This is a genomic window from Phaeobacter sp. CAU 1743 (genome assembly GCF_039839315.1).
GTDB lineage: Bacteria > Pseudomonadota > Alphaproteobacteria > Rhodobacterales > Rhodobacteraceae > Phycobacter > Phycobacter gallaeciensis_A.
Map to the genome: position 1 here is coordinate 1 of NZ_JBDOQR010000017.1, position 57,051 is coordinate 57,051.

Below are 57,051 nucleotides of genomic sequence, written 5' to 3' on the forward strand. Positions count from 1 at the left end.
TTCGCAAAGATCAAGGAATTCAGAGCCATAGCGACCCGCTACGAAAAGACAACGTCCAGCTACGCCGCCAATTGGCATCTCGCGGCTGCCATCATCGCCTCACGATGAATGTCCACAGACCCTAGCACACTTCTCTGTGATTTGCGACGAAAAGCGCTGGGATTCTGCGTAAAAAACGCGGTTCTTTTGGTTAGGCGGAGCCTATGCTTTTGCGCCCCTGATCGCTCAGAAGCCAGCAGTCCTTTCCTTCGAAGACGGCAGCACTCAGCGGGCGGCCAAAGCCTGCGCCGCTGTCCAGATTGACACGGTTGCCGCGATGCTCAGCGCTTGGGACATGGGTGTGGCCATGCACCACCAGCCAGGGGTGTGGGCGGGTGTCGTCGAGGAATTCATGCCGGATCCAGATCTTGTCATCCTCGGTCTGCGCCTGCAGCGGCACGCCGGGACGGATGCCCGCATGGACGAACAGCAGCGCGCCCTGTTCATGGTGGCTGGGCAGGGCCGCCAGAAAACCCCGGTGGCGCTCCGGCACGGCGGCGCGCGCTTCTTCGTGCACCTCGTGGATACGCGCCCGTTCCGGAACATCGACCCCGTAAGAGGCCAGCGTCTGCACCCCGCCGATCTTCTCGTGCAGCCAGTGATAGCCCACCAGCAGCCGGGCATCGTTGCGGGGATAGTCCTCCATGAACATCGAGAACATGCGGTCGTGGTTGCCCATCAGGCAGGTCCAGTTCTTGCCCGCCGCCTGCCCTTCGATCAGCAGATCCAAGACACCCCGGCAATCCGGCCCGCGATCCACGTAATCGCCAAGAAACACCACCTGAGCATCGGGACCACCATCCGCCGCGATCCGCTCCAGCGCCTCTTCCAGCATCTCGCGCTGTCCGTGAATGTCTCCTATGGCGTAAATCGGCGCGGGCATGGGCATCTCCTTGGCTGCTATAGGGAATAGATGGCCGATGCACCGCCCTACCACAAGGGGCAGCCTGTGGGACGCCGAAGGTTAGCCTTGAATGACGCCCTCTGCCCGGTGGCGCAGCGCGGGAAATATGTGGATCGAAAACCGGAAACCGGTCACAGTTGTCGCCACCTGCCGCAACCGATCCGCCATTCAAGGCGGGCATGGGATGATACGGCAGGCGTTTTTGGTGAGTTCAAGGGGGACGATCAGATGAAAGGTATTTCATCCGCATTTTTCATTGTCGCGGTCAGCGCGGCGCTTGGGGGTATGGTCTGGGGCATCCAGATGGCCGCGACGGGCGATCACGTCCTATCGCCGGCGCATGGGCATCTCAACCTGATCGGCTGGGTCAGCTTTGCGATCTTCGGCTTTTACTATCATCTGGTGCCAGCCGCGGATCAGGGACTGCTGCCAAAGCTGCATTTTGCGCTGTCTGCCGCCGGGCTGGGCCTGATCGTGCCGGGCATTGCCATGGCCATTGCCAGTCACAATGAAATGCTGGCCAAGCTCGGCTCGGTGCTGACCCTGGCGGGGATGTTGGTGTTTTTTGTGGTCGTGCTGCGGTCGATCCGGAAATAACCGGCGCGCAGCGCAGGAGCACATGAAAAAGCCGCCCCGGATCATGGGGCGGCTTTTCCGATTTCGTGGCCTGCGACAGTTTACTTGACGTCGAACTGCAGCGGCTTGATCTGGTTGAACAGACCGGTTTCGGCCAGCTTGGCGCGCGCCTCGGCTGGGACCACACCATCGACATACAAGAGCGCGATCGCTTCACCGCCAGCCACAGCGCGGCCCAGGGTAAAGTTCGCGATGTTGACGCCGTGATCGCCCATGGTCTTACCTAGGGTACCGATGATGCCCGGCACGTCGTTGTTGGTGGTGTAGAGCATGTGCTCACCCACTTCGGCGTCGATGTTGATGCCCTTGATCTGGATGAAGCGCGGCTTGCCATCCGAGAACACGGTGCCCGCGATGGAGCGTTCACGCGTCGGGGTCGCCACGGTCACCTTCACGTAGCCTTCAAAGGCACCGGACTGTTCCTGGTTGGTGGTCGAGACCTTGATACCGCGCTCCTTGGCGATCATCGGAGCGGAGACCATGTTCACATCCGGGTTGATCGACTTCATGATCCCGGCAATCAGCGAGCAGTTCAGGGCCTCAAGGTTCATCTCGGACGCGCAGCCATCATAGAGGATGTTGATCGCCTTGATCGGCTCGTCATCGGTCATCTGGCCGATGAAGGCGCCCAGATGCTCGGACAGCTTGATCCAGGGCCCCATGACCTTGGCTTCTTCCGCCGTGACCGAAGGCATGTTGAGCGCGTTCTCTACGGCGCCGGTCAGCAGGTAGTTGGCCATCTGCTCGGCCACCTGCAGGGCGACGTTTTCCTGGGCTTCGGTGGTGGCGGCGCCCAGGTGCGGGGTGCAAACCACGTTGGGCAGATTGAACAGCACGTTTTCCTTGGCCGGCTCTTCCGAGAAGACGTCGAAGGCCGCACCGGCAACGTGACCGGATTTCAGTGCTTCCGCCAACGCCTCTTCATCGACCAGGCCACCGCGGGCACAGTTGATGATGCGCACGCCCTTCTTGGTCTTGGCGAGGTTTTCAGCCGACAGGATATTCTTGGTCTGATCGGTCAGCGGCACGTGCAGGGTGATGAAGTCGGCGCGGGACAGAAGCTCGTCCAGCTCGACCTTTTCGACGCCCATCTTGTCGGCCTTCTCCTGACCGAGGAAGGGGTCATAGGCGACGACTTTCATCTTCAGGCCACGGGCACGGTCGCAGACGATGCCACCGATGTTGCCGGCGCCGATGACGCCCAGGGTCTTGCCGGTCAGCTCAACGCCCATGAACTTGGACTTTTCCCACTTGCCTGCATGGGTCGAGGCAGAGGCTTCGGGGATCTGGCGAGCAACGGCGAACATCATCGCGATGGCGTGTTCGGCGGTGGTGATCATGTTGCCAAAGGGCGTGTTCATCACGATCACGCCTTTTTTCGACGCGGCTTCCTTGTCGATGTTGTCGGTGCCGATACCGGCGCGGCCGATCACCTTGAGGTTGGTGGCGTTCTCGAGGATCTTCTCGGTGACCTTGGTGGCCGAACGGATGGCAAGACCATCGTAGTTGCCGATCACCTCGGCCAGCTTGTCCTTGTCTTTGCCAAGGTCGGGCTGGAAGTCGACCTCGATGCCGCGATCACGGAAGATCTGAACGGCGGCTTCGGAGAGTTTGTCGGAAATGAGTACTTTGGGGGCCATGTCTGGTGGTCCTTTGTGCGGGGGCCTGTGGAAAGGCCGTCAATTTTGAACGAGGGAAGCGTCCGACCCTGGTGGGTGCAAAGCGCCCTCCTGGGGGAGGGTCGGGCGCTGCCCGGCGGTGCCGCCGGGCGAAGTCACTTGATCAGCCTTGCGCGGCGATCTCGGCCTCAAAGGCCCATTCGAGCCAGGGCAGCATGGCCTCGATATCCGAGGTTTCGACCGTGCCACCGCACCAGATCCGCAAACCGGCAGGCGCGTCCCGATAGGCGCCGATGTCCAGCGCGATGTTTTCCGCTTCCAGACGTTTGGCCACGGCCTTGGCAAAGGCGGCGCCGTCCTTGATGCGGTCATCGGTGAACTTCAGGCAGACCGAGGTGTTCGACAGGGTCGCCGGATCCTTGGCCAGGAAATCGATCCAGTCGTGCAGCTCGACAAAATCGGCGACCGCCTTGGTGTTGGCATTGGCGCGGTTCTGCAGCCCTTCAAGACCGCCAACCGAACGCGCCCAATCCAGCGCGAAGAGGTAGTCTTCGACCGCCAGCATTGAGGGCGTGTTGATGGTCGCACCGGAGAAGATACCGTCGATCAGCTTGCCGCCCTTGGTCAGGCGGAAGATTTTCGGCAGCGGCCATGCGGGCGTGTAGCTTTCCAGGCGCTCAACCGCGCGCGGGGAGAGGATCAGCATGCCGTGGGCCGCTTCGCCGCCCAGCACCTTTTGCCAAGAGAAGGTGGTCACATCCAGCTTGTCCCAGGGCAGGTCCTGCGCAAAGGCGGCCGAGGTGGCATCGCAAAGGGTCAGACCTTCGCGATCCGCCGGGATCCAGTCGCCATTCGGGACGCGAACACCCGAGGTGGTGCCGTTCCAGGTAAAGACGACGTCATTGGCAAAATCGACCGAGGCCAGATCGACGATCTCGCCGTAATCTGCGGTCTTGGCGACGGCATCCAGTTTCAGCTGCTTGACCACATCGGTGACCCAGCCGGAACCGAAGCTCTCCCAGGCGAGCATCTCAACGCCGCGGGCGCCCAGAAGGCTCCACATGGCCATTTCCATGGCACCGGTGTCCGAGGCGGGCACGATGCCGATCTTGTAATCAGCGGGGATCCCCAGAACCTCGCGAGTGCCTTCGATGGCAGCCTTCAGCTTGTCCTTGCCGACAGCGGCACGGTGCGAGCGGCCCAGAGGCGCATCTGCGAGTTTGGTCAGATCGAATGTGGGGGGTTTGGCACAGGGGCCAGAGGAAAAACGCGGATTGGCCGGCCGCGTAGCCGGTTGCTGGTTAGCCATTGATGCTATCCTTCCAGATAAATGCCCCTCGTTGGGGAGGGGTGTCCCACGGACGGAGCTAAGGCCTGCCGCGCGGCCGCGCAATACGCAAAACGACAGATTGCGGCGATCTGGCGCGCAATTGCGACCCCTCCTGACGCCTTTCGGAAACTTTCCACCCCGGATCGGCACCCGATCTGCCCCGTACAGGCTCTGTCATTGCGGCGAGGTATGGGATGCTGTTGTCTGTCTCCATGGTGTTTCGAATCGGATTTCGCAGATGAGCAAACTGGCGCTGGTGACCTATTCCTTTGCGCTGCTGCTGATGGTGGGCTGGCTGCTGACCGCCGGTCAGGCCGTGCTGTTGCCGATCCTCGTGGCCGTGATCGCCGTCTACATCCTGACCACCGCCGCCGAGGTTCTGGCCGATGTGCCGGGGTTCAGCCGCCTGCCCCGTACTGCGCGGCGGCTGCTGGTGCTGCTGGCAATCCTTGCCGCCTTCATGGTGCTGGCCTCCTTCATTACGGCCAGCGCCACGGCGATCTCTGCCGCCCTGCCGCAATACGCCGCCAATCTCGATAAGCTGCAGCACGATTTCCTGACCTATCTCGGCGTCGACGAGGTCCCCAGCTGGGCCAATCTGGGCGAAAGCCTGCTGGACCTGATCGACGCCACCACGCTGATGCCCGCGATGCTTGCCACCATCAGCAACGGCGGCACCCTGATCGTCAGCGCCGCGCTATACGCCGTGTTCATCCTGACGGAACTGGACCGGCTGCCGGAAAAGACCCTGATGGCGATGCGCGAGCCGGAAGATGCCGAGCGCACACTGGAGCTGGCTCGCAAGATCAACGACAAGATCGGTGGGTATCTGGCAGCAAAGACGCTGGTGAACGTCATTCTGGGGCTGGTGTCCTATGCGATCCTTCTAATGCTGGGGATTGCCCACCCAGCCTTCTGGGCGATCCTGATCGGGCTGCTCAATTACATTCCCTATATCGGCTCGATCATCGCGGTGTTCTTTCCGGTCACCATCAGCCTAATCCAATTCGGCTCCTTCGGCCACGCGGCGCTGGCGCTGGTGACGCTGATGACGCCGCAGATGATCATCGGTTATTACGTTGAGCCGAAATACCTTGGGCATTCGGTCAACCTCAGCCCGTTTTCGGTTCTGCTGGCGCTGGCGCTCTGGACCGAGCTTTGGGGCATGACCGGCGCCATTCTTGCGGTGCCACTGACCGCGATGGTGATGATCATCCTCGCGGAAATCCCGACCACCCGCTGGCTGGCAGTGCTGATGTCGCAGAACGGCAAGGTCTGACCACTGGCGCGGGCACACATGCGCGATTGGCCGCAGGGGCTGGCCCCGGCGATCCCGCCTCGCTATGACATGCCGAAATTCACCCTGTTCCTGTCTCTCCCCCCGCTCCGGAGCCTGCCCATGTATACCGTCACCCTGCTTTGCAATCCTGCGGCGCCCATCCTTGAGGCGACCCTGGTCGAGTCCCTGCGCAATGCCTGGGGCGGCGGCGAGGCCCAGTGGCTGGCCCCCGACGTGGCCGCCGAATTTGTGCTGGAAACCCTGCCGGACAACCAATGGGACGTCTGGCAGGACCTGCAGAACATGGCTGTCGATCTGGTCATCCAGCCGACCGAGGGACGCCGCAAACGCATGCTTCTGGCGGATATGGATTCCACCATGATCCAGCAGGAATGCATCGACGAACTGGCAGAGGTCGCAGGCGTCGGGGAGCGGGTGAAAGACATCACCGCCCGCGCGATGAACGGCGAACTCGATTTCGAAGGCGCCCTGACCGAACGGGTCGGCCTGCTGAAGGGGCTGCCCGCAGGCATGATCACCGAGGTTCTGAACACCCGTATCACCCTGATGCCGGGCGGGGCGGAGCTCGTCGCCACAATGAAGGCAAACGGCGCCTATACGGCGCTGGTCTCGGGCGGGTTCACCGCCTTTACCGCGCGGGTCGCGGGCCAGCTGGGCTTTGACGAAAACCGCGCCAATACCTTGCTGACGGCAGAGGGCACGCTGACCGGTGATGTGGCCCGCCCGATCCTGGGACGCGAGGCCAAGGTCAACGCGCTGGAAGAGATCACCGCCCGGCTGGGTCTGACTGAGGCGGAGGTGATCGCCGTCGGGGATGGTGCTAATGATCTTGGCATGCTCAGCCGTGCGGGCGCAGGCGTTGCGCTGCACGCCAAGCCGTCGGTGGCGGCGGAATGTGATATCCGGATCAATCAAGGGGATCTCACTGCGCTGCTTTATGTGCAGGGCTATGCCCGCAGCGATTTCCAGGCCTGATAGACGTGCTCGACCTATTGCCCGGCTTTGAGGTCGGGATCGAAACCCTTCTGCTGTTGATGACAGCCGGGTTTCTTGCCGGGTTCATCGATGCCGTCGCCGGGGGCGGCGGACTGATCACGGTTCCCGTGCTGCTGATCGCGGGAGCCAACCCGGTCACAGCCCTGGCCACCAACAAAATTCAGGGCCTGTTCGGCGCCGCCACCGCCGCCCTGTCCTATGCCCGCGGCGGCCATGTGGACCTGCGTCGGCAGGGGGGATCAGCGCTGATCGCCTTTGTCGCAGCGATCGCCGGGGCGCTTCTGGTCTCGGTTCTGCCGACAGAGTGGATCCGGATGATCCTGCCACTGCTGCTGATCGGAATCGCGATCTTCTTTGCCACCAAGAAGGGGCTTGGCGATCTCGACCGCGCGCGCCGCCTGTCACCTGCCTTGTTCGCAGGTACCATGGTGCCGCTCTGCGCAGCCTACGATGGGCTGCTGGGACCGGGTGCGGGCAGTTTCTACATGCTCGCCTTCGTGTCGCTGGCGGGCTACGGCATTCTCAAGGCGACGGCCCATACCAAGCTGCTGAACCTCGCCTCGAACGCCGGGGCGCTGGTCGCCTTTGCCTTTGTCGCGACGCCCTGGTGGATGACCGGACTGGCCATGGGTCTTGCGCAGATCGCAGGGGCGCGGCTGGGCGCCGGGCTGGCGCAGAAGATTGGTGCCCGGTTGATCAAACCGCTGCTGGTTCTGACCTCGGTGGCGCTGGCGATGAAACTGATCTTCGACATGCTCTAAAGCCAGAACCCCGGGCCGACGAGAAGGCGCGCCATATAGCGTCCGGGCCTCTCTCGCGCCCACAGGTGCAACGGCCCTGGGGCCGTCACCCCATGACGGCCTTGGTCCCAGCGCCGCGCATCGCGCGGCGCCACGCCCAACGGGAGGGCGGCTTTTCAGAAGCTGACCGACGGGCGGGAGCCCCCCCTTGCGGGTCAGAATTCCAGTTCGGCAGCGGGACGGATGGCGCCGCAATCGATATTGCGCCGGTTCAGAAGCGGCGCATTCAGATATTTGCGGGTTTCCGGGTGATCCGCCTCCAGAACGCCAAGCCCTACAAGAATGGCCGCAATGGCGCATTCGCTGGCCCGGGTTGCGCCATCGGTGATCTTCAGCGCAACGCCCAGGTGCTGCTCGGGCAGGATGGCGACGAACACCGCCTCTGCCCCGGTCTTGATCGCCACCCGGCCGCCCATGGCGCGCATCAGGTTGGTGCAGGCGCGGGTTTCCCCGGCGACCAGCTCGGGGTGTTTCGCCATCGCCGCCACCAGCTGCGCCGCCCCTTCAGAGGCCCGGTCGGACCGTGTATGCGCCGAGGCAAACCAGCCCATCGCCCGCGCCAGACCATGTACAGTGGTGGCAAAATTCGGCGCCGAGCAGCCATCGATACCATATCCGGGGCTCTCCAGCCCGGTCACCTCTTCAAAGGCAGACAGGCAGGCCTGCTGCACCGGGTGATCGATCTCGACATAATCCGCCCCACCGCCCAGATGCTGGTTCAGGGTCAGGAAGCCCGCGTGTTTGCCCGAGCAGTTGTTGTGCACCTGGCAGGGGCTTTGATCGGTCTTGATCAGCTCATTGCGCGCCGGGATATCGGCCGGTTCCTGCGGGCCGCAGCGGAAATCACTATCCGCCAGCCCCAGCTGACCGAGCCAGGCATTGACCCGGTCGGTGTGGATATGGGCGCCATTGTGCGAGGCACAGGACAGCGCCAGCTGCTCGGATGTCAGCCCGTATTTCGCGGCGGCGCCAGAGGTCATCAGCGGCAGCGCCTGGATCATCTTGGCCGAGCTGCGCGGATAGATCACCGCCTCCGGGTCACCCCAGCTGCGCACAATCTGTCCGCTGGCGTCACAGATGACCGCATGCCCCAGATGCAGGCTTTCCAGCAGGGAGCCACGCCAGATCTCGGCCATAGGTACGGGTTTATTCATGATATCTGCCTCGCTTCTTGGCGAAATCCTGCCAAAACGCACTTTCGCTCGTGGTGATTGTTACGTTAGTGTGCTTCAGTAAGGCAAGCAGGGGAAACGGGCAAAGACGGCGGTCACAACGCTGCCAGACCCGGTACGATCTCCCTGAAATTGAGGTTATGACAGTCTTGGAGTCGGGACAAATGGCATCGAAACTCGCCCGCTTGGCCGCGGGCCTGTGTGTGGCCGCATTGGCCACCAGCGCGAACGCACAGCAAGCAAAAACGGATAACCGCGTTGGCGCCAACGTGGATTGGAGCGTTTTTCAGGGCGAAAACCCAACCGAATGCTGGGGCGTTTCCGCCCCCAAGGAAACCGTCAATACGCGTGATGGTCGGGTTGTCGCCGTGCGCCGCAGCGACATTCAGCTGTTCGTGCTCTATCGCCCGGATGACAGTGACAAAGGTCAGGTCAGCTTTACCGGTGGATACCCCTTCGCGCCCGGATCGACCGTCAACATGGTGATCGGGGATTCCGAATTCGAACTCTTCACCGAAGGTGAATGGGCCTGGCCCGCGACCCCAGCGGATGATGCTAAAATCATCACCGCGATGAAACGGGGATCAGACGCGGTGCTGACCGCCCGTTCGGCTCGCGGCACCCAAACCAAGGACCGGTTCTCCTTGCTTGGGTTTACTGCCGCAGTCGAGGATGCGGAAAAGCGCTGCACCCAGTAATTAAGCCGGGCCTTTCGCATAAAAGTACCGTTTTGCCCCGGCCGCGACAGCAGTCGGGGCTTTTGCTATCGCCCCACCCCAAGCCCCTCTGCAGTGCTTTCTGGGGAGGAAATCTTTTGATCTTTGGTCAAACTCCTATATAGAGCCGCATCCAGCCCATAAATCCGAGTCGCCCTGCCATGACCGCCAACGCGCCGATCACCCAAGACGTTCTGACCCTGCCCCGCAAACAGCCCGAGGGCGGCAAGATCAACCTTGTGGGTCTCACCCGCGAGCAGATGCGCGCGGCGCTGATCGAGCACGGCACGCCGGAAAAGCAGGCCAAGATGCGGGTCGGGCAGATCTGGCAATGGATCTACCAATGGGGCAAACGCGACTTTGCTGAGATGACCAATCTCGCCAAGGCCTATCGCGCCCAACTGGCCGAGCATTTCGAAATCGCCATCCCCGAGATGGTCAGCAAGCAGGTGTCGACCGATGGCACCCGCAAGTATCTGGTGCGTATCGCCGACGGGCACGAGGTCGAGGTGGTCTATATCCCCGAGGAAGGCCGCGGCACCCTGTGTATCTCCAGCCAGGTGGGATGCACCCTGACCTGTTCCTTTTGCCACACCGGCACCCAGAAACTGGTGCGCAACCTGACGGCAGGTGAAATCGTCGGGCAGGTTATGATGGCGCGCGACGATCTGGAGGAATGGCCGGTGCCCGGCGCCCCCAAGGACGAAACCCGTCTGTTGTCGAACATCGTTCTGATGGGCATGGGCGAGCCGCTTTATAATTTCGAGAACGTGCGCGATGCGATGAAGATCGCCATGGACCCCGAGGGGATTTCCCTGTCGCGCCGCCGGATCACCCTGTCCACTTCGGGCGTGGTGCCGGAAATCGCCCGCACCGCCGAGGAAATCGGCTGCCTGCTGGCCGTGTCCTTCCACGCCACCACGGATGAGGTGCGCAACAAGCTGGTGCCGATCAACAAGCGCTGGAACATCGAGGCGCTGCTGAACGCGCTGCGCGATTATCCGCGGCTGACCAATTCCGAGCGCATCACCTTTGAATACGTGATGCTGAAAGATGTGAATGACACCGATGAGGATGCCCACCGTCTGGTGGAGCTGATAAAGGGCATTCCGGCCAAGGTGAACCTGATCCCGTTCAACGAATGGCCCGGCGCGCCCTACAAACGGTCGTCGAACAACCGCATCCACGCCTTTGCCAATATCATCTATCAGGCCGGCTATGCCTCACCGATCCGCACTCCGCGCGGTGAAGACATTCTGGCGGCCTGCGGTCAGCTGAAATCGGCCACCGAACGCGCCCGCAAAAGCCGCAAGCAGATCGAGACCGAGACAGGCACGTCGTCCTGAGGCTGGTGATAGGCCGACTGAGAAAAGGCAGACCGCCACACCGGTCTGCCGAAACGCGCGAGACGGTATTTCTATAGGTACAGAATATCGCCTTCAGTCAGAGACCCGGTAACGCCTTCCAGCCGTATCTCGAACCAGGAACCGTAACTGAGCACTGTGTCTCCGCCATCCTGCTGCGCGTTCATTTCTCCAAAGTATGCGGGATCGACCTGCGAAACATCGATTACATCGACGCCGGATGTGAAATCGGTGATGGTATTCACATCGTAGAAATCATCGTCCGTGAAGACGAAGACATCCGCGCCGCCGCCACCGGTCAGGACGTCATCTCCGTCGCCACCGTTCAAAATGTCGCTGCCGCCGCCTCCCAGCAAGCGGTCGTTTCCGTTGCCACCTTCAAGAGTGTCCGCGCCCCGCGCACCGGTCAACCGATCGTCACCGCCGCCACCGAAGATCTGGTCATGTCCGCCGCGTCCGTGGAGCACATCGGAATCGTCCTCGCCGCCCGAGTAGTCTTCCTCTCCGATGCCGCCATAAAGTACATCACTGCCGCCACCACCATTCAGCTTGTCATTGCCGAGCCCGCCGATCAGCGTGTCCTGTCCTGCGCCGCCGCGCATCACGTCTTTTGCTTCGCGGCCGATGAGCTGGTCGTCTCCCCCGCGCCCCACCAGCACGGTGGCCTGATCGGTGGAGACCATCACATCGTCCTCACCCGTCGCGCGGATCTTGACCTTGCCCACGCGATTGAGTCCGACATTCCAACCTTCAAAGGCGCTGGCGTCACCATAGATGTTCTGCAGAGCCTGGGCGTCCATTGTTCCGAGATCCGTGACGCTGTAGCCATCATAGCTGTAGGTCATCACGGTGTTTTCCTGGTTATCCAGGCTCTCTTTCAGGGTCAGATCCCCGTCATGCGGATGCTTCAGCCCCATCGAATGCCCCAACTCGTGCAGCATGGTTTCGTACCCATAGCTACCGGGGCTGAGTGCGCTGGTCCCGATCGCAAGGTCCCCCTGACTGGTGTGACCGTCCTGAGATAGCGCGATATCGGCCCAGCCGCCCGCGCTGCCACCGTTGAAACCGAAGACATTGACCATGGCCGGGCCGTCCACCTCGACGAACCGTATCCCGGCTGTGGCCTCAAACTCTTCTGTCACCTGCCGGAAATAACCGCGCTGCACCTCACTGAAGGACCAGTAAGAGCTCGCGCCATAGGGATCTGTCGATACCGGCGCCAGATCCTGCGTTTCGACGAAACTGTAGGTGACAACGACCTGCGTGCCCACGGATGTCTGTCCGTTCCAGCGAAAGACGTCATCGTCCAGATAATATAATAGGGCCGAATAATCGGATACCTCAGACATCCCAATCTCCACACACCAATTCCACGCATCAACGTTTCGTCAGGGAATGTGGCTGCCATGCGGCTTGAGATTGGCGGAAACCGCGCAGTTCAGCGCACCTTTAATAAGTTTTTAATAATTTCAGGGATTAAACGGGAATGATTGAGGTCCGAATATCGCCATTTAGCGAAATGGGCTGCCTCATTTTTTCCTATATTCGGGTGCAATTTCGCCATTTGGCTAGAACAGTTTCGATTCTGAAAACAATGCTGTTGAAAAGGGAATCGCAATGCAACAGGAACCCATCGAAACCCGCACTGTTGGCGCCATTGAACCGGGCGTTCTGACCATGATCCGTGATGAGCGTGAAAAGGCGCTGAGCACCCGTGAATGGCAATTTCGCCTGCGTGGCTATGGCTATGGCATCAAGACGATCGAAGGCGAACAGATCCTGACCCGTCTGCCCCAGGGCATCGCGGTTGGCGTGTTGCCGCCGGAGTTTTTCTGAGCAGCCCGCATCACCCACGCATTGGTGACGGATGCGGTGCAGCCAAATTTGGATCGGCAGCCTGACTACAGATCGCGGTCCGGCAAAGCGCCGCGCGCCGGAGCAGGCTCCCAGTTATCGATAATCTCCACGGCCTCTTGTGCCGTCTCGACGAACCGGAACAGATCAAGATCCTGATCGGAAATGGTCCCGGCATCCGCCAGGGCCTCCCAGTTGATGATTTTTTCCCAGAACGCGCGCCCGAACAGGATGAAGGGCACCCGTTCCATGCGGCCGGTCTGGATCAGGGTGAGGCTCTCGAACAGCTCATCCAGGGTACCAAAGCCACCCGGAAAGACGGTGATTGCCCGGGCCCGCATCAAAAAGTGCATCTTGCGCACCGCGAAATAGTGGAAGTTAAAGCTGAGATCCGGCGTCACATAGAGGTTCGGTGCCTGCTCATGCGGCAGAACGATGCCAAGGCCGATCGAATGCCCCCCGGCATCGCTGGCACCTAGGTTCCCTGCCTCCATCACGCCCGGCCCGCCGCCCGTCACGATGACATTGTGCTGTCCAACAGTTTCCAGGGATGTCAGCGTCATCAGCCGGGCAAATTCCCGCGCCTCGTCGTAGAAATGAGAAAGATCCGCAAGGGTCTGCGTGCGGGCCTGCTCCTTGTTTTGCGGGCTGGGAATGCGCGCGCCGCCGAACATGACGATGGTGCTTTCGATCCCCTTTTCATCCAGCAGCAACTGCGGTTTCAAAAGTTCCAGCTGCAACCGCACCGGGCGCAGCTCGTCCCGCAGCATGAATTCATTGTCGTCAAAGGCCAGCCGATAGGACGGGGACCGGGTCTGCGGCGTATGCGGCAGATGTTCGGCCCGGCTCCGGTCGGATTGGGCGTCGGGAAACCGGCTTTTGCGATCGTCGCTCATGTGAAAAGACCTGCATGTTATGCTCAACTGCTGCCCTGTCTATCGTTGCCCTGCCTCCGGCGCCAGCCCGCACACACCGCTCGCCCCTTGCACCCGGAGCGAACTGGCGTAGTCTCCCGCCGAAAGACAAGAAAAGGCGGACGACATGGATTGGACAGGCGATATCGCAGCAGCGGCAGAGCGCATTCGGGACCACGTGCAGGTGACCCCCGTGTTGCAGACGAAAGGGTTTGATCTGGACCGGCCGATCGAGCTGAAGCTTGAACACATGCAGCACACCGGCAGCTTCAAGGCGCGTGGCGCCTTCAACACCCTGCTCAGCTGTGATGTTCCAGATGCAGGCATCGTCGCAGCCTCGGGCGGGAACCACGGCGCGGCAGTGGCCTATGCCGCCAGCAAACTGGGTCATCGCGCCCGCATCTACGTGCCCGAGATGGCAGGCCCCGCGAAAATTTCACTGATCCGCGACACCGGCGCCGATCTTCAGGTGGTGCCCGGCGCCTATGCCAATGCGCTGGAACTGGCGCAGGCCTATGAACAGGAAACAGGCGCCATGCAGGTGCATGCCTATGATGCGCCCGGCACCGTGGCCGGTCAGGGCACCTGTTTCGCCGAATGGCAGGATCAGGGACTGGAAGCCGACACCGTGGTGATCGCGGTCGGCGGTGGCGGGCTGATCGCCGGCGCACTGGCCTGGTTCAATGGCACCAAGAAGATCGTCGCGGTCGAACCTCACACCTCCTGCGCGCTCAATGCCGCCCTTGCCGCCGGGGCACCAATCGATGTTGAGGTTTCAGGCGTCGCCGCCAACGCGCTTGGCGCCAAACGCATTGGGTCGATCTGCTATGATCTGGCACAGGCGCGCGGCGTCACATCGGTCACGGTTCCGGACGAGGCCATCACCCGCGCGCAGTATGCCCTGTGGCGCGAGCGGCGCATCCTGACCGAACCGGCGGGCGCAACCGCACTGGCGGCGCTGATGTCCGGCGCCTACCAGCCTGACCCCGGCGAACGTGTGGCTGTGCTGGTCTGTGGTGGCAATATCGCCCCAGATCCGCTTCAGCCGCAGGGCTAAGGCTTGCGGCAGGGCCAAAGGCACCCTATCGCAGGGCCATGACCGCCACGATCGCAGACAGGATCTATAGTGCGCTGAGCGAGCGCATCGTCACCGGGCAATTGCCCGCGGGCGAAAAGCTGCGTCAGGACCACATCGCCCGCGAATTCGACACCAGCCATGTGCCAGTGCGCGAGGCGCTGTTGCGGCTTGAGGCGCACGGGCTGGCACGGTCAGAGCCGCGCCGGGGCACCCGCGTCAGCGCGCTGGATCCAGCCGAGATCCGCGAGGTGATCGAAATGCGGGTGGCGCTGGAGGTGCTGGCGCTGACCCATGCCTTTCCCCGGCTGAGCGATACGGACATCGAGGCTGCGGACAACGCCCGCATCGCCTGCGACGAGGCCGAGGACATGGCCAGCTGGGAACGGCTCAACCGGCAGTTCCACCGCATCATCTTGGCGCCCTGCGGGATGCCGCGGCTGCTGGCCTCGATCGACGATTTGCATATCGCAGCGGCGCGGCACCTGTTTGCCAACTGGCAGCACCAGTGGCGGCAGCGCGCCGACAAGGACCACGCCGCCATCGTGCAGGCGATGATGCGCCGCGATGCGGCAGCGGCCTGCGAAATCCTGCGCCGCCACCTGCGCCGGGTGCGATAGATCGTCTGAGGACGCTCAAAGCCGCTGTTTCACCGCAATCCGCACATGACCTTCCTCCCGAATACCGCTATGAAAGCGCGAAACGACATTCTTGCCGGAGATACACGCATGTCCAACGCACAGCTGGAAACCGCAATCGAAGCCGCCTGGGAGGCTCGTGACACCATCACCCCCGCCACCACCGGTGAAACCCGCGAAGCGATCGAGGATACGCTTAACGCGCTCGACAGCGGCAGCTTGCGCGTGGCCGAAAAGCTGGAGAATGGCGACTGGCACGTGAACCAGTGGGCGAAGAAAGCCGTGCTGCTGGGCTTCCGCATCAAGGACATGGAAATCCAGTCCGGCGGCCCGCAGGGCTCTGGCTGGTGGGACAAGGTCGACAGCAAATTCCTGGGCTGGGGCGAAAACCAGTGGAAGGCCGCAGGCTTCCGCGCCGTGCCGAACTGCATCGTGCGCAAATCCGCCTTTATCGCGCCGGGCGTGGTCCTGATGCCCTCTTTCGTGAACCTCGGCGCCTACGTCGATGAGGGCACCATGGTCGACACCTGGGCCACCGTCGGCTCCTGCGCGCAGATTGGCAAGAACGTTCACCTGTCGGGCGGCGTCGGCATCGGCGGCGTTCTGGAACCCATGCAGGCCGGCCCGACCATCATCGAGGACAACTGCTTCATCGGCGCCCGCTCCGAGGTGGTCGAAGGCTGCATCGTGCGCGAAGGCTCGGTGCTGGGCATGGGCGTCTACATCGGCAAGTCGACCAAGATCGTCGACCGTGAAACCGGAGAAGTCATGTACGGCGAAGTGCCACCCTATTCGGTGGTCGTTTCCGGCTCCATGCCGTCGAAGAACGGCATCAACCTTTACTGTGCGGTAATCGTGAAGCGCGTCGATGCGCAGACCCGCTCCAAGACCGGCATCAACGAGCTGCTGCGCGACTGATCCCGGCCTTGACTGGCACTGTTTGAAACGCGCCCCCTCCGGGGCGCGTTTTTCGTTACAGGATACCCGGCAGGTTCAGCTGGTGCTCACGCGCGCAGTCCTTGGCGATCTCATATCCCGCATCTGCGTGGCGCATGACGCCGGTGGCCGGATCGTTCCACAGCACCCGTGCGATACGGCGGTCGGCGTCCTCGCTGCCATCGCAGCAGATCACCACGCCGGAGTGCTGCGAAAAGCCCATGCCAACCCCGCCGCCATGGTGCAGCGACACCCAGGTCGCCCCCGAGGCGGTATTGAGCAGCGCATTCAGCAGCGGCCAGTCCGACACCGCGTCGGATCCATCCATCATCGCCTCCGTCTCGCGATTGGGCGAGGCGACCGAGCCGCTGTCGAGGTGATCGCGGCCGATGACGACCGGCGCCGACAACTCGCCATTGCGAACCATCTCGTTGAAGGCCAGCCCGGCCCGATGCCGGTCGCCAAGGCCGATCCAGCAGATCCGCGCAGGCAGGCCCTGAAAGGCGATCCGCTCCTCTGCCATATCCAGCCAGCGATGCAGGCCTTCGTTCTCGGGGAACAGCTCTTTCATCTTGGCGTCGGTCTTGCGGATATCCTCGGGATCGCCCGACAGGGCGCACCAGCGGAAGGGACCAATGCCCCGGCAGAACAGCGGGCGGATATAGGCAGGCACGAAACCGGGGAAGTCAAAGGCGTTTTCCAGCCCCTCCTCCAGCGCCATCTGGCGGATGTTGTTACCGTAATCGACGGTGGGAATGCCCATCGCGTGGAACTGGCACATCGCCTCCACCTGCACCTTCATCGAGGCACGGGCGGCCTTTTCCACCGCTTTAGGGTCTGTTTCTCGCTTCTGCTTCCACTCGCCCATGGTCCAGCCCTGCGGCAGGTAACCGTTTACGGGGTCATGGGCCGACGTCTGGTCGGTCACCAGATCGGGGCGGATGCCGCGGGCAACCAACTCGGCAAAGACATCCGCCGCATTGCCCAGAAGGCCAACGGATTTTGCCTCTCCGGCGGCAGTCCAGCGGTCGATCATCGCCAGGGCCTCGTCCAGGGTCTCGGCCTTCTCGTCGAGGTATTTCGTGCGCAGGCGAAAATCGATGCTGTCGGGGTTGCATTCCACCGCCAGACAGCAGGCACCCGCAAAAACCGCCGCCAAAGGCTGAGCCCCGCCCATACCGCCAAGGCCGCCGGTCAGGATCCACTTGCCACGCATATCGCCGCCATAGTGCTGACGACCTGCCTCGGCAAAGGTTTCATAGGTGCCCTGCACGATGCCTTGGGTGCCGATGTAGATCCAGGACCCGGCGGTCATCTGGCCGTACATCATCAGCCCCTTTTTATCGAGTTCGTTGAAATGGTCCCAATTCGCCCAATGCGGCACAAGGTTCGAGTTGGCGATCAACACGCGCGGCGCATCCTTGTGGGTCTGGAAGACGCCAACTGGTTTGCCCGATTGCACCAGCAGGGTCTGATCTTCTTCGAGCGCGCGCAGGTTGTCGACGATCAGGTCGAAGTCCTTCCAGGTCCGCGCGGCGCGGCCAATGCCGCCATAAACCACCAGCTCGTGCGGGTTTTCGGCGACGTCGGGATGCAGGTTGTTCATCAGCATCCGAAGCGGCGCCTCGGTCAGCCAGCTTTTTGCGCTGATCTCGGGGCCGGTGGGGGGATAGATATCGCGGTTGTTCTTGCGGGGATCGCTCATGTCGGCCTCCAGGTTTTCAGATCGGTCAGAATGCGGCTCAGATGCGCCCGCAGCCGGTCAGCGCGGGCGTTGTCATAGGTCCAGGGCGCCTGTTTAAGGCAATAGCAGCGCTGCGCCAGTTCCATCTGGATCGCATGCAGGCCTTCTACAGGGCGACCATAGTGGCGGGTGGTCCAGCCACCTTTGAAGCGCCCGTTCAGGATCGCGGTGTAGCCTTCTGCTGCCTCGCAATGGGCCAGGGTCAGCGCCTCGATCGCCGGATCGCAGGTCGTGCCCATATTGGTGCCCACGTTGAAATCCGGCAGCGGCCCGTCAAAGAGGAAGGGAATTTCGCCCCGGATCGAATGGCAGTCATAGAGAATGGCAAAGCCGTGCTGTGCCCTGACCCGCTCCAGCTCTGCCGCAAGCGCGGCGTGATAGGGCGCATGATAGGCGTCGCGGCGGCGGGCAATCTCTGCTTCGTCCGGCTCCGCCCCTGCCATCCAGATCGGGCGACCGTCAAAATCGGTCAGCGGCACCAGCGTCGTGGTGTTCTGTCCGGGATAAAGGCTCACTCCCGCCGGATCGCGATTCACGTCGATGGCATAACGATGGACCGGGGTGCGTACCGTGGTGACCCCCTCCACCAGCCCGGCGTAAAGGTCGTGAATATGCCAGTCGGTATCGGCCAGTGCCCGGCCCACCTCGTTCAGCCCCGCCCGGATGCCCTCCGGGACGTCGGTGCCGGTATGCGGCAGTCCCAGCACCAAAGGGGAAGAGCCACGGGTAACCTCGATCATCGCACCACCTCGGTTCCGGCGGCCCGGGCGATGTCACCGCTGCGGATCATGGCGCTGGCGGCCTCAATCTCGGGGGCGAGGTAGCGATCTTCGGCGAGCGGCGGGATCTCCGCCCGCAGCGCCTGCAGCACCTCCGTCAGCCGGTCAGAGGTCACCAACGGCGCCCGCGCCTCCACCCCTTGGGCGGCGCAGAGCAATTCGACGCCAAGGATCACAGACAGATTCGCGTTCATCCGCCCCAGCCGCAGTGCACCATGGGCGGCCATCGACACGTGATCTTCCTGATTGGCAGAGGTAGGGGTGGAATCGGTGACACAGGGATTGGCGAGATGCTTGTTCTCGCTCATCAGGGCCGCCGTCGTGACCTCGGCAATCATGAAACCGGAATTGAGCCCCGGATCGGGGGTCAGGAAGGGCGGCAGGTCAAAGGACAGCGACGGATCCACCATCAGCGCCACACGGCGCTGCGCGATGGCACCGATCTCCGCCACAGCGAGGGCAATCTGATCAGCGGCGAAGCCAACGTATTCGGCGTGGAAGTTGCCGCCCGACACGATCTTTCCGGCCTCGACCAGCACCAGCGGATTGTCGGTGACGGCGTTTGCCTCGATCTCCAGCGTTGCGGCAGCCATCCGCAGCACGTCCAGCGCCGCGCCCAGCACCTGCGGCTGACAGCGGATGCAATAGGGATCCTGCACACGGCTGTCGCCATCGCGATGGCTTTCACGGATCTCGCTGCCACTCATGATGGCGCGCATCTCGCGGGCCACGTCGATCTGTCCGGCATGCCCCCTGAGTGCGTGAATATCCGCGATCAGCGGCGCGGTGGACCCCATGATCGCATCCGTTGTCAGCGCCGCCACCACGATGGAGGCTTCGGCCAGACGCCAGGCATCAAACAATCCGGCAAGAGCGCAGGCGGTGGAAAACTGGGTGCCGTTGATCAGGCCCAGCCCTTCCTTTGGCCCCAGAACGATCGGCTCCAGCCCCGCCAGTTCCAGCGCCCTGGCGCCGGGCATGCGCGCCCCGTCATAGGTGGCCTCGCCTTCGCCGATCATCACCGCCGCCATATGCGCCAGCGGTGCCAAATCGCCCGAGGCGCCGACAGAGCCTTGCGAGGGCACAACGGGAATGACCCCGCATGCCAGCATAGCCTCGATCTGGGCGATCACCGCCCAGCGCACACCGGAGGCGCCCCGTCCCATCGAGAGCAGTTTGAGCGCCATCATCAAGCGGGTGCGGTCTGCAGGCAGCGGATCGCCGACACCGCAGCAATGGCTGAGGATCAGATTGCGTTGCAGCGTGGCGGTGTCTTCCGGCGCGATCCGGGTCGAGGCGAGTTTGCCAAATCCTGTGTTGATGCCATAGATCGGCGCATCAGCCGCTGCGGCCTCTGCCACCATCCGGGCCGCAGCCTCGACAGCGGAGCGCGCCGCCGGGTCCAGCCGGACCGGGGTGTCAGAGCGATACAGGGTTTCGAGCGTTTGCAGCGTCACCGCGCCCGGGGTCATCTCAATCATGGTCTGCCTTCGAAAATACATGCGTGGAGCGGGTTGAAACCGATGCGATAGGACAGCTCGGCCGGGCGACTGACGTTCCAGATTGCCAGATCGGCGCGCAGGCCCGCTGCGATGCGGCCCCGGTCCGAAAGGCCCAGCGCCTGGGCCGCGTGGCAGGTCACCCCGGCCAGTGTCTCTTCCGGGGTCATGCGGAACAGGGTGCAACCCATGTTCATCGCCATCAGGAGCGAGGTCATCGGCGAGGAACCGGGATTGCAGTCCGTTGCCAGCGCCATCGGCACGCCGTGGTCACGAAACAGCGCGATGGGCGGCGCCTGGGTTTCCCGGATCGTGTAATAGGCACCGGGCAGGATGGTCGCGACGCTGCCTGCCCCGGCCATTGCCGCAGCATCCGCCGCATTGGCATATTCAAGGTGATCGACCGACAGCGCCCCATAACGCGCGGCCAGCGCGGTGCCGCCCTGATGGCTCAGCTGCTCGGCGTGCAGCTTGACCGGCAGGCCCAGTTCCTGCGCGCAGGCAAAGACCTGTTCGATCTCTGCCGGGGAGAAAGCGATGTTTTCGCAGAACCCGTCCACCGCATCGACCAGCCCTTCATCATGGGCCGCGCGCAGGGTGGGCAGGCAGGCCTCCTGCAGATAGGCCCCGGCGCGGCCGCTGTATTCCGGCGGCACGGCGTGGGCGCCCAGAAAGGTCGTGATGACTGTCACCGGACGCATCTGCCCCAACCGACGGGCCGCGCGCAGCATTGTCAGCTCAGCCTCGCGGTCCAGCCCATAGCCGGATTTGATTTCGACCGTGGTGATCCCTTCGGCGATCAACGAATCCAGACGCGGCAGGGCGCTCGCAACCAATTCCTGTTCTGACGCGGCGCGAGTGGCCGAAACGGTCGAGACGATGCCGCCCCCGGCACGGGCGAGTTCTTCGTAGGATGCGCCGTTCAGACGCATTTCGAACTCCTGCGCCCGGTCACCACCGAATACCAGGTGGGTATGGCAGTCGATCAACGCGGGCGTCAGCAGCCGCCCTTCGAGATCCTGCCGGTCCCAGTCTGCGTAGGTATCAGGCAGGTCTGCCTCGGCTCCGATCCAGTCGATCAGGCCATCCTTGATGGCGACAGCCGCTGCGGGAATCAGCCCATAAGGCGCGTCCCCCTCCACCAGCGTGGCAGCAGGTCCTCCGGTCAGCACGTATCGGGATACGTCAGTCATCAGCCCCTCACAAAGTTCTTGATGCAGGATTGATATGAGCATATTCATATTATGTCTATACATAAGGTGATCAGATGCAGACAATTTTTGCACGGCAGGCCCGCACCCCATCGGGATGGGTTCAGAACGTCCGGCTGAGGATTGAGAATGGAGCCATTGCAAAGATCACCGCCAATGCGACGCCCGGCGATGGGGATACCTGCGTCGACACGCTGCTGCCGGGGCTGGCCAACCTGCACTCGCATAGTTTTCAGCGGGCGATGGCGGGGATGAGCGAATACCGCGCCGCCGAGCAGGACAGTTTCTGGACATGGCGACAGCTGATGTATCGCTTTCTCGACCACCTCAGCCCTGAGCAGTATCAGGCCATCGCTGCGCTGACTTTCATGGAGATGCTTGAGGCCGGGTACACCGCCGTGGGTGAGTTCCACTATGTCCACCACCAACCCGGCGGCACCCTCTATGACGACCCTGCGGAGTTGAGCAATCGGGTCTTTGCCGCCGCTGGCGAGACCGGTATCGGCCTGACGCATCTGCCGGTTTTGTATTCCTATGGCGGGGCTGGGCAGCAGCCTCTGACAGGTGGGCAATTGCGGTTCGGCAATTCGGTGGACGGGTTTGCCGATCTTGTGGCGCAGGTTCGCAGAAATGCTGACCGAAACCTGCCCGCCGACACCCGCGTTGGCATCGCTCCGCACTCCTTGCGCGCCACCAGCCCCGAAGATCTGGCAGAGGTCCTGAAGATCCAAGACGGCGCGCCGGTCCATATCCATATCGCCGAACAACCCGCCGAGGTGAAGGACATCCAAGACTGGCTGGGCGCTCGTCCTGTCGAATGGCTGCTGAACAACGCGCCAGTGGGCAAGGACTGGTGCCTGATCCACGCCACCCATATGACCGAGGCGGAAACCCGGGTATTGGCCACATCGGGCGCGGTTGCGGGGCTTTGTCCGATCACCGAAGCAAATCTGGGCGATGGCCCCTTCAATGGGGCGGAATATCTGGCCCATGGCGGGCGCTTCGGGATCGGATCGGATTCCAATATCCGCATCGCCCTGCCCGAAGAGCTGCGCCAGCTGGAGTATTCCCAGCGCTTGCGCGATCTGGCCCGCAACGTGATGACCCCGGGACCGGGATCCGTCGGTGACACCCTGTATCTGGGCGCCGCCCGGGGCGGGGCGCAGGCGCTGGGCCGCGCCGCCGGACAGATCGAAACCGGGGCGCTGGCCGATCTTATTGCCGTCGACACCTCTCTGCCTGCTCTCTGTGCGCTGACGCCCGAACAACTGCTGGACGGTCTGTGCTTCGCCGCAGGTGACGGCGCCATCACCGATGTCTGGAGCGCCGGACGTCATCAGGTGAAACAAGGGCGCCACGTGGGCCGGGAGCAGATTTTGGCTGCCTTCCGCGACACAGTGCAGTCCTTGCGCGCCGCACTCTGACCGCGCGACTTTACAAAACGCGCCCGGGCGCCGAGAACGGATCGACCCTTTCGCCACAACCAGCAGCAGGACAGCCGGTGCAGCCACAAAAGAAAACCAGTTTTCAGGATATCCGGGACGAGGTGCTGCGCCGCATTCAGGACCGGGTTTGGGATCAGGGTGCCCTACTCCCCACTGAACAGGAGTTGTCCGAGGAATTCGGCTGCGCCCGCGCCACGGTGAACCGCGCGCTGCGCGAACTGGCCGAGCGGGGTATCATCGACCGCAAGCGCAAGAGCGGCACGCGCGTTGCCATCGCGCCGGTGAAACAGGCGCGGCTGGAAATCACCGTGACCCGCCAGCAGGTCGAGGACATGAATGCGGTGTATCGCTACTGGCTGGTCAGCCGTGCCGCCGTGCCCGCGCCGGGGTGGCTGTCCTCGCAGATGGGGCTGATGGCGGGGGCAGAGGTCCTGCATCTGCAATGCATGCATTACGCCGACAACAGCCCCTTTCAGTTCGAGGACCGCTGGATCAATATCGACGCGGTGCCGGATGTCGCGGAGGCTGATTTTTCGCAGACCGGGCCGAATGAATGGCTGCTGTCACGGGTCCCCTTTTCCAATGCTGAAATCACCCTGTCCTCGGTGGCGGCGGATGCGGCGCTGGCCGGGTTCCTTGGCACGCAAGAGGGCACGCCGCTGTTCCTCATGGAACGGGCAACCTGGTTTCAGGAGCAGCCGGTGACCTTTGTTAGGATGCATTTTCACCCGGGCTACCGGATGCGCACCCAGTACTGATCCAGCACCTGAACCTTAGCCAGCCTTCAGCAGTAGCTGGCTTTCGTATCCTTTCAGCGCCGGACGGGCAGAAGGGCCGTAGGCGGACCAGTCGCCGCCGATGAGGTGCAGGATCTCGGCCCGCGTTTCACCATCAAAACTGGCAGCGGTTTCAAGGCCGGGATGATAGCTTTCGCTCTCCAACCCGTTGCCCCGGATGATCTCGTGCCGGTCAAACAGCAGGTGCACATAGGTCACCGGGCCGCCATCACGGCGCATGCGGATACTGTCGCCGTTGACCAGATCCTTGGCCTTGACCAGAACCTGCGGCGCACCAAACAACAGCTCTGCCCGATCCGAGGACACAAGAACCCGGTGGCAGGGCGACAGCTCTAGCGCAGCATGATCGCCCAGCGCGCCTGCGGCCAGGACAACCGGCGCATCGGCGCCCTCTGCGCGACGGTGGCTGCGGCCGATCCAGCGCAGCGGCTGCAATCCATTGTCACGGGTATGGATCAAGGTGCCCGGCTCCAGCTTCTCCACCGGCTGCGGTCCCGCAGCGGTATCAATCAGCGTCCCGGCCACGAAACAGGGGACCGTGGTCATTTTCACCAGACCCGTGTCGGTATTCCCCAGCCCATCGGCAACCGTATAGGTAAAAGTCGTGGTCTCGGGATCGTCGACATCATCCTGCGCGGCAATGTCAAAGGTGCCATCGTCATTCAGGGTGATGCGCTGGCCGCCTGACAGGGTGACGGTGCTGCCCGCCACCACCGGCTGGCCGTTGATATGGGTGATGGTCAGCGTCGTGCCGGGCGTGTGGCTGTCATTGGCCAGCACATCCAGCGTGTCCGAACTGCCCTCATCCAGCGTGATTGCGTCATCCCCTGCCACCAGCGCGGTCTGGATAGAGTCCCCAGCGATCAGCAGGTTGGAATCGTATTTATCATCACCCGCATCCGCGATGCCGATCTTGATCGAGTTCACCTGCCCCGGCTTGACCGGCGCGGTCAGCGTCAACGTGATGGTGAAGCCGTCCATTTCGGTATTGTAGGTGTCGTCATGCTGGTTGTTATCGACATAAAGATCCTGGTTCGATCCATCGTTGATATTGTCGATAGAAATGTCACCGCTGCCGATCGTCAGCTCGGCCTGCTCGCCGTTGACCCAAACCCCGACCGCGTCGTTGAACCCCTTGTTGACGTACTCCAAATACTCTTCCGAGGAGAACACGAACTGCATGGTCAGCGTCGAGCCCGCCGGAATAAAATTCGCCTCGAACACCGCCGCATCATAGGTCTGCATACCCGCCAGATCGGTCAGGTCGGAATCGCCCGCTTCTCCGTGGCGCGTCGTGGTCCGCGAGCTGGTGTTCACGTCACCGCTGCTGTTGGTCACATCCGTCACATTGCCAGTCGACAGGATCACGCCGGTGTCCGAGGGGGTGATCTCGGAGGCAACCGTGTCGCCATCCGAATAGATGCCTGAGGCGTCTTTGGCGCCTGTGTAGCTAGCATTGAGAACGGTAATTCCGCTGCCGAACATCGCATCCGCCATCTGCGCCGCAGAGGCTGAGGTATCGACGGGCAACTCGGATGCAATGGGCATAAGATCGGTCCTGAAAAAGCATGAGCAAAACAGAAAATCGGCCCGGCGCGTGAGAACCGGCCCCGCCTCCCTTAGCAGACCCGGAGTTGAGGATCGGTAAACCAGCGCAAATGACAACCGCGCAGACCACTTCTGCAGGCTCTAAGACGATTGACCGCGCAGCGCGCCCCGCGTATGGCCTGCGCCATGGAAAAGAAGAAACCCTCCCGCCAGCAGGTCTATACGCTGCTGGTTCAGATTGGCCGCAAAGAAGGCGACGGGCTGCCCGATGGCGCCTCGGGCGCTGCGCTGATGGTCTATGCCTCCGGCGTGGATGAAGCCGAAGCCGTGCGTGAAACGGTGGCGATCCTGAAACAGGCCGACACCGCGCCGCTGGATGTGACCGGATATGGCACCCTGGCCGAGCGCGAAGCCGAAGGTCACGAGATCGGTGAGGAAGAGCGCGAGTTGATGGACCGCGCACTGGCGGAGAACGCCGTCATCGTCGCTCAGATGACGCCGTTCTTTGACGGGGAAGAACCCACCATCCACTGAACGCGTACCCGGGGATCCAGATCACCTCGATCCGCCGAACCAGCGTTTATAAAGCTGATCATAGGTGCCGTCTTCTTGCAGCGCCAAGAGGGCGCGGTTGGCTTCTTCCGTGTGTTCTGAGCCCTGCGGGAACAGAAGACCGTAATTCTCCCGCAGGAAAGCAGACCCGATGGTGCGCCCGTGGGCCTCGCCTTCGTGTGTGACGTAGTAATTCAGCACCGGCGCGTCAAAGACCACCGCGTCGATCTTGCGCCCCTCAAAAGCTTCGATCAGCTCTTCCAGTCCCGGGTAGCCATAGAAATCGATATCCCGCCGCTGCAGGAATCCCGATGCCGTGGATCCCTCGATTGTGCCGACCCGCTGGCCATAAAGGTCATTGACCGAATTCACCTTGCCGGTGATCGCCTCGACCGTCATCGCCGTGGTGATCTTTGCGACAAAGACCGACACCACGAACAGCGATGAAATCACCAGCAGCACCCCGAACAGGCGACCGATAGGAGTGCGAGGCACCCGCTCTTCAAAACCGCCATTCACCACCAAATTCAACGCCCACCAGAAGGACGGAAACCAGGCCTCTTTCAGCGGTCGGTCGAAATAGGGCTGGGCGCGGCGTTCGAATGTCCACATCAGCATGCCACCCCCGAACAGCAGTAGGAACGCCAGACCGATGGCAATCGCCAGATCCCAGGACAGCATGGCCCGCCACAGCGACGGTGCCCGCACGTCCTCGGCATGCACCATGATCTGCAGCCCGCTTTCGAACACTGGCTGGCTGAAATCCATTTCGGTTTCGCGCGCCGCCGTGATCGAGATATTGGCCGCAGCCATATCCACCGTGCCGTTGCGCACGCCCTCCAGCATCTCGGCAAAGGTCTCGGTCCGGTTGATCTCGTAGTTCCAGCCCAGACGCTCGGCCATCGCCTCCACCAGTTCGATGGAGAACCCGGTATCAACCCCATTTTCGACCATCGAAAACGGCGGACGCGTCACGGTGTTGACCGTCAGCATCTGGGCCAGGCTAACCTGTCCCCAGAGGGTAAACACCAGCAAAAGAAGATAACGGAGGAAAGACACGTCGAAATCACGACCCTGGATTAAGGAAATCAGAAATGTCTTAGGCGGTATAAAAGCATCACGCAAGCGTGATGCCGCGCGCTCCCCTCGGGTCATGCTCTGCCCTGCCCAATGGCGCGGCACAGGAGGCAGACTTCTTGCTCAGCCGATCTGCATAGCCGACAGCAAACGCCCCTCAGCCCCGGACAGGGCCCGCCGGGCCGCAGGTCCATAACCGGTGCCGGTTTCCGGGTCCAACTCGGGGAACAGGGCGCAGATTTCATCCAGCACCCTCCGTTCGAACAGGTTCGGGGTTTCCGGACCGGGCAGGAAGCTTTCGCTGGGCAGATCCTCAGAATAGATCACCTGATGGCGGTCGAACATCAGGTGGACATACTCCACCTCGCGGCAGGGAGAGGGCCGGACCGTTCTGTCATTGATCAGATCCCGCGCCGCCACCAGAACCTCGGGTTCGCCAAACAGCAGTTCCGCCGCAGCGCCGCGCACCAGCACCCGGTGCTGCGGAGAGACGGACAATGTCCGGTGCGCGCCAAAGCTGCCCGCAGCAATCCGTACCGGTGCCAATTCCCCGGTCCCGGCAACCCGGCGCGATCCGGTCCAGCGCACCGGTTGCGGCCCGTCATCGCGGGTCATGACCAGATCCCCGGGCATCAGGCTCTCGACCGGCACTTCGCCGCGCGGGGTGCGGATCAGCGTCCCCGCAACAAAGCAGGGGATCGAAGTCGCATTCACCACCCCGGTATCTGAATTGGTCCCGTTGCTGACGGTATAGGTGAAGGTGAAATCCTCCACGTCGCCATCCCCGACCAAGGTCAGCGTGCCATCACCGTTCAGCTCGACCGTCTGTCCAGTGCTCAGCGTCACCAGCGATCCTGCTGTGACCGCGACACCATTCAGATGGGTAATCGTCAGCGTGCTGCCCGACACATTTGTATCGTTGGCCAGCACATCGATCGTCTTGCTGCCGTCGGCCTGCACGTGCGCCAGATCCGTCTGCGCCACCAGATCTGTCTGGATCGAATCCCCAGCGATCAGAAGGTTACTATCGTATTTGTTGTCGCCCACATCGGCGATACCGATGCGCAGAGTGTTCACCTCATCCGGGTTGACCACCATCGTCAGCGTCATGGTGAGCGTCAGCCCGTCCATTTCGGTGTTATAGGCATCGCCGGTATTGTCGAGATAGAGGTTCTGATTGTTGGTAGAACTGATGTTGTCCGGATTGGCCGTACTGCTGCCAACCTCCAACTGCACCTGTTCGCCATTGACCCAAACGGACACCACATCCTGATAGATCGAATCCTGGTATTCCGGAAATTCCTCTGAGGAGAAGATGAACTGCATCGTCATCACTTCGCCATCCGGAATGAAACTCACATCCAGATAGGAGGCATCATAGGTCCGCGCGCCGGCAGCCGCATTAAAGTCGGCGTTGTCGTTCTCACCGCTGGTATTGGTGGACTGGTTGGCCCGCTGGTTCGCCTCGCCGCTAGAATTGGTGTAGTCATCCGCGCGGCCCGTCGACAGGATCACCCCCGTATCGCCCGGCGTTGCAGCGGGGGCTATTGTATCGCCGCCCGAGTAGATTGCAGAGGAACGACTGTCGCCGGAATAGCTCGCGCTGACCACCGTGACGCCGGTGCCAAAGATCTCTTCCGCCATCTGATCGGCAGACACCGCCAGATTGTAGTTCAGTTCAGACGCTGCCACCATTGCCCTGCCCTCACTCATAACGATGAGACAGACCATCCGCCGCATTGAAACGCCTTTTCGGCGCCATGCGGGGTAAAGACCCTTCCGGGTCCTGTTTTCCGGGATGCAGTGGCCACATGGACCTGTACTGCGCGTTGGTGACCTGCCTCAGGTCTTCTTGGTTAATGGATTATTAACACGATTCTTTTTGCCTGTCCCCGCCTCTGAAGGGGGTACACAAAATGACCTTTTTTGCGCCACGTTTCGCCCCCTCTCCGCCCTTTCACAGTCCCATGACCTGCCCCCTTGGCGACCTTCTGGCGGTTTGCACCTTGCCGGGATCCACGCTAGGCCATGACAAACCGGAATTTCAGGAGCCCACCGCATGTCCCCGACCGATCCCGCCCGCCTGACCGCCGATCTGATCCGCTGCCCGTCGGTCACCCCTGAAGAGGGCGGCGCGCTGGAGCTGCTGGAACAGCTTCTAAGCGCAGCAGGCTTTGACTGCGCCCGGGCAGACCGCGGCGGGATCAGCAACCTGTTTGCCCGCTGGGGTGCAAAAGGCCACGCCCGCACCTTTGGCTTCAACGGTCACACCGATGTGGTGCCCGTGGGCGATGAAGCGGCCTGGACCGTCGATCCTTTTGGCGCCGAGGAAAAAGACGGCATCCTTTATGGCCGGGGCGCCACCGACATGAAATCGGGCGTTGCCGCCTTTGCCGCTGCTGCCATCGATTTTGTGCAGACCACCCGGCCCGACGGCGCCGTCATCCTGACCATCACCGGCGATGAAGAAGGCGATGCGCTGGACGGCACCACCGCGCTGCTGGACTATATGCAGGAACAGGGGGAGGCCATGTCGGTCTGCCTGGTAGGAGAGCCCACCTGCCCCAACACCATGGGCGAGATGATCAAGATCGGGCGCCGCGGATCGCTGTCGGCATGGTTCACCGTGACCGGTAAACAGGGCCACTCCGCCTATCCGCACCGGGCCAACAATCCGCTGAGCGCCATGGCGCGGCTGATGGACCGTCTCGCCAGTCACGAGCTGGATCAGGGCACCGAGCATTTCGACGCCTCGACGCTCGCGGTTGTCACCATCGACACCGGCAACCCGGCGACCAACGTGATCCCGACGCAAAGCCGCGCCACCGTGAACATCCGCTTCAACGATGCCCACAGCGGCGCCAGCCTGACGGAATGGCTGCGGGCAGAGGCCGACAAGGTCGAAGCCGAGTTCGGCACCACCATCGACATGCAGGTCAAGATTTCCGGCGAAAGCTTCATAACGCCGCCGGGCGCGCTCTCCGATCTGGTCTCAACCGCAGTGGCGGCGGAAACCGGTGTCACGCCGGAGCTGTCCACCACAGGCGGCACCTCGGACGCGCGCTTTGTCAAATCGCACTGCCCGGTGGTGGAGTTCGGCCTCGTGGGCAAGACCATGCATCAGGTGGATGAAAACGTCGAAATAGCCCAAATTCACCAGCTGAAAGCCATCTATTCCCGCATCCTGAAAGACTATTTCGCATGACGGCGCAGATTGCGGTCACCGAGGACCGCGAGGCCTGTTTTCGCCTGCGGTTCGACGTTTTCGTCACGGAACAGGGCGTACCTGTCGAGGAAGAGATCGACGCGCTGGATGATGCGGCAACGCATCTTCTGGCCACGCAGGATGGACAGCCCATCGGCACCGCCCGCATCGTCTTTGCCGGTGACACCGCCAAGATCGGGCGGGTTTGCGTCACACAGGCTGGCCGGGGAACCGGTCTAGGCAAGGCGCTGATCGAAAAGGCGGTGGAGATCGCCCGCCAGACACCCGGTATGTCCCGCGCCAAGCTGGGCGCCCAGCTGCACGCCCTCGGCTTTTATGAAAAGCTGGGCTTCACAGCCACCGGCCCCGTCTATGATGACGCCGGGATCGACCACCGTGATATGGTTCTGGACCTGAACTAAGATGAAACGCCAAACCCTTGTCATCATGATCAAGGAACCGCGCCCGGGCAGGGTCAAAACGCGGCTGGGACAGGGGATCGGCGTGATCCCCGCCACCTGGTGGTTCCGGCATCAATCGGCCCGATTGATCCGATCCTTGCGCGATCCACGCTGGCAGATCGTTCTGGCGGTGGCCCCGGACCGGGCCGTCACCTCCCGCGTCTGGCGCGCTGATCTGCCGCGTCTGCGGCAAGGCGGCGGCGATCTGGGACAGCGCATGAAGCGGATGCTCAAGGCGGCGTGCTCTGTCCCGGTCGATAGGCTAGGCCGCGCCCCGGTGCACGGTCCTGTCTGCCTGATCGGCGCCGACATTCCCGGCATCACCCGCGCCCATATCGCCCGTGCCTTTGCCGCGCTGGGGTACTCGGATGCGGTGTTCGGCCCAGCCACCGATGGCGGCTACTGGCTGGTCGGAGCAAAACACCCGGCCCGCCTGCCGCAAACCCTGTTTCAGAACGTGCGCTGGTCCAGCGAGCACGCGCTGGCCGATTCTGTCGCGACGCTTCCGGGGTGGCGCATTGCGCAAACAGACATCCTGAACGACGTGGACACGGCAGCAGATCTGCGCCAAAGCCGCAGCTGACCCGCTCTTTTCATCATGACCTTGTCTTCGGGTCATGATACGCGGGGGATATGACCCGTATCCCCTCCAAGGCCGAAATCCTCGACTGGATTTCCGCCCACCCGACCCAGAACTCGAAACGCGACATTGCCAAGGCCTTTGGCATCAAGGGGGCTGACCGTATCGACCTCAAGCGCGTATTGAAGGAACTGGAGGCCGAAGGGCACCTGGAGAAGCGCAGGAAAACCTACCGCGATCCAGAACAATTGCCGCCCGTCACCATCCTGACGGTCAAACGTCCGGACCGGGACGGCGATCTGTTTGGCCGCCCGATGGAATGGCATGGCGAAGGGGTGGAACCCATTATCCTTCTGATGCCGCGCGCCTCGGATCCCGCATTGGGGGAAGGCGACCGGATCCTGGCCCGGCTGACCGCCGTCAAAGGCGAGGATCACAATTACGAAGCCCGGCTGATCCGCCGTATCGGTACCAACCCCAAACGGGTGCTTGGCGTCTTTCGCACCGGTGCCGAAGGGGGCCGGATCGTTCCGATCGACAAATCCAGCTCGACCGAATGGAGCGTGGCGCCGGATGCAACGGGCGGCGCCAAGGATGGTGAACTGGTCGAGGCCGAACAGGCCGGTCCCAAGACCCGTCTGGGCCTGCCGCGCGCGCGCGTCGTCGAACGTCTGGGCGACCCATCAGCGCCCAAGGCGGTATCGCTGATCGCGATCCACCAGCACGGCATTCCTGACCAATTCCCCGATCAGGTGATGGCCGAGGCGGACGCCGCCAAACCCATTGGCCTGAAAGGACGCGAAGACCTGCGCGACCTGCCGCTGATCACCATCGACCCGGTGGATGCGCGCGACCGCGACGATGCCTGTTTCGCCGAGGCCGACACCGATCCCAAGAACCCCGGCGGCCATGTGATCTGGGTCGCGATTGCCGATGTGGCCGCCTATGTGCGCCCCGGCTCCGCATTGGACCGCGAGGCGCGCAAACGGGGCAACTCCAGCTATTTCCCCGACCGCGTGGTGCCGATGCTGCCGGACCGGCTGTCGGGCGATTTGTGCTCGCTGCATGAAAACGTGCCGCGCGCCTCTGTGGTGGTGCGCATGCAGGTCGATGCGGAGGGCAACAAGGTCGGCCATCGCTTCATGCGGGCGCTGATCAACTCCAGCGCCGCGCTCAGCTATCAGGAAGTGCAGGACGCCATGGACGGGCGCCCCAGCGAGAAGACCGCGCCCCTTCTGGAGGACGTGATCAAGCCGCTTTACGCCGCCTATCGCGCCCTGACCAAGGCCCGCGCCGCGCGTCAGCCGCTGGATCTGGATCTGCCGGAACGGCGCATCGTGTTGGATGACGACGGCCAGGTCGCCTCGGTCAATTTCCGTGACCGGCTGGAGGCGCACCGACTGATCGAGGAATTCATGGTGCTTGCCAATGTCGCGGCTGCCGAGACCCTGATCAAGAAACGCACCCCGCTGGTGTTCCGCGTCCACGAAGAACCGGCGCCGGAGAAGCTGGAAGCGCTGCGCGAAACAGCGCAGGCGGCAGGTCTGAACCTCGCCAAGGGACAGGTGCTGCAAACCCGGCATCTGAACGCGCTGCTCAATGCGGCGGCGGGCACGGACGATGCAGAGCTGATCAATATCTCGACCCTGCGGTCGATGCAGCAGGCCTATTACAACCCTGAAAACTTTGGCCATTTCGGGCTGGCCCTTCGCAACTACGCGCATTTCACATCCCCCATCCGGCGCTATGCGGATCTGATCGTGCACCGGGCGCTGATTACCGCCCATGGCTGGGGGCCGGACAATGGCAAGGATGGTCTCACCCCCGATGAAATCGAGCGGCTGGACGACACCGCCACTCATATTTCCGAGACCGAGCGCCGCTCGATGATCGCGGAACGTGACACCACGGACCGCTATCTGGCGGCCTACCTGTCGGAACGGGTCGGCAATGAATTTACCGGCCGGATCAGCGGCATTGCTCGGTTCGGCGCCTTCGTGAAACTGGATGAAACCCATGCCGACGGGCTGGTGCCCGTGCGCACTATCGGACGCGAGTTCTTCCATTTCGATGCTGATGCCGGGACGCTGATGGGGGCCGATACCGGTCTCACGCTTGCCATCGGTCAGCGCGTCACCGTCAGGCTGACACAGGCCGCGCCGGTCACCGGCGGTTTGGAGCTGGAGCTGTTGTCGATCGAGGATCAGGCCCTGCCCAAAGGTGGCAGTGGGCGCGGGCGACGCAGCCCGGCGGGCCGCACCGTCAAACGCAAGGCGGCAAAATCCAAACACAAGGCCGCCAAGACCAAGCGCAAAGTCGAACGCAAACGCCGCAAGTAAAAGCGGCCAATAGATCCGGCCTGCTACGCCGGTTCGGCGGCGCCTTGCGCGCCTGCCGATTGCACCCTTTTGCGATGGACCTGCAATGATTACATTCAAACTGAGCAGACACTGAACCAAGGTAGTATTCCCATGCGGATCTGGATGAAGGCGGCAGCCCTTGCCGCGACCGGCGCAGTTGCAGCACAGGCCGGACCCGACGAATCCCTGCGCCCCCCTGAGCGCCCGGTCGAACGCGGCGCCCCGGCGGCGGCTGATGGCTCTTACCAGCTGGCGGCGGCGATCTCGTTGCGCCCCCTGAGCCGCCCCAGCGGGCTGGCACCAGACATCGTTCAGGACGATCAGGTGGTGCCGGTCGCCGCCAACAGTGGCTTTCAGGCCTGGATCAACGGATTCCGGCGCCGTGCCATGGCACAGGGGATCTCCTCTTCGACCCTGAACCGCGCCTTTCGCGGGGTGGAGTATGACAACGACGTCATTCGCCGCGACCGTAACCAGTCCGAGTTCACCAAGACGATCTGGGAATACCTAGACAGCGCCGTCTCGGACTCCCGGGTCAAGAACGGCAAAAAGGCCCTACGTGAACAGCGGCGGCGGCTGAACCGGATCGAAGCCACCTATGGCGTCGACAAGGAGGTCGTGGTCGCCGTCTGGGGCATGGAAAGCAACTATGGCAACCACCGCGGCAATATGAACGTCATTCAATCGCTGGCGACGCTGGCCTACGACGGTCGCCGCGGGCGGTTCTTTGAAAAGCAGCTGATCGCGGCGCTGAAGATCCTGCAATCGGGCGACGTCGCCCCGCGCAAGATGACCGGCAGCTGGGCCGGGGCCATGGGGCACACCCAGTTCATACCCACCTCCTATCTGGCCTATGCTGTGGATTTCACTGGCGATGGCAAACGCGACATCTGGTCGGAAGACCCCTCTGATGCGCTGGCCTCGACCGCCGCTTATCTGAAGCGGTTCGGCTGGGTCAAAGGCCAGCCCTGGGGCGTCGAAGTGCAGCTACCGCGCGGGTTCAACTATGGTCTGGCCAGCCGGTCGGTGAAGAAACCCCCCGCGGAATGGGCCCGGCTGGGTGTCGTTGGAACCAACGGGCGCGCCGTTCCCAACCATGGCACGGCCTCGATCCTGCTGCCCGCCGGCGGGAATGGCGCCGCCTTCATGATCTTCAAGAATTTCTCGGTCATCGAGCGCTATAACGCTGCCGATGCCTATGTGATTGGGGTGGGGCACCTGTCCGACCGCATCGCAGGCGGACCGGCGATCCAGGCGAAATGGCCGCGCGGCGACCGCTCCTTGAATTTCCGGGAACGCAAGGAGCTGCAGCAGCGCCTGTCGCGGGCCGGTTTCAACACTGGTGGCGTCGATGGGAAGATCGGCCCCAAGACGCTGGCCGCGATCCGCAGCTATCAGGCCTCCAAAGGTCTGATCCCGGATGGCTATGCCTCGCTCAAACTGCTGCGCCGCCTGCGCTGAGCCACACCTCACGACAAGCAAAAGAAAAGGCCCCGCATCCTCTGCGGGGCCTTCTTTCTATCAGCGTTCTGTGGCGTATCAGCCTGGGCTCATGCCGCGCAGACGTTCGGAGCGGCGACGCAGCAGTTCCAGCACCGTCAGCAGGCAGATCGAAATCCCCACAAGGATGGTCGCAACCGCCAGAATGGTGGGCGAGATCTGCTCACGCAGGCCGGTGAACATCTGCCACGGCAGCGTCTTCTGACCGGCCGAGCCGACAAAGAGCACCACGACCACCTCGTCAAAGGAGGTGATGAAGGCAAAGAGACCACCGGAAATCACACCGGGCAGGATCAGCGGCATCTGCACCCGGAAGAAGGTGGTCACCGGATCGGCGCCCATGTTCGCAGCAGCACGGGTCAGCGAACGGTCAAAGCCGACCAGCGTCGCGGTCACGGTGATGATGACGAAGGGAATCCCCAGCGCCGCGTGCGCCAGAACCACGCCGAAGTAGGTGCCCTGCATCCCGATGCGGCTATAGAAGAAATACATGCCAGCAGCCGAGATGATCAGCGGCACGATCATCGGAGAGATCAGGATTGCCATGATCGCGCGGCGGAAGGGTACGTGCGGCTGGCTGAGACCAATCGCCGCCAGGGTGCCAAAGCTGACCGACAGGATCGTCGCCATCGGCGCGATCTTGATCGAGTTCCACAGCGCCTGCTGCCAGTCATCATTGCTGAAGAAGTCCTTGTAGTGCTTCAGAGAATAGCCAGCCGGATCAAAGCGCAGCATTTCCGGGGTAAAGGTGAAGAAGTTCTCTGCGTTGAAGCTGAGCGGCATCACCACGAGGATCGGCGTGATCAGGAAGACGAAGATAACGCCGCAGATCACCCGGAAGCTATAGTGCCACAGAACCTGACCGGGGGTCAGATAGGGCGGCAGATGCGCCCGGTAGCGCGAGGTCGCCAGCCAGAAGATGAACCAGCCGGCGAACCAGCCGAACAAGCCGCCAACCACAGCGGCAGGTAGTCCGCCAAACAGGAATCCCAGCACCAGGAACAGCGCGAAGGTCACCCAGCGCAGCGGTTTTTCCTTGTCGGTCATGCCCGCAAAGACAAAGCCGAGCACGCCGAGGATGGCGCCGCCGATCAGGATCCCGATCAGGCCGGTGGCCTGAGCGGTGCCTACGAAGAGACCAAAGAAGGCTCCGGCGCCGGCTGCAACTGCAGCGGTGAAACCGGGGGTTTGATTTGTAACAGGAGTCAATGCCATGTCGGTTATCCCAGTTTCACGTTATCGATGCCGACGATCTTGTCATAGGCCCAGTAGAGCACCAGAACGACGACCAGAAGGATCGCGCCAAGTGCAGCCGCAAGGCCCCAGTTCAGCGAAGACGAGATGTGATAGGCGATCCGGTTCGAGATGAAGACACCCTTGGTGCCGCCGACGATTTCCGGGGTGATGTAGTAGCCGATGGCCAGAATGAAGACGAGGATCGACCCCGCGCCGATACCGGGCACCGACTGCGGGAAATAGACCCGCCAGAACGCGGTCCAGTTGGTCGCGCCAAGCGATTTGGCCGCGCGCAGGTAGGACGGGTTGATCGTCTGCATCACCGAATACATCGGCAGGATCATGAAGGGCAGCAGGATGTGGGTCATCGCCACGATGGTGCCGAACTGGTTGTTGATCATCACCAGCCGTGCATCATCCGCTACAAGCCCCAGCCAGACCAGTACATCGTTGATAACGCCCTGTTGCTGCAGCATCACCTTCCAGGCCGATGTCCGCACCAGAAGCGAGGTCCAGAAGGGCAGAAGCACAAGGATCATCAGCAGGTTGGCCGAGCGTGTCGGCAGGTTCGCCAGGATCCAGGCCACCGGGTAGCCCAGGAGGATACAGGAACCGGTGATTACCAGCGACATGAACATCGTACGCTTGAGCAGCGTGATATAGATCTGCTGGTTCTCGGGACGCGCTTCGGCGCCATCCGGGCCTTTCTGCATGTCGATGGAGTTCAGGAAATAACCGCTGGTGTATTTCGGGCTGTAGGTCTGGACGGTGCGCCAATTGTCGACATCGCCCCAATCTTCGTCGATGTCGAGGAAGGCTGCCTTGAAGGAAATCGGCTCCAGATCGGCCAGTGCTGCGCCCGCGGCCTGCAATTCAGCCGCGCCGGGGCCGCTGTAGCTGGCCAGTTTTTCAGCACCACCGGGGGCCTGCACTTCGGTGGCAAAGGCCACGAAAACGCTTTCCCAGGGATCTTCCTCAGCCACGACATCCTCATCGATGATCGCGGTGAACAACGCAAAGTCGGTATAGGCGGTTGCCATGCGCGGGAAGAGTTCGGAAATCTCGGCACCGGGAACAAAGCCAATATCGCCCGGGAAAGCCTCATCCGTGAGGTTGCGCATCTTTTCGCGTTGCGCGGTCAGCAGATCAGAATTACCCGCCGCGCCGCTGCCACCGGTCATGATTTCGAACCAGAGCGCCTCATCCTTGAGGGCGCGATCGGCCGCGCGTTCGATGGCTTTGACGTGGTCCTTACCGATGTCGTCAACCTTGCGACCGCTGCTGCGGAACAGGGACGAAATACCGGTCTGTTCATAGTTCAGGCGGGTGCCGAGCTTGGTATGCTCCTTGGCCTCTGCCGCCACAAAAAGATCGTAATAAAGCTCTTCATATACCGCCTCTCCGGGCGCTTCGCCGCTTTTGGCGTCCCAGTCGGCCAATGTAACCACGGTCTTGGGAAGCGTGTCCGAAACGATCCGGTTCTCGACCGAGCGGAACAGCATGTCGCCGATCGGGAGAATGAAGGTCAGAAGGATGAAGAGCAGAAGCGGTGCGATAAGCATCAGCGCACGCAGCTTTTGCATTCTCAGGGCGCGGGCCAGGCTGCGCTTCAATGGCGTGCCGTCAGCCGCCAGAACCGGGCCGGATTGGGTGGTGTCGCTCATATCTATCCCTGTGTTTTGCCCGCTGTATCGCCCGCGGGTTTTGCTCTTCCGGCCGTTCAGATGCGACCTGATACGAAGAGTGGGTGCCAGAGAGCGGCGGGCGCTCTCTGGCTGGATCGTCAGACCGGCTTACTTAGCCAGCCACGCCTGGAATTTGGCGTCGATGTCGTCGCGGTAGTCAGCCCAGAACTCGTAGTTGTAGAGGAACGTGTTCTTTGCGTTTGCCGGATCGGTCGGCATGTGCGGCGCCATGTCGATGCCCAGTTCGGCGTGCTTGCCAACCAGCGGAGCGGAGGACGCACGGGCCGGACCGTAGGAGATGTACTTGGCCTGGTCCGCCAGACGCTGGGTGTCGGTTGCGAACATGATGTAGTCCAGCGCGCGTGCTTTACGCTCGTCGGACAGGCCTGCCGGAATGATCCAGCCGTCCAGGTCGAACACCTGCGCGTCCCACATCATGGCGACGGGCTGCTTCTGCTCTTCGATGACCGAGAACAGACGACCGTTGTAGGTGGAGCCCATCACGACTTCGCCGTCAGCCAGCAGCTGCGGAGTGTCGGCGCCGGCAGACCACCAAATCACGCTGTCTTTGATGGTGTCGAGCTTGGCCAGAGCCTGTTCTTGACCTTCTTCGGTCTCCAGCACGTCATAGACTTCGTCCTTTGCAACGCCGTCGCAGAGCAGAGCCCATTCCATGTTGTTGATCGGACGCTTCTCCAGCGCGCGCTTGCCCGGATAGGCTTCCAGGTCGAAGACGTCGCAGATGTCATCCGGAGGCGTATCGCCTACCATGTCAGTGCGGTAGCCGAAGGTGGTCGAGTAAACGATCTGCGGGATGAAGCAGTCGGACACCAGCAGTTCGCCGAAGTCTTCGGAGGCCGGGGTGCCATCGGGCGCGGCGGCCAGTTGCTCATCCGCGTCGATTTCCATCGCCAGACCTTCGTCGCAAAGACGCATCGCGTCCGCAGCAACCACGTCAACCACGTCCCAGGTCACGTTGCCCGCTTCGTTCATCGCGCGCAGCTTCGCAACCGCTTCGGCCGAGCTTTCGTCGTTGATGATCTTGACGCCAGTCTTTTCAGCATAGGGCTCGTGATAGGCCTTCAGCTGGGAGTTCGAATATGCGCCACCCCAGGACACGATGGTCATCTCGTCTGCCATTTCTGCGAACGCCATAGGCGCGCAGAGCGCCGTCGTGGCGGCAAGGGCTGTCAGTTTGGTGAGTTTCATAAACACTCTCTCCTTGTTGATCTTGAATTTAACTGTGATCCCCCGGTCACTTGGCCGCCAGGGGTTTCAAAGCGCGCGCCGTCGTCAGGCGTCCAGCGCGCGGCAGTCTTCGGGCAGCCAGCCGATTTCAATCTGCTGGCCCGGCTTCAGGCGAACCTGGTCCGGTGCGTTCCGTGTCTTGATAATGAATTCGTCATTTCCCGCCACCCGCAGACGGGTACGGAAGATGTCACCCATGTAGATGAACTCCAGCACTTCGGCCTTCAGGGTGTGGGCGCCTTCCTGCAGGCGTTCCTTGTTGTATTCGACCCGCTCGGGGCGGATGGAGACGCGGGTGCGCTCGCCGGGCTGGGACACGTTGATCGGCTTACAGTCGATCAATTCACCACCATCCAGCTGCACCAGAGCAAGACCGTTGTTGATCTCTTTCACGGTGCCTTCAAGGGTGTTGTTCTCACCGATGAACTGCGCGACGAAGCTGTTTTCCGGCTCTTCATAAAGCTGATCCGGCGGCGCCAGCTGCTGAATACGGCCATCGTCGAACACAGCAACGCGGTCCGACATGGTCAGCGCTTCGGTCTGGTCGTGGGTCACATAGACCACGGTAATGCCCAGACGGTGGGCAAGATCGGTGATCTCGAACTGCATCTTTTCGCGCAGCTGTTTGTCCAGCGCGCCCAGCGGTTCGTCCATCAGAACCAGTTCGGGTTCGAACACGAGCGCGCGTGCCAGAGCGACCCGCTGCTGCTGACCACCCGAAAGCTGCGCAGGGCGGCGGCCGCCAAAGGCGCCCATTTCCACCATGTCCAGCGCGCGCTTGACCTTCTCTTCACGCTCGGACTTGCCCATCTTGCGGACTTCCAGCGGAAAGCTGAGGTTCTCGGCAATGGTCATATGCGGGAACAGCGCATAGTTCTGGAACACCATGCCGATGCCACGCTTGTGCGGCGGAATGTTGTTGATCGAAACACCGCCCAGACGGATATCCCCGTGGGTGGCGGTTTCAAATCCGGCAAGCATCATAAGGCAAGTTGTCTTGCCAGAGCCAGACGGCCCAAGCATTGTCAGAAACTCACCTTTAGGCATCACCAGGTTAAGGTCTTTGACGACGAGCGTTTCGCCATCATAACTCTTTTGGACACGTTCGAATTCAACGAACGCATCACTGTTTGACGCATCAGCCAAAACAGGCTCCCCGTGTTAATTTGGCAGTTTGGTCTGCACTCGTTGCACTGATGTAAACATACCCACCATGGTGGATGCAACCGGATCGTCCTTTCAGTGCTTGAAACTAGCTTAGGGACTAGCTTTCAGCGGATCGGACCGATTGCGACCGCAAAAGCAGAATTTGCGGCATATTTTAAATGATCATACAGGAGAATCCTCTGCCACGGGCTCCCTTTCACGAAAATGTGCAAGAAAAGGCCCTGCGCCGGGAAGATCCTTTGATTCCGGCGCAGGGCCTGTTTTTCAGGCAAATAATGCATACCAAACACCGCTTTCCTGCCGAAATTCGGTGTTTGCGCTTAAGTTCAGGCGCTGTGCAGCAGGTCTTGCTCTTTCAGTGCGGCATAGCATTCGTCCAACGACAGGCGGGCTCGTTCGATCAGGGTATCGATCTCGGCCGGGGTCATGACCAGCGGAGGAGAGATGATCATCCGGTCGCCCACATGGCGCATGATCAAATTATTGGCAAAGCACCGTTCGCGGCAGATATAACCCACCGTTCCGGCAGGTGCAGCAAAGGCAGCCCGCGCTTCTTTGTTCGGTGTCAGTGCGATTGAGCCCATCATGCCAACGATCTTGGCCTCACCCACCAGCGGGTGATCAATCAGCGCCTCCCACTTCTCTTTCAGATAGGGCGCAGCCACATCCTGCACGTGACCAACCACGTTTTCCTCTTCGAGAATGCGCAGGTTTTCCAGCGCCACCGCCGAGGACACCGGGTGCCCGGAATAGGTATAGCCGTGATTGAATTCGTCGCTCGCGATCACGGCGGCGACCTCATCCGACACCACCGAGCCACCGATCGGCGCGTAGCCCGAGCTAAGCCCCTTGGCGATGGTCATGATGTCCGGGCGGATGCCCATGGTCTGGCTGCCGAACCAGTTGCCGGTGCGGCCAAAGCCACAGATCACCTCATCCGCGATCAGCAGGATCTCGTATTTATCGCAGATGCGCTGAATTTCCGGCCAGTAGGTTTCCGGCGGCACAATAACGCCGCCCGCACCCTGAACTGGTTCGGCGATAAAGGCTGCAACGCGGTCTTCGCCCAGTTCCAGAATCGCCTCTTCCAGTTCCTGCGCGCGCTGCAGGCCGAACTCTTCGGGGGAGGTGTCACCACCCTCGGCCCACCAATGCGGTTGGTTGATATGGTGGATATCCGGGATCGGCAGGCCGCCCTGTTCATGCATCGCCGACATCCCGCCCAGGCTGCCGCTGCCAACCGAAGAGCCGTGATAGGCGTTCTTGCGGCTGATGATGATGGATTTAGTCGGTTTGCCTTTCAGCGCCCAGTAGTGACGCACCATGCGGATGTTGGTGTCATTCGCCTCAGATCCCGACCCGGCAAAGAATACATGGTTCAGATCACCGGGCGCCAGTTCCGCAATCTTGTTGGCCAGAGCGATGACCGGCACATGCGAGGTCTGGAAGAAGGTATTGTAATAAGGCAGCTCACGCATCTGACGGGCGGCGACATCGGCCAGCTCGTCACGGCCATAGCCGATGTTGACGCACCACAGGCCCGCCATCGCGTCGAGGATCTCGTTGCCTTCACTATCGGTCAGCGTGACGCCGCTCGCGCGGGTGATGATCCGGGCGCCTTTTTCCGCCAGTTCACCATTGGCGGTGAAGGGATGCATGTGGTGCGCGGCGTCCAGGGCCTGCAATTCGGCCGTCGGCATGTGGTTGGTGATCGCATTCATGGGAGTCGCTCCAAAAATAAGAGATTGGCCCCAGAATATGATCAAATTTCACGGTGTCAATCGAATCAGTTGTCCGGATCCAACCCCATGCTGACCTGATCCATGCCCTGACAAACGTCCCGCTCCATCGCCAAAGCAGCCATTTCGGGATCCCTGCGACGCAAGGCCTCAAGGATGTCCTTGTGACGGTCCGGAAAACTCTGGGTGCCAAAGCGGCCACAGACCACCCGCAGGGACGGGCCAAAGCGCAGCCATAGGCGATCCGCAAGATCGGTCAGGATCGGAGCGGCGGCGCGACTGTATAATGCGGTGTGGAAACTGTAGTTCTGCGCCAGATACCCCGGCACATCGCCTGCGGAAATCGCCTGATCCAGCGCCGTGTCGATGCGCTCCAGCTCAGCGATATCGGCGTCCGAAACCTGTGTTGTTGCGAGCCTGACAAGCTCACACTCAATTGTTTTTCTTGCAAAAATAAGCTCTTTGACATCCGATGTCCGCAGCAAGGGAACGGAAACACGCCGGTTACCCTGAAACACCAGCGCCCCATCCGAGATAAGTCGGCGGATCGCCTCGCGGACCGGTGTCATTCCAACCCCCAAAGCCGCGGTCAGCCCTTGGATCGTTACCGCCTGCCCCGGCGCCAGTTCACCGAACAGGATCTGCGCGCGCAGCTTTTGATACACGGCCTCATGGGCCGGCGTTTTCGCCGCGCCGTCTTCTGCATTCTGGGCCGAAGATGTGATCTCTGTCACCTTGGGGTATCCTCCTAGTTTTTGGGCAGCTTGCACCAAGAACCACCTGGTGAAAACATAAACAGTATTGCCCCACGAGGCAAAACTTGATCAAATCCACCCCAGCCGGGCAATGAAACCGGCAGGCACAGGGAGATACTCATGACACTCAAGACGATGACACTGACCGCCGTCGTTGCCCTTAGCAGCACGGCCGCCATCGCGGAAGAGGTGCGCGTTTATAACTGGTCCGACTACATCGACGAAGCCCTTCTGGAAAAGTTCGAGGCAGAGACCGGAATCGATCTGATCTACGATGTATTCGACAGCAACGAACTTCTGGAAACCAAAATGCTGGCCGGCGGGTCGGGCTATGACGTGGTGGTGCCCAGCGGCACCTTCCTGCAGCGCCAGATCATGGCAGGCTCTTTCCAGAAACTGGACATGTCCAAGCTGCCCAACCACAAGAACATGTGGGATGTGGTCGAAAACCGCACCGAGCAATACGACCCGGAAAACGCCTATTCCATCAACTACATGTGGGGCACCACCGGCATCGGTGTGAACGTCGGCAAGGTCAAGGAACTGCTGGGCGAGGATGCCCCGATCAACTCGCTTGAGCTGGTCTTCAACCCCGACAACATGGAAAAACTGGCCGAATGCGGCGTGCATTTCCTGGATGCCCCGGCAGAAATGATCCCCGCTGCGCTGAAATACATCGGCGAAGATCCCGACAGCCATGACCCGGACGTGATCGCCAAGGCCGAAGGCGTCTTCATGGCGGTGCGCCCCTATATCCAGAAATTCCATTCCTCCGAATACATCAACGCGCTGGCGAATGGTGACATCTGCGTGGCAGTGGGCTGGTCCGGTGACGTGCTGCAGGCCCGCGACCGCGCCGCCGAAGCCGACAATGGCGTCGAAATCGCCTATCACGCGGCCGTCGAAGGCGCCCAGATGTGGTTCGACCAGATGGCCATTCCGGTCGACGCCCCGAACCCGGATGCGGCGCATGTGTTCCTGAACTACATCATGGACCCGCAGAACATGGCGGCGGCATCAAACTACGTCTACTACGCCAACGGCAACAAGGCATCGCAGGAATTCCTGGTTGAGGACGTGATCGGCGATCCGGCGATCTACCCGGATGAAGCCACCCTGGCCAACCTGTTCACCACCACGCCCTATGCCCCCAAGGTGCAGCGCGTCGTGACCCGTCTGTGGACCAAGATCAAGTCGGGCACCTGATCCGATATCGCCTGATCCGGCAGGGCGCACCCTGTGCCCTGCCGGGCTATGCCAATACACCTTCCAAAGGGGCCAGTGCCGCTTTGGACCTGGACCGCGCAGGGGGCCGGATTGACACTTCCCGTTTTTGAACCCTGGAACGACCCCGAGGCCAAGCCTCTGATCGAGTTCCAAAATGTCACCAAACGCTTTGGTGAGTTCACCGCAATCGACGATCTGACAATCGGTATATACGAGCGGGAGTTCTTCGCGCTTCTTGGCCCCTCGGGCTGCGGCAAGACCACGCTGATGCGGATGCTCGCCGGGTTTGAAACCGCGACCGAAGGTAAGATCTATCTCGCCGGTCAGGATATCGCCCCGGTGCCGCCGAACAAGCGCGCGGTGAACATGATGTTCCAGTCCTACGCGCTGTTCCCGCATCTCAGCATCTGGGACAATATCGCCTTCGGGCTCAAACGCGAAGGCATGCCCAAGGACGACATCGCCGAGCGGGTGGAGAACATGCTGCGCCTGACCCGGCTGGAAAAATTCGCCCGCCGCAAACCGCACCAGATCTCGGGTGGACAACGGCAGCGGGTGGCGCTGGCGCGGTCACTGGCCAAGGCGCCAAAACTGTTGCTGTTGGATGAACCCCTTGGTGCGCTCGACAAGAAGCTGCGCCAGGACACCCAGTTCGAGCTGATGGACATTCAGGAGAAGACTGGCACCACCTTTGTCATCGTCACCCACGACCAGGAAGAGGCGATGACCGTCGCCAGCCGCGTTGCGGTGATGGACAACGGCAAGATCATGCAGGTCGCCACCCCGGATCGCATCTACGAGACCCCCAATTCCGTTTACGTCGCCGATTTCATCGGTGATGTGAACATCATCGACGGCACCGTCACGCCCACCGGCGAAGACAGCTATGCCCTGAACTGGAAAGAAGGGCAGGAACCGCTGACGGTCAAAACCCCCAACACGTTCTCGGACGGGCAGACCGCACATCTGGCCATCCGCCCGGAAAAGGTCACCATCACGGCAGACCGCCCCGAAGGCGCCGACAACGCGGTGCAGGGCAAGATCCTCGACATTGCCTATCTCGGCAATATCTCGACCTATCACGTTGAACTGCCCTCTGGCGCGGTGATCAAGGCGCAGGCCGCCAATACCCGCCGCATCTCGCGCCGGGCCTTTACATGGGAAGACACTGTCTGGCTGTCCTGGACCGCCACGGCAGGCGTCCTGCTGGCGAACTGATGCGCCGCTTTGCCCTGATCATTGTCCCCTACCTGTGGCTCTTTGCGCTGTTTCTGGTGCCTTTTGCCATCGTCCTGAAAATCTCGCTTTCGGATGTGGCGCTGGCGCGCCCGCCCTATATGCCGCAATTCGACTGGGCGACGGGCATCTGGACCTTCCTGTCCGAGCTGGACTTTGAAAACTTTGTCTGGCTGACGCAGGACGATCTATACTGGAAAGCTTATCTCAGCTCGCTGCAGATCGCCTTCTTCTCGACTGTGCTGACGCTGCTGGCGGGTTATCCGATCGCCTACGGCATGGCGCGGGCGCCGTCCGAATGGCGCGCGACGCTGATGATGCTGGTGATCCTGCCGTTCTGGACCAGCTTCCTGATCCGCGTCTACGCCTGGATGGGCATCCTGTCGAACGAAGGGTTCCTCAACCAGTTGCTGTTGTGGCTGGGGATCATCAACGAGCCGCTGACCATCCTCAACACCAATACCGCCGTCTATATCGGCGTGGTCTATACCTACCTGCCCTTCATGATCCTGCCGATCTATTCCGCGCTGGAACGGATGGATGAATCGCTGATCGAAGCGGCCGAGGATCTGGGCTGTTCGCGTCTCTCCGCTTTCTGGCTGGTGACCATCCCGCTGTCGAAACCCGGCATTATCGCGGGCTGTTTCCTCGTCTTCATCCCCACCTTGGGCGAGTTCGTAATTCCATCGCTCTTGGGCGGATCGGACACGCTGATGATCGGCAAGGTTCTGTGGGAGGAGTTCTTCTCGAACCGTGACTGGCCGGTTGCCTCGGTCGTGGCGGTAGTGCTGCTGCTCCTCTTGATCGTTCCCATCGTGCTGTTCCAGCGCAACCAGCAGAAACAGCAGGAGGCCGAACAATGAACAGGATGAGCTGGTTCAATACCGTTTCGCTGACGCTTGGCTTTGCCTTTCTTTATGTGCCGATGGTGATTCTGGTGATCTTCAGCTTCAATGAAAGCAAGCTGGTCACCGTCTGGGCGGGCTTTTCGACCAAATGGTACGGCGAGCTGATGCAGAACGAGGCCTTTCTCAACGCCGCCTGGGTCACCATCAAGGTCGCGGTCTTCTCCTCGACCATCGCGACGGTCCTTGGCACCATGGCCGCCTATGTGATGGTGCGCGGCGGCCGGTTCTTTGGCCGCACCCTGTTTTCCGGGATGATCTACGCACCCCTCGTGATGCCCGAGGTGATCACCGGTCTGTCGCTGCTCCTGCTTTTCATCGGCATTGGGCTGGACCGGGGGATTCTGACCATCGTTCTGGCGCATACCACCTTCTCCATGTGCTACGTCTCGGTGGTGGTCTCCTCGCGATTGGTGACATTCGACCGGTCGCTGGAAGAAGCCGCGCTGGATTTGGGCTGTTCCCCGGCCGAGGCATTCCGTCTGGTGACCCTGCCCATCATCGCACCTGCGGTGATCTCGGGCTGGCTCCTCGCCTTTACCCTGTCGCTCGATGATCTGGTCATTGCCTCTTTCACCTCGGGACCAGCAGCCACCACCCTGCCGATCAAGATCTTTTCGGCAGTGCGCCTTGGGGTCTCCCCAGAGATCAACGCGCTGTCGACCATCATGATTGCCATTGTCACCATCGGCGTGATTTCGGCTTCGTTGGTGACGAAACACCAGATGGTGCGGCAGAAACGGGACGAGCAGGCGGCGGCGCGGACCTGATGCGGCGGATCTTCTCTGACTACGCCTATGGCCCGGGCCCGCGGGACGGCTGCTGGTGGGATGAAACCATCGCTGCCCCCGACTGGCCCAGGTTGTCCGGTGAGGTGACAGCCGATGTCGCAATAATCGGCGGCGGTTTCACCGGCATGTCCGCCGCCCTGCATCTGGCAGAGGCCGGCGCAAAGGTCGCCCTGCTTGAGGCCGAAACGCCCGGTTGGGGTGCCTCCGGGCGCAACGGCGGTTTTTGCTGTATCGGCGGTGCCAAGCTGTCGGGCGCTGCCATGCGACGCAAATTCGGCGCCGAGGCCACCGACGTCTATGATGCCGGAGAGGTCGCTGCCGTCGATCTGGTGCACCAGCTGCTGGATCGTCACCAGATCGATGCCGATACCCACTCGGATGGCGAAACCCAGATGGCCCACAGCCCGCGCGCCATGAAGGCGCTGCGCCGACAGGCCGATGAGATTGCCGCTGCGGGCGGCTCACCGCAGCTGCTGGAACAGCATGAACTGGCCGCGAACGGAATGAACGGCGGCTTTTTTGGCGCCCTGACAACCCCGGTGGGATTCGGTCTCAATCCCCGCAAATACCTGTTCGGCATCGCCCGCGCCGCGCAATCTGCCGGGGCCCGCCTGTTTCAGAACAGCCCGGTCACCGGACTCAGCCGCGCATCAAGCGGCGGGCATATCCTGACAACACCAGACGGTACTTTGCACGCCGATCAGGTGATCGTGGCCACGAACGGCTATTCCTGGGACGGGCTTCCGGACTGGCTGTCAGGCCGCTATATCCCGGCGCAATCCACAGTGATGGTGACCCGCCCACTCAGCGATGAGGAGCTTCAGGCGCAGGGTTGGTTCAGCGATCAGATGGCCTTTGATACCCGCAACCTGCTGCATTATTTCCGGCTGATGCCGGACCGGCGCTTCCTGTTTGGCATGCGAGGTGGGCTTTTTGCCTCGCCGCGTTCCGAAGCAGCGATTCGCCGCGCGCTGCGCCAGCATTTTGACACCATGTTCCCCGAATGGCGCGCAGTGGAAGGCACGCATTTCTGGTCTGGCATGGTCTCGATGGCGCGCAATCTGGTTCCCTTTGTCGGGCCGGTTCCCGGTGAAAAAGGGATGTTCGCGGGCCTGTGTTATCATGGCAATGGGGTTGCCATGGGCAGCTATTCCGGTCGGTTGCTGGCCGATCTGGTGCAGGGAAAGCAGCCTGATCTGCCCTATTCACCCGTTGTTCAGAGCATGGGGAAATTCCCCTTTGGCCGCGCCCGCCGGGTGGTGATGCCGCCCGCCTATGCGGTGCTGGGGATGATGGACTGAAGCGCGGCGATCTCCAGCTGCATTGCGGCCCGGTCCTGTGCCCCGCCTTGCTCCGCTTTCCACAGACAATAGGCTGCCATGCGCCAATGGAACCAGGGCTTCAGGGCCTCTGTACGCTCGGCGACCAGCCGATCCGGATAGGCCGCAAGAAACGCGGCATCCTCCGCGCGGCTCAAGACTTTGCCGCGGTACAGGAATTGCATTGCGGGCGACAGAAAAAGTGCCAGATCCTCGGCCGGGTCGCCTTTCTGCGGGCATTGCCAGTCGATCAGGGTCAGTGTTCCGTCATGCGCCACCAGATTGCCCGGCACCGGATCACCATGGATCAGGCTGGTGCCGGAGGCGGGCGGCACCTGTCCTGAGGGACGCATCGCGCGCAAATCCGCGCCACCTTGGGTTTGGGACAGGATGCTTTCGGTCTGCGCCGCCAGCATCGCGCTGCCATTCACGCCAGCGGGAACGCCTGCGAAAACCGGCTGATCATGCAACCGGCCAAGCAGCCGGGCCACTTCGGCAGCACCGCGCTGCCAGGGAGCGCCCTCAATATGGGAATAGGCCAACCAATGGCGCCCCTCGAAATGACCAGAAGTGACCAGATGCGGCACCATTCCGGTCCCGGACAAGGCCGAAAGCGCTGCAATTTCCCGCAAGGGATCATTGGCAAACAGCGGATTTTTTCGTCCCGGCTCGAACAATTTCACCACCAAATCGCCCATGCGCCAGACATGATTCGAACGCCCCCCGGTCAGGATCCGGGGGGCGCGCGCCTCAAATCCCGAGGCGTTCAGATACGCAAAAAATCTGCTGTGAAATTCAGGCGATTTGGCTGACAGGGTCCACTCCAGTCTTCATCCCCCGGCGAAATGCGAGGGTATCAGGGGACGATGCCCCCCGATGTTCCGGCGGTCCCTGCCCTATTGTCAGGTCTCGGCCGGAGCGTCGCGAAGCCCCGTCACAGTGGAGGCCAAGATCGCCGAGCCGCCTTCGGTGATCAAGACCACATCGCCGCCCTGCATCTGGGTTTCCGTCACCTTGGTATAAACCTCGGCTAGATCCGTCAGCAGAACATCGCCGTCCCGGCTGCTTTCGATGGTGAAGGCATAGCTGCCGGGTTCGAGCGTATTGCCCTCCTGATCGGTACCATCCCAGGAATAGGGCTCCGCCGAAACAGGCAGGTTGATACGGGCGACTTCGGTCCCATCAGCATCGGTGACGACCATTGTCACCTGATCCGCAGCAGCCGCCGGATTCGGAGCCACAACCACCGGAGAGGATCCGTCAAAATAACCCGGCGCCGCAACCCGGGCCTCCATACCCACCCAGCCGGACATCGCCGCCATATTGGACAGGCCCAGCTGATTCTGCATGGCCAGCAGCAGATCATTGCCCTGAACCTGCTGTTCCACCATCGAGAACTGCGCCAGCTGCGATGCATATTCTGTCGAATCGAGCGGTTCCAGCGGATCCTGATAACGCGCCTGGGCGGTCAGCATTTTCAGGAAGGTTTCAAAGTCCGAAGCCAGTCCGGTAGGACGCGTGGCTTTCGCGGCGCTGGCCTGGGTCGTTGTAGCGGCACTGGCCGCGCTTACAGCATCTGTCATGGTTCAAACTCTCATATCAACGCCGGTGGTGCCCATCCGGAGGTTCTGTATCTGTGTTTCAGCGACCTCATCGGTCGCGCTCATATCGGTGGCCCCGGTCGAGGCGCCATGTCCGGTCCCGGCACCGGTGCCATCGCCCAGTCCCTGCTGCGCCTGACCGCCCGCGGAATCACCGCTGCTGAATTCGAACGAGATGTCCTGGAACCCCATGCGGCGGAATTCCTCGGCCAACTCATTGATATGCCGACGCATCAGATCGCCGGTTTCCGGGCGTTCTGTCTGGATGATCATGGTGATGCCGTTTTCACTGGTCGCAACGCGCATCTTCACCTTGCCCAGCTCTTCGGGGTTCAGTGAGACATCCACGTTCCGGTCGCCTTTCGCCACGAATGCTTCGGCCATTTGCGAAGCGATCATACGCGGGGTTTCTGGGCGGTGCGTGATTCCGGGCTGGAACACCGCTTCGGTCAGAAGCTGCGGCAATCCCGGAAGATCTGCTGTCATGCTCAACCCGCTACCAGATGAATCCCCCAGCAGCCCCGGCGCCTGCGACAGTTTCATGGTGTCTGCCTGCAACGCCTGCATCATTGCAATGGCGGAATTGGTGGTTGCGTTGACTGCAGTGGCCGCGTTTGTCTGGACACCCGCAGCGGCAGTGGATGCCTTGGCCACTTCGGCAGCGGCCTGCGCATCACCATTGCGGGTGCGATAGCGCGCCTTGCGGGAATCCCCGGCTTCTGCGTTTTCGACCTGCATCTGGAACACAGACTTCGGCAGGCTGTCGGCGGAAGATGTCTTGCTCGCGGCGGCGGCGGCAGCGGGCGTCGCCTTGTCTGCTGCAGCCATCCGGGCGTCAGCCGCCTTTTCTTCTGCTTTCAACGATGCTTTCGCCTCTGCCTGATTGGCAGATGGGACAACTGCGCCAGATTTCTCCTGACTGACCCTCGCGGCAGCTTGTTCCACGAATCCGGCCTGCGTTCCGACAGAGCGCTTGCCAGCTCCCTCGACCGACCCGATAGCTTTAGTCATGGCGGACTGATCGCCCACCTTCGCCTCTCCACCACGCGCGGCCCCAGTATCGGCTTTACCATCTAGCTGAGCAACGCGCGCCGGAGCCTGCGTTTCAATCGTCTGCTTGTCCTTTTGACCTGCAGACGGATGTTCCACGTTCACCCCAGCTTTCGGAATGGTTGCCTCACCCTCTTTTGCAGTAACCTGTTCCGCAGACTTTGCGGCTTCTGTACCCGCCTGCTCCGGCACTGCGCGTGGCGACTGGCCGACGCGCGCGTCTTCAAGCAGATCCGGGTCCTTGGCCGAGCGCTTACCCGTATCTACGGCCACATTACCTGCAACAATAGCCTCTTCGCTCGGTGCTTGATCACCATCCCTATACGATTCGCTTTCCGAGTTGCCGACTTTATCGGTTGTCGCATCCTCTGATTTGGCGGGCGCACCATCCACATCTGCAGCAGCTTGATCCGCTTCGCCGCTGTCAATTATTTCAGATGTTTGGGACTTTACCGCCTCCTGCTTGGAGGCTGCGTCATTTACATGATCTGCGAACGAACGATCCTGAGTCTTTTTCGGAGCATCCTGCGCTGGGGAGGTCTTGCTGCCTGTGGCTCCGCCAAGGGCCTGACCTATGAGTGATGTGGTATGCATGGGTTTCCAGACGTTCTATCTCGATACCCCCTTCTACCTCAAAGCGGTTACGGCAATTTTAACCGGTTATGTCGCAGTCTCAGAAAAATCGAAGCAATTCGTAGTTTCTGTCAGACCGAGGCCAAAATGCCGAATGCAACCATACCCCCCCTGTCACAGGCCCTGCCGCAGGCCAAGCCCCAGCCCGTGCAACAGCCCCCGCAAGATGACCCTCTGCGCAAGGCCGCGCTCGAGCTAGAAGCTTCATTTCTGGCGGAAATGTTGAAATCGGCAGGTCTTGGAGAATCACGCGAAGGACTTGGCGGCGGCGGTGCTGGAGAAGAACAGTTTTCCAGCTTTCTGGTCCGCGCCCAAGCCGAACAGATCGCAAAGTCCGGTGGCATCGGGCTGGCCGAATCACTTTATCACGCACTGAAGGAGTCCCAAAATGACTGACCGCAACCCCCAGACATTCATCGATGAACTGGACCGCATCCTAGACGAGGAGCGCGCCGCCCTCCTAGAGGGGGATCTGAAGAAGATGGAAGCCATCCTTGCCCGCAAAGAGCAGGCGATCGAAGCGCTCAACAGTTTTTCCGATCTCGAACGCCAGACCCTTGCGTACGTCCAGAACAAGGTCACGCGCAACCAGGACCTTCTGGAAAGCGCCATGGAAGGCATCCGCTCGGTCGCGGCGCGAATGGCTGAATTGCGCCGCGTTCGCAAGGGTCTGGAGGTGTATGACAGCGCAGGTCGCAGAACCAGCTTTGGGACACGGGCTGACCAGAAGCTGGAAAGACGCGCGTAAGCCGATGCAATTTAGGGAAAATTCTACGGAATCGAAATCTCCGTATTAGCACTCCCTTAGCAAATATCGCGGCAATGTCCTCTTGCACCTCGGGAAACGGGGTGGCGCGAAAGCCGGACGGTTGAACGCACAGTCAGAAAGACGTCAGAGACGCCCTTCGGGGCTGGGAAAATCGAGACAAAATAGGTCTCACAACGTTAAAGGACTAAAAGCTATGACCAGCATTCTGACAAACAACGGCGCAATGGTTGCTCTGCAGACTCTTCAGAGCATCAACATGAACCTGACTGATGCGCAGAACCAGATCTCGACCGGTAAAACTGTCGGTTCCGCCAAAGACAACTCGGCGGTCTGGGCAATCTCCAAAGTCATGGAAGCGGACGTGTCCAGCCTCAACGCTGTCTCCGACTCCCTTGCACTTGGCGAAGGCACTGTTGACGTGGCTCTGGCTGGCGCAGAGGAAATCGCGGACATTCTGAACGACATCCGTGAAAAGGTTGTTACGGCGACCGGTGAAAACGTGGACCACTCCAAGATCGCCGATGAGATCACTCAGCTGACAAGCCAGGTGACACAGATCATCAACGCGTCGCAGTTCAACGGCACCAACCTGCTGAAGGATGCCACTGTTGACGGCACCAACAGCGAACTGACGGTTCTGTCCTCGGTAGACCGTAATGCAGGTGGCTCTGGCGTCACCGCTTCGAACATCACCGTTGCGGCCCAGGACTTCGCCAGCAACCTCGACCTGTCGGCCGACATTGATGTCTCCGACGCGTCTGCCGCCCAAACCTCTCTGGCCGCCATCGAAGCTCACATCCAGACCGTGGTGGACTCCGCCGCAGAACTGGGTGCCGCCGCTTCGCGTATCGAAGACCAGCAGCAGTTTGTAACCAAGCTGTCCAACTCCATGAAGGCTGGCATCGGCGCCCTTGTCGACACCGATATGGAAGAGGCATCCGCACGCCTGAAAGCTTTGCAAACCCAGCAGCAGTTGGGTGTTCAGGCTCTGTCGATTGCCAACTCGGCGCCGCAGGCCCTGCAGCAGCTGTTCCGTTAAACGGCCTGATCCGGGGCGCGCCTGGCGCGCCCCGGTCCCTTATTCTCAGAGAACCTGAAGAAACAGTACGTTAGGAAAACTCGTGAATGCTCTTCTGAATGCGAAGCGCGCCTACGGGTCGGCAAAAGCCCCGACTCGCACACCGAAGGATTTGGAATTCGAGGCAATCGCCCGGATTACGCACCGTATGATCAGCGCGTCCAAAGAAGGAAAAAAAGGTTTTCCAGCGCTTGCCGAAGCTGTCCATGACAACCGGAAGCTTTGGCAGATTTTCCAAACAGATGCCGCCAGTTCGCACAATGCGCTTTCCGAAGATCTGAAAGAACAGATCGTCTATCTTGCGGCATTCACAAATCAATACACGAGCCAGATACTTTCTCGCAAAGCGGGAGTCGGCCCCCTGGTAGAAATCAATACGGCCATCATGCGTGGCCTTCGTAGTGGAGCATCCTAAATCATGAGTGGACTTGTTCTGAAACTTGCCCCGAAAGAGCGCGTTCTTGTGAACGGCGCTGTCATTGAAAACGGGGATCGTCGCAGCCGCCTTTCGATTGTAACGCCGGACGCAAACATCCTGCGCCTGCGCGACGCGATCCGGCCCGATGAGGCAAACACCCCCGTCCGCCGCGTCTGCTACGCAGCACAATTGATCCTGACCGGTGACATGGATCCCGAAGAAGACCGCCTGCCGATGCTGCGCCGCATCGAAGAACTAAGCCAGGTCTTCACGGACCCTGATAGCAGGGCTGTGCTGGCCGAAGCGACGGATTCGCTGCTGAGTGACAATCACTATCGCTGCCTGAAAGCACTGCGGACCCTGCTGCCACGCGAAGAACGGCTCATGGCCATTCGCCCGTCATGATACTCTATCAGCCAATCATCCCCTCCGATGGCATTGTGGGTTGGAAGTTCCTGCAATCGACCTACGACAAGCAATTCGAAGTCTTTTCGAATGATGCCCTGCTGAAGCGGGAGAGCGACTATTTTCTCGAGAATATCGGAAAAGTCGAAACAGCAGGCGATCTGGTCAAGGACAGTCGCTTGCTGGGAATCGCTTTGGGGGCCTTCGGCCTGGACGATCAACTTCCAAATAAGGCCCTCGCGCAGAAGGTCCTGGAGGAGGGATCTTCAGCGAGTGATGCATTGGCGAACAAATTGGGTGACGACCGTTGGGTCAGCTTTACCGAAGCATTCGGTTTCGGCCCCGGCGACACCCCCAAAACCGGCTCTGCAGAGGATATGCAGAACATCGTGTTTTCTAACCAGACTCAATCGTTTGAAGCGGCGGTCGGAGAACAGGACAACGCCATGCGTATTGCGCTCTTCGCGCAACGCGAGCTGGTAAATATCGCAACCGACCTGAAAGAGGATGGCGAGCCGACCTCAATCGACACGAAGTGGTTCAATGTGATCGGTCAACCTGCCCTTCAGGAAATGTTCCAAACAACGCTCAATTTGCCGCAAAGCTTCGGGCAGCTGGATATCGACCAGCAAGTTGGCATTCTAAAGGACCGCGCACAGACATTTCTCGGTACCGATGATCTCAGCGTCTATTCCGATCCGAAAAAGTTCGAAGAGCTGACAATCCGTTACCTTGCCCAGGCACAACTTGCTGATTTCCAGGCCTCCCAATCCAGCGCCTCGACAGCATTGATGCTCCTCATGCAGCAATAAATCGCGTACCCCGCGATCGCCCTATGCAAAAGGCGCCTGTCGATATTGATCGACAGGCGCCTTTCCTATTTTCCGCCCCAGTTGCCGCAGGCGTCTTGAGACACGGTAATCGGATATCGTCTCCCCCATCAGCGGCCTGCGGTGGCACGGCGCAGCAACAGTTTCAGACGATCAAAACTGCTTTTGACGTCATTGGGCTCGTCGCGGCCAAAGAAACCGTCCAACTCGGGCCAGAGTTTCACCGCCGTATCAAGAACCGGATCGGTCCCTTCTGAATAAAGACCAGCGCGGATCATCACCTCGGACTGTTCATAAGAGCCGAGATATTTCCGCACGTCGAGAATCAGGTCGTTCTCTTCCTTGGTCGCCGCGGCTGGCAAACTTCGTGACACAGACCGCGACACATCGATCGCCGGGAAGCGGCCGCGTTCGGCGATTTCCCGGTTGAGAACGATATGCCCGTCCAGCACCCCGCGCAGAATGTCAGCGATCGGCTCATCCATATCGGAGCCGGCAACCAGAACACTGAAGACCGCGGTAATATCACCCTGATCCCCGGTGCCCGGCCCTGCACGTTCGCACATGCCCGTGATCAGCGGCGTGACCGAGGGTGGGAAGCCACGCAGGGCAGGCGCTTCGCCCGAAGCCGCCGAGATTTCGCGGTGGGCTTCGGCAAAACGCGTGACCGAGTCGGCCAGCAGCAGGACGTTCTTGCCCTGGTCACGGAAATGTTCCGCAATCGTCATCGCCGCCCAGGCACAGCGCCGCCGTACCAGCGGTGATTGATCCGATGTCGCGGCAACGACAACCGCGCGGCGCATGCCTTCCGGCCCCAGAACCTGCTCAACAAAGTGATTTACTTCGCGTCCACGCTCCCCGATCAGCGCCATGACGACCACATCGGCCTCCATATGCTGTGCCAATTTTGCCAGAAGCGTCGACTTACCAACACCCGACCCCGCAAAAAGACCGATCCGCTGACCGCGCACGATCGGGAGAATCGTATTGAACACCGACAATCCCGTATCCAGACGCTCTCCCATATGGCGGCGCCCGGCGGCTTTTGGTGGCGGCGTCATCAGGTCACGTGCTTGTGACCCGCGCAGCAATGGCCGCCCATCAAGCGGCTCTCCGAACGGATCTATAACCCGGCCGATCCAGTTGTCACTTGGTGCAAATTGCGGCGCAGGATAGAGCAGCACCGCATCCCCGATCGCCACACGATCCGGGGTTTTGTCCGACAACATACTGATTTTGCTTGATTCAATCTTTAGAACTTCGCCATGAAGTTCGTCATTTGGACCGCGCCGCAACACCAGCCGATCCCCGATGCGGGCGATGTTCTGCAGGCCTGAAATTTCGATCTCACCGCCGACAATACCAATCACACGTCCGACCGGCGTCGACAGCCGTTTGCTGGCGATTTCTTCGGTCATGGCTTTCAGCTCAGCAATCATTGTCCTGGCCTCCAATTGTTTCCTGCAACAATTTCTAAAGGAATCGGGGTTAAGCCTTGATTGAAATTGATCGAGGGAGAAGCCCCGGTGTTTACGGAACTGAACGTTTTCAAAATCGCATATGCCATGGCGACCCATGCGGGTAAGCGCCAGGCCTTGGTGTCGCAGAACGTCGCGAATGCGGACACCCCTGGCTACCACGCCAAGGACATCAAACCCTTTAAGGAAGTCTATGCTGCAAACTCCCGGCCCGGCGACATGATCGCCAGCCGCGGATCACATCTGAATGGCACCTCTGGTGTCGGAATGGATTGGGCGGTGACGGAATCGGTAGATGGCAGCGATCCCAACGACAACTCTGTCTCGATCGAGACAGAGATCCTGAAAGGGGTCGACACGAAGCGCCAGCATGATCGGGCACTGGCGATCTACAAGTCGTCGATGAACGTCCTGCGCACCAGCATCCGCA

The 57,051-nt window shown here is 61.3% G+C and carries 53 protein-coding genes and 1 pseudogene (1 of these 54 only partly in view); 31 read left to right on the forward strand and 23 right to left on the reverse strand.

The window, feature by feature from the left end; genetic code table 11:
• Positions 1-108, forward strand: a pseudogene (locus AAFO90_RS08750) (IS5/IS1182 family transposase); the annotation flags it as partial.
• 82 nt (positions 109-190) lie between these two features.
• Here AAFO90_RS08750 and AAFO90_RS08755 read toward each other — a convergent pair.
• Positions 191-922 carry a metallophosphoesterase family protein gene (locus tag AAFO90_RS08755; RefSeq protein ID WP_347509156.1) on the reverse strand — a complete coding sequence of 244 codons (732 nt, stop codon included), beginning with the start codon at positions 920-922 and terminating at the stop codon, positions 191-193.
• 87 nt (positions 923-1,009) lie between these two features.
• On the opposite strand from AAFO90_RS08755, the gene AAFO90_RS08760 reads away from it, so the two are divergent.
• Positions 1,010-1,540, forward strand: a complete 531-nt coding sequence (locus AAFO90_RS08760; RefSeq protein WP_347509157.1) for a hypothetical protein — start codon at positions 1,010-1,012, stop codon at positions 1,538-1,540.
• Between the two features lie 80 nt (positions 1,541-1,620).
• Here the strand turns inward: AAFO90_RS08760 and serA are convergent, their stop codons facing one another.
• Positions 1,621-3,219 (reverse strand): phosphoglycerate dehydrogenase, encoded by a 1,599-nt coding sequence (gene serA / locus AAFO90_RS08765; RefSeq protein ID WP_065272189.1) that lies wholly within the window; start codon positions 3,217-3,219, stop codon positions 1,621-1,623.
• A gap of 142 nt (positions 3,220-3,361) precedes the next feature.
• Positions 3,362-4,507, reverse strand: a complete 1,146-nt coding sequence (locus tag AAFO90_RS08770; protein ID WP_347509158.1) for a phosphoserine transaminase — start codon at positions 4,505-4,507, stop codon at positions 3,362-3,364.
• 259 nt (positions 4,508-4,766) lie between these two features.
• Here AAFO90_RS08770 and AAFO90_RS08775 point away from each other — a divergent pair, with 259 nt between their 5' ends.
• The 3 genes from AAFO90_RS08775 (at position 4,767) to AAFO90_RS08785 (ending at position 7,585) form a co-directional block, all read left to right on the forward strand.
• Complete coding sequence (locus tag AAFO90_RS08775; protein ID WP_274839660.1) at positions 4,767-5,807, forward strand: AI-2E family transporter; 1,041 nt, start codon at positions 4,767-4,769, stop codon at positions 5,805-5,807.
• Positions 5,808-5,927: 120 nt separating this feature from the next.
• A complete protein-coding gene (gene serB / locus AAFO90_RS08780) occupies positions 5,928-6,803 on the forward strand; it encodes a phosphoserine phosphatase SerB (protein ID WP_347509210.1) in 876 nt (291 codons plus the stop codon).
• Positions 6,804-6,862: 59 nt separating this feature from the next.
• A complete protein-coding gene (locus AAFO90_RS08785) occupies positions 6,863-7,585 on the forward strand; it encodes a TSUP family transporter (RefSeq protein WP_347509211.1) in 723 nt (240 codons plus the stop codon).
• Positions 7,586-7,779: 194 nt separating this feature from the next.
• On the opposite strand, the gene AAFO90_RS08790 is transcribed toward AAFO90_RS08785, so the two are convergent.
• The gene (locus AAFO90_RS08790) at positions 7,780-8,778 is read right to left on the reverse strand and encodes an asparaginase (protein ID WP_347509159.1); all 999 of its coding nucleotides are present in this window, start codon (positions 8,776-8,778) and stop codon (positions 7,780-7,782) included.
• Between the two features lie 182 nt (positions 8,779-8,960).
• On the opposite strand from AAFO90_RS08790, the gene AAFO90_RS08795 reads away from it, so the two are divergent.
• Complete coding sequence (locus AAFO90_RS08795) at positions 8,961-9,494, forward strand: invasion associated locus B family protein (RefSeq protein WP_274829412.1); 534 nt, start codon at positions 8,961-8,963, stop codon at positions 9,492-9,494.
• Positions 9,495-9,673: 179 nt separating this feature from the next.
• Positions 9,674-10,858 (forward strand): 23S rRNA (adenine(2503)-C(2))-methyltransferase RlmN, encoded by a 1,185-nt coding sequence (rlmN, locus tag AAFO90_RS08800; protein ID WP_347509160.1) that lies wholly within the window; start codon positions 9,674-9,676, stop codon positions 10,856-10,858.
• A 71-nt stretch (positions 10,859-10,929) separates the two neighbouring features.
• Here the strand turns inward: rlmN and AAFO90_RS08805 are convergent, their stop codons facing one another.
• Positions 10,930-12,225 carry a type I secretion protein gene (locus AAFO90_RS08805; protein ID WP_347509161.1) on the reverse strand — a complete coding sequence of 432 codons (1,296 nt, stop codon included), beginning with the start codon at positions 12,223-12,225 and terminating at the stop codon, positions 10,930-10,932.
• 268 nt (positions 12,226-12,493) lie between these two features.
• Here AAFO90_RS08805 and AAFO90_RS08810 point away from each other — a divergent pair, with 268 nt between their 5' ends.
• Positions 12,494-12,712, forward strand: a complete 219-nt coding sequence (locus tag AAFO90_RS08810) for a hypothetical protein (RefSeq protein WP_065272181.1) — start codon at positions 12,494-12,496, stop codon at positions 12,710-12,712.
• Positions 12,713-12,777: 65 nt separating this feature from the next.
• On the opposite strand, the gene AAFO90_RS08815 is transcribed toward AAFO90_RS08810, so the two are convergent.
• Positions 12,778-13,626 carry an LOG family protein gene (locus AAFO90_RS08815; RefSeq protein ID WP_274829409.1) on the reverse strand — a complete coding sequence of 283 codons (849 nt, stop codon included), beginning with the start codon at positions 13,624-13,626 and terminating at the stop codon, positions 12,778-12,780.
• A gap of 145 nt (positions 13,627-13,771) precedes the next feature.
• Between AAFO90_RS08815 and AAFO90_RS08820 the strand changes: the two genes are divergently transcribed.
• The 3 genes from AAFO90_RS08820 (at position 13,772) to dapD (ending at position 16,275) form a co-directional block, all read left to right on the forward strand.
• Positions 13,772-14,701 carry a threonine/serine dehydratase gene (locus AAFO90_RS08820; protein ID WP_347509162.1) on the forward strand — a complete coding sequence of 310 codons (930 nt, stop codon included), beginning with the start codon at positions 13,772-13,774 and terminating at the stop codon, positions 14,699-14,701.
• 38 nt (positions 14,702-14,739) lie between these two features.
• A complete protein-coding gene (locus AAFO90_RS08825) occupies positions 14,740-15,339 on the forward strand; it encodes a GntR family transcriptional regulator (protein ID WP_347509163.1) in 600 nt (199 codons plus the stop codon).
• A 108-nt stretch (positions 15,340-15,447) separates the two neighbouring features.
• The gene (gene dapD, locus AAFO90_RS08830) at positions 15,448-16,275 is read left to right on the forward strand and encodes a 2,3,4,5-tetrahydropyridine-2,6-dicarboxylate N-succinyltransferase (RefSeq protein ID WP_347509164.1); all 828 of its coding nucleotides are present in this window, start codon (positions 15,448-15,450) and stop codon (positions 16,273-16,275) included.
• A gap of 55 nt (positions 16,276-16,330) precedes the next feature.
• Here dapD and hutU read toward each other — a convergent pair whose 3' ends face one another.
• Genes hutU through hutI form a run of 4 tightly spaced genes read right to left on the reverse strand, consistent with a single transcriptional unit; the run spans position 16,331 to position 21,508 of the window.
• Positions 16,331-17,998 carry a urocanate hydratase gene (hutU, locus tag AAFO90_RS08835; RefSeq protein WP_274835451.1) on the reverse strand — a complete coding sequence of 556 codons (1,668 nt, stop codon included), beginning with the start codon at positions 17,996-17,998 and terminating at the stop codon, positions 16,331-16,333.
• Positions 17,995-18,777: an N-formylglutamate deformylase gene (gene hutG, locus AAFO90_RS08840; RefSeq protein WP_347509165.1), complete on the reverse strand. Its 783-nt coding sequence runs from the start codon at positions 18,775-18,777 to the stop codon at positions 17,995-17,997. Before hutG ends, hutU begins: the two co-directional genes overlap by 4 nt.
• On the reverse strand, positions 18,774-20,297 hold the full coding sequence (gene hutH / locus AAFO90_RS08845; protein ID WP_347509166.1) for a histidine ammonia-lyase: 1,524 nt from the start codon (positions 20,295-20,297) through the stop codon (positions 18,774-18,776). The genes hutG and hutH overlap by 4 nt, the downstream gene beginning before the upstream one ends.
• Positions 20,294-21,508, reverse strand: a complete 1,215-nt coding sequence (gene hutI, locus AAFO90_RS08850; RefSeq protein ID WP_347509167.1) for an imidazolonepropionase — start codon at positions 21,506-21,508, stop codon at positions 20,294-20,296. The genes hutH and hutI overlap by 4 nt, the downstream gene beginning before the upstream one ends.
• Before the next feature lie 74 nt (positions 21,509-21,582).
• On the opposite strand from hutI, the gene AAFO90_RS08855 reads away from it, so the two are divergent.
• Both AAFO90_RS08855 and AAFO90_RS08860 read left to right on the forward strand, forming a co-directional pair.
• Positions 21,583-22,950: a formimidoylglutamate deiminase gene (locus AAFO90_RS08855; RefSeq protein WP_347509168.1), complete on the forward strand. Its 1,368-nt coding sequence runs from the start codon at positions 21,583-21,585 to the stop codon at positions 22,948-22,950.
• Positions 22,951-23,027: 77 nt separating this feature from the next.
• Positions 23,028-23,729, forward strand: coding sequence for a GntR family transcriptional regulator (locus AAFO90_RS08860; RefSeq protein WP_347509169.1), 702 nt, complete (start codon positions 23,028-23,030; stop codon positions 23,727-23,729).
• A 15-nt stretch (positions 23,730-23,744) separates the two neighbouring features.
• Here the strand turns inward: AAFO90_RS08860 and AAFO90_RS08865 are convergent, their stop codons facing one another.
• Positions 23,745-25,316 (reverse strand): choice-of-anchor L domain-containing protein, encoded by a 1,572-nt coding sequence (locus AAFO90_RS08865; RefSeq protein WP_347509170.1) that lies wholly within the window; start codon positions 25,314-25,316, stop codon positions 23,745-23,747.
• A gap of 186 nt (positions 25,317-25,502) precedes the next feature.
• Between AAFO90_RS08865 and AAFO90_RS08870 the strand changes: the two genes are divergently transcribed.
• The gene (locus tag AAFO90_RS08870) at positions 25,503-25,850 is read left to right on the forward strand and encodes a hypothetical protein (RefSeq protein ID WP_065273666.1); all 348 of its coding nucleotides are present in this window, start codon (positions 25,503-25,505) and stop codon (positions 25,848-25,850) included.
• A 21-nt stretch (positions 25,851-25,871) separates the two neighbouring features.
• Here AAFO90_RS08870 and AAFO90_RS08875 read toward each other — a convergent pair whose 3' ends face one another.
• Positions 25,872-26,861 (reverse strand): transporter substrate-binding domain-containing protein, encoded by a 990-nt coding sequence (locus AAFO90_RS08875; RefSeq protein ID WP_347509212.1) that lies wholly within the window; start codon positions 26,859-26,861, stop codon positions 25,872-25,874.
• Between the two features lie 207 nt (positions 26,862-27,068).
• Positions 27,069-28,640 carry a Hint domain-containing protein gene (locus AAFO90_RS08880; RefSeq protein WP_347509171.1) on the reverse strand — a complete coding sequence of 524 codons (1,572 nt, stop codon included), beginning with the start codon at positions 28,638-28,640 and terminating at the stop codon, positions 27,069-27,071.
• Between the two features lie 364 nt (positions 28,641-29,004).
• Here AAFO90_RS08880 and dapE point away from each other — a divergent pair, with 364 nt between their 5' ends.
• The 5 genes from dapE (at position 29,005) to AAFO90_RS08905 (ending at position 35,012) form a co-directional block, all read left to right on the forward strand.
• Positions 29,005-30,150 carry a succinyl-diaminopimelate desuccinylase gene (dapE, locus tag AAFO90_RS08885; RefSeq protein WP_347509172.1) on the forward strand — a complete coding sequence of 382 codons (1,146 nt, stop codon included), beginning with the start codon at positions 29,005-29,007 and terminating at the stop codon, positions 30,148-30,150.
• Positions 30,147-30,572: a GNAT family N-acetyltransferase gene (locus AAFO90_RS08890; protein ID WP_347509173.1), complete on the forward strand. Its 426-nt coding sequence runs from the start codon at positions 30,147-30,149 to the stop codon at positions 30,570-30,572. The genes dapE and AAFO90_RS08890 overlap by 4 nt, the downstream gene beginning before the upstream one ends.
• Position 30,573: 1 nt before the next feature.
• Positions 30,574-31,194, forward strand: coding sequence for a TIGR04282 family arsenosugar biosynthesis glycosyltransferase (locus AAFO90_RS08895; RefSeq protein WP_347509174.1), 621 nt, complete (start codon positions 30,574-30,576; stop codon positions 31,192-31,194).
• A 50-nt stretch (positions 31,195-31,244) separates the two neighbouring features.
• Entirely contained in the window at positions 31,245-33,530 is a 2,286-nt protein-coding gene (rnr, locus tag AAFO90_RS08900) for a ribonuclease R (RefSeq protein WP_347509175.1), read from the forward strand.
• A 132-nt stretch (positions 33,531-33,662) separates the two neighbouring features.
• On the forward strand, positions 33,663-35,012 hold the full coding sequence (locus tag AAFO90_RS08905) for a lytic murein transglycosylase (protein ID WP_347509176.1): 1,350 nt from the start codon (positions 33,663-33,665) through the stop codon (positions 35,010-35,012).
• A 78-nt stretch (positions 35,013-35,090) separates the two neighbouring features.
• On the opposite strand, the gene AAFO90_RS08910 is transcribed toward AAFO90_RS08905, so the two are convergent.
• The 6 genes from AAFO90_RS08910 to AAFO90_RS08935 form a co-directional block, all read right to left on the reverse strand.
• Positions 35,091-36,266, reverse strand: a complete 1,176-nt coding sequence (locus tag AAFO90_RS08910) for an ABC transporter permease (protein WP_347509177.1) — start codon at positions 36,264-36,266, stop codon at positions 35,091-35,093.
• A 5-nt stretch (positions 36,267-36,271) separates the two neighbouring features.
• Positions 36,272-37,951: an ABC transporter permease gene (locus AAFO90_RS08915; protein WP_347509178.1), complete on the reverse strand. Its 1,680-nt coding sequence runs from the start codon at positions 37,949-37,951 to the stop codon at positions 36,272-36,274.
• Between the two features lie 129 nt (positions 37,952-38,080).
• Positions 38,081-39,181 (reverse strand): extracellular solute-binding protein, encoded by a 1,101-nt coding sequence (locus AAFO90_RS08920; RefSeq protein ID WP_065272162.1) that lies wholly within the window; start codon positions 39,179-39,181, stop codon positions 38,081-38,083.
• An 84-nt stretch (positions 39,182-39,265) separates the two neighbouring features.
• Complete coding sequence (locus AAFO90_RS08925) at positions 39,266-40,366, reverse strand: ABC transporter ATP-binding protein (RefSeq protein WP_274829392.1); 1,101 nt, start codon at positions 40,364-40,366, stop codon at positions 39,266-39,268.
• 347 nt (positions 40,367-40,713) lie between these two features.
• Positions 40,714-42,108 carry an aspartate aminotransferase family protein gene (locus tag AAFO90_RS08930; RefSeq protein WP_065272160.1) on the reverse strand — a complete coding sequence of 465 codons (1,395 nt, stop codon included), beginning with the start codon at positions 42,106-42,108 and terminating at the stop codon, positions 40,714-40,716.
• A gap of 65 nt (positions 42,109-42,173) precedes the next feature.
• Entirely contained in the window at positions 42,174-42,860 is a 687-nt protein-coding gene (locus AAFO90_RS08935; RefSeq protein WP_274829391.1) for a GntR family transcriptional regulator, read from the reverse strand.
• 141 nt (positions 42,861-43,001) lie between these two features.
• Here AAFO90_RS08935 and AAFO90_RS08940 point away from each other — a divergent pair, with 141 nt between their 5' ends.
• The 5 genes from AAFO90_RS08940 to AAFO90_RS08960 all read left to right on the forward strand — a co-directional run bounded on the left by AAFO90_RS08940 (position 43,002) and on the right by AAFO90_RS08960 (position 48,341).
• Positions 43,002-44,087: a polyamine ABC transporter substrate-binding protein gene (locus AAFO90_RS08940; RefSeq protein WP_347509179.1), complete on the forward strand. Its 1,086-nt coding sequence runs from the start codon at positions 43,002-43,004 to the stop codon at positions 44,085-44,087.
• A 111-nt stretch (positions 44,088-44,198) separates the two neighbouring features.
• On the forward strand, positions 44,199-45,326 hold the full coding sequence (locus AAFO90_RS08945; RefSeq protein WP_274829389.1) for an ABC transporter ATP-binding protein: 1,128 nt from the start codon (positions 44,199-44,201) through the stop codon (positions 45,324-45,326).
• Positions 45,326-46,207 (forward strand): ABC transporter permease subunit, encoded by an 882-nt coding sequence (locus AAFO90_RS08950; protein ID WP_347509180.1) that lies wholly within the window; start codon positions 45,326-45,328, stop codon positions 46,205-46,207. The genes AAFO90_RS08945 and AAFO90_RS08950 overlap by 1 nt, the downstream gene beginning before the upstream one ends.
• Positions 46,204-47,019, forward strand: a complete 816-nt coding sequence (locus AAFO90_RS08955; protein ID WP_274829388.1) for an ABC transporter permease subunit — start codon at positions 46,204-46,206, stop codon at positions 47,017-47,019. The genes AAFO90_RS08950 and AAFO90_RS08955 overlap by 4 nt, the downstream gene beginning before the upstream one ends.
• Positions 47,019-48,341, forward strand: a complete 1,323-nt coding sequence (locus tag AAFO90_RS08960) for an FAD-dependent oxidoreductase (RefSeq protein WP_347509181.1) — start codon at positions 47,019-47,021, stop codon at positions 48,339-48,341. Before AAFO90_RS08955 ends, AAFO90_RS08960 begins: the two co-directional genes overlap by 1 nt.
• Here AAFO90_RS08960 and AAFO90_RS08965 read toward each other — a convergent pair.
• The 3 genes from AAFO90_RS08965 to AAFO90_RS08975 all read right to left on the reverse strand — a co-directional run bounded on the left by AAFO90_RS08965 (position 48,314) and on the right by AAFO90_RS08975 (position 51,283).
• Complete coding sequence (locus AAFO90_RS08965) at positions 48,314-49,186, reverse strand: aminoglycoside phosphotransferase family protein (protein ID WP_347509213.1); 873 nt, start codon at positions 49,184-49,186, stop codon at positions 48,314-48,316. The two genes, AAFO90_RS08960 and AAFO90_RS08965, sit on opposite strands and share 28 nt — an antisense overlap.
• A 75-nt stretch (positions 49,187-49,261) precedes the next feature.
• Positions 49,262-49,942, reverse strand: coding sequence for a flagellar hook capping FlgD N-terminal domain-containing protein (locus AAFO90_RS08970; protein WP_065272154.1), 681 nt, complete (start codon positions 49,940-49,942; stop codon positions 49,262-49,264).
• Between the two features lie 3 nt (positions 49,943-49,945).
• Complete coding sequence (locus tag AAFO90_RS08975) at positions 49,946-51,283, reverse strand: flagellar hook-length control protein FliK (RefSeq protein WP_347509182.1); 1,338 nt, start codon at positions 51,281-51,283, stop codon at positions 49,946-49,948.
• Positions 51,284-51,730: 447 nt separating this feature from the next.
• Here AAFO90_RS08975 and AAFO90_RS08980 point away from each other — a divergent pair, with 447 nt between their 5' ends.
• The 6 genes from AAFO90_RS08980 (at position 51,731) to AAFO90_RS09005 (ending at position 55,125) form a co-directional block, all read left to right on the forward strand.
• Positions 51,731-52,039: a rod-binding protein gene (locus AAFO90_RS08980; protein ID WP_347509183.1), complete on the forward strand. Its 309-nt coding sequence runs from the start codon at positions 51,731-51,733 to the stop codon at positions 52,037-52,039.
• The gene (locus AAFO90_RS08985) at positions 52,032-52,391 is read left to right on the forward strand and encodes a flagellar biosynthesis protein FlgN (protein WP_347509184.1); all 360 of its coding nucleotides are present in this window, start codon (positions 52,032-52,034) and stop codon (positions 52,389-52,391) included. Before AAFO90_RS08980 ends, AAFO90_RS08985 begins: the two co-directional genes overlap by 8 nt.
• A 214-nt stretch (positions 52,392-52,605) precedes the next feature.
• Entirely contained in the window at positions 52,606-53,451 is an 846-nt protein-coding gene (locus tag AAFO90_RS08990) for a flagellin (protein WP_347509185.1), read from the forward strand.
• An 82-nt stretch (positions 53,452-53,533) separates the two neighbouring features.
• Positions 53,534-53,905, forward strand: coding sequence for a flagellar biosynthesis regulator FlaF (flaF, locus tag AAFO90_RS08995; RefSeq protein ID WP_347509186.1), 372 nt, complete (start codon positions 53,534-53,536; stop codon positions 53,903-53,905).
• A gap of 3 nt (positions 53,906-53,908) precedes the next feature.
• Entirely contained in the window at positions 53,909-54,313 is a 405-nt protein-coding gene (gene flbT, locus AAFO90_RS09000) for a flagellar biosynthesis repressor FlbT (protein ID WP_347509187.1), read from the forward strand.
• Entirely contained in the window at positions 54,310-55,125 is an 816-nt protein-coding gene (locus AAFO90_RS09005; protein ID WP_347509188.1) for a DUF1217 domain-containing protein, read from the forward strand. The genes flbT and AAFO90_RS09005 overlap by 4 nt, the downstream gene beginning before the upstream one ends.
• A gap of 128 nt (positions 55,126-55,253) precedes the next feature.
• Here AAFO90_RS09005 and AAFO90_RS09010 read toward each other — a convergent pair whose 3' ends face one another.
• Positions 55,254-56,582: a FliI/YscN family ATPase gene (locus AAFO90_RS09010; protein WP_347509189.1), complete on the reverse strand. Its 1,329-nt coding sequence runs from the start codon at positions 56,580-56,582 to the stop codon at positions 55,254-55,256.
• Between the two features lie 87 nt (positions 56,583-56,669).
• On the opposite strand from AAFO90_RS09010, the gene AAFO90_RS09015 reads away from it, so the two are divergent.
• Positions 56,670-57,051, forward strand: partial view of a FlgB family protein gene (locus tag AAFO90_RS09015; RefSeq protein WP_347509190.1) — the 5' portion only. It continues 8 nt past the right edge of the window; the window shows 382 of its 390 coding nt (coding positions 1-382); it begins with the start codon at positions 56,670-56,672; its stop codon lies beyond the right edge, outside the window.

Coding starts and splice junctions, on each gene's coding strand:
- AAFO90_RS08755 (WP_347509156.1), bottom strand. CDS start 922: ATGCCCGCGCCGATTTACGCCATAGGAGACATTCACGGACAGCGCGAG.
- serA (WP_065272189.1), bottom strand. CDS start 3,219: ATGGCCCCCAAAGTACTCATTTCCGACAAACTCTCCGAAGCCGCCGTT.
- AAFO90_RS08770 (WP_347509158.1), bottom strand. CDS start 4,507: ATGGCTAACCAGCAACCGGCTACGCGGCCGGCCAATCCGCGTTTTTCC.
- AAFO90_RS08775 (WP_274839660.1), top strand. CDS start 4,767: ATGAGCAAACTGGCGCTGGTGACCTATTCCTTTGCGCTGCTGCTGATG.
- serB (WP_347509210.1), top strand. CDS start 5,928: ATGTATACCGTCACCCTGCTTTGCAATCCTGCGGCGCCCATCCTTGAG.
- AAFO90_RS08785 (WP_347509211.1), top strand. CDS start 6,863: ATGACAGCCGGGTTTCTTGCCGGGTTCATCGATGCCGTCGCCGGGGGC.
- AAFO90_RS08790 (WP_347509159.1), bottom strand. CDS start 8,778: ATGAATAAACCCGTACCTATGGCCGAGATCTGGCGTGGCTCCCTGCTG.
- AAFO90_RS08795 (WP_274829412.1), top strand. CDS start 8,961: ATGGCATCGAAACTCGCCCGCTTGGCCGCGGGCCTGTGTGTGGCCGCA.
- rlmN (WP_347509160.1), top strand. CDS start 9,674: ATGACCGCCAACGCGCCGATCACCCAAGACGTTCTGACCCTGCCCCGC.
- AAFO90_RS08805 (WP_347509161.1), bottom strand. CDS start 12,225: ATGTCTGAGGTATCCGATTATTCGGCCCTATTATATTATCTGGACGAT.
- AAFO90_RS08810 (WP_065272181.1), top strand. CDS start 12,494: ATGCAACAGGAACCCATCGAAACCCGCACTGTTGGCGCCATTGAACCG.
- AAFO90_RS08815 (WP_274829409.1), bottom strand. CDS start 13,626: ATGAGCGACGATCGCAAAAGCCGGTTTCCCGACGCCCAATCCGACCGG.
- AAFO90_RS08820 (WP_347509162.1), top strand. CDS start 13,772: ATGGATTGGACAGGCGATATCGCAGCAGCGGCAGAGCGCATTCGGGAC.
- AAFO90_RS08825 (WP_347509163.1), top strand. CDS start 14,740: ATGACCGCCACGATCGCAGACAGGATCTATAGTGCGCTGAGCGAGCGC.
- dapD (WP_347509164.1), top strand. CDS start 15,448: ATGTCCAACGCACAGCTGGAAACCGCAATCGAAGCCGCCTGGGAGGCT.
- hutU (WP_274835451.1), bottom strand. CDS start 17,998: ATGAGCGATCCCCGCAAGAACAACCGCGATATCTATCCCCCCACCGGC.
- hutG (WP_347509165.1), bottom strand. CDS start 18,777: ATGATCGAGGTTACCCGTGGCTCTTCCCCTTTGGTGCTGGGACTGCCG.
- hutH (WP_347509166.1), bottom strand. CDS start 20,297: ATGATTGAGATGACCCCGGGCGCGGTGACGCTGCAAACGCTCGAAACC.
- hutI (WP_347509167.1), bottom strand. CDS start 21,508: ATGACTGACGTATCCCGATACGTGCTGACCGGAGGACCTGCTGCCACG.
- AAFO90_RS08855 (WP_347509168.1), top strand. CDS start 21,583: ATGCAGACAATTTTTGCACGGCAGGCCCGCACCCCATCGGGATGGGTT.
- AAFO90_RS08865 (WP_347509170.1), bottom strand. CDS start 25,316: ATGCCCATTGCATCCGAGTTGCCCGTCGATACCTCAGCCTCTGCGGCG.
- AAFO90_RS08870 (WP_065273666.1), top strand. CDS start 25,503: ATGGAAAAGAAGAAACCCTCCCGCCAGCAGGTCTATACGCTGCTGGTT.
- AAFO90_RS08875 (WP_347509212.1), bottom strand. CDS start 26,861: ATGCTGACGGTCAACACCGTGACGCGTCCGCCGTTTTCGATGGTCGAA.
- AAFO90_RS08880 (WP_347509171.1), bottom strand. CDS start 28,640: ATGGTGGCAGCGTCTGAACTGAACTACAATCTGGCGGTGTCTGCCGAT.
- dapE (WP_347509172.1), top strand. CDS start 29,005: ATGTCCCCGACCGATCCCGCCCGCCTGACCGCCGATCTGATCCGCTGC.
- AAFO90_RS08890 (WP_347509173.1), top strand. CDS start 30,147: ATGACGGCGCAGATTGCGGTCACCGAGGACCGCGAGGCCTGTTTTCGC.
- AAFO90_RS08895 (WP_347509174.1), top strand. CDS start 30,574: ATGAAACGCCAAACCCTTGTCATCATGATCAAGGAACCGCGCCCGGGC.
- rnr (WP_347509175.1), top strand. CDS start 31,245: ATGACCCGTATCCCCTCCAAGGCCGAAATCCTCGACTGGATTTCCGCC.
- AAFO90_RS08905 (WP_347509176.1), top strand. CDS start 33,663: ATGCGGATCTGGATGAAGGCGGCAGCCCTTGCCGCGACCGGCGCAGTT.
- AAFO90_RS08910 (WP_347509177.1), bottom strand. CDS start 36,266: ATGGCATTGACTCCTGTTACAAATCAAACCCCCGGTTTCACCGCTGCA.
- AAFO90_RS08915 (WP_347509178.1), bottom strand. CDS start 37,951: ATGAGCGACACCACCCAATCCGGCCCGGTTCTGGCGGCTGACGGCACG.
- AAFO90_RS08920 (WP_065272162.1), bottom strand. CDS start 39,181: ATGAAACTCACCAAACTGACAGCCCTTGCCGCCACGACGGCGCTCTGC.
- AAFO90_RS08930 (WP_065272160.1), bottom strand. CDS start 42,108: ATGAATGCGATCACCAACCACATGCCGACGGCCGAATTGCAGGCCCTG.
- AAFO90_RS08940 (WP_347509179.1), top strand. CDS start 43,002: ATGACACTCAAGACGATGACACTGACCGCCGTCGTTGCCCTTAGCAGC.
- AAFO90_RS08950 (WP_347509180.1), top strand. CDS start 45,326: ATGCGCCGCTTTGCCCTGATCATTGTCCCCTACCTGTGGCTCTTTGCG.
- AAFO90_RS08955 (WP_274829388.1), top strand. CDS start 46,204: ATGAACAGGATGAGCTGGTTCAATACCGTTTCGCTGACGCTTGGCTTT.
- AAFO90_RS08960 (WP_347509181.1), top strand. CDS start 47,019: ATGCGGCGGATCTTCTCTGACTACGCCTATGGCCCGGGCCCGCGGGAC.
- AAFO90_RS08970 (WP_065272154.1), bottom strand. CDS start 49,942: ATGACAGATGCTGTAAGCGCGGCCAGTGCCGCTACAACGACCCAGGCC.
- AAFO90_RS08980 (WP_347509183.1), top strand. CDS start 51,731: ATGCCGAATGCAACCATACCCCCCCTGTCACAGGCCCTGCCGCAGGCC.
- AAFO90_RS08985 (WP_347509184.1), top strand. CDS start 52,032: ATGACTGACCGCAACCCCCAGACATTCATCGATGAACTGGACCGCATC.
- AAFO90_RS08990 (WP_347509185.1), top strand. CDS start 52,606: ATGACCAGCATTCTGACAAACAACGGCGCAATGGTTGCTCTGCAGACT.
- flbT (WP_347509187.1), top strand. CDS start 53,909: ATGAGTGGACTTGTTCTGAAACTTGCCCCGAAAGAGCGCGTTCTTGTG.
- AAFO90_RS09005 (WP_347509188.1), top strand. CDS start 54,310: ATGATACTCTATCAGCCAATCATCCCCTCCGATGGCATTGTGGGTTGG.
- AAFO90_RS09010 (WP_347509189.1), bottom strand. CDS start 56,582: ATGATTGCTGAGCTGAAAGCCATGACCGAAGAAATCGCCAGCAAACGG.